The 57,301-nt window shown below is 52.9% G+C and carries 56 protein-coding genes, 3 tRNA genes and 1 pseudogene (2 of these 60 cut by a window edge); 15 read left to right on the top strand and 45 right to left on the bottom strand.

From position 1 onward, the window contains the following. From HUO07_RS01370 to HUO07_RS01340, 7 genes are all read right to left on the bottom strand, one after another. On the bottom strand, positions 1–634 hold part of the coding region annotated (locus tag HUO07_RS01370) for a retention module-containing protein (protein WP_176302051.1) (this coding region is incomplete at its 3' end). 993 nt of the annotated region lie to the left of the window's left edge; 634 of 1,627 annotated nt are visible. A 204-nt stretch (positions 635–838) separates the two neighbouring features. Further along, positions 839–1,465 (bottom strand): response regulator transcription factor, encoded by a 627-nt coding sequence (locus tag HUO07_RS01365; protein ID WP_176302050.1) that lies wholly within the window; start codon positions 1,463–1,465, stop codon positions 839–841. Further along, positions 1,465–2,895: an HlyD family type I secretion periplasmic adaptor subunit gene (locus HUO07_RS01360; RefSeq protein ID WP_176302049.1), complete on the bottom strand. Its 1,431-nt coding sequence runs from the start codon at positions 2,893–2,895 to the stop codon at positions 1,465–1,467. The genes HUO07_RS01365 and HUO07_RS01360 overlap by 1 nt, the downstream gene beginning before the upstream one ends. Further along, positions 2,895–5,066 carry a type I secretion system permease/ATPase gene (locus HUO07_RS01355; protein ID WP_176302048.1) on the bottom strand — a complete coding sequence of 724 codons (2,172 nt, stop codon included), beginning with the start codon at positions 5,064–5,066 and terminating at the stop codon, positions 2,895–2,897. The genes HUO07_RS01360 and HUO07_RS01355 overlap by 1 nt, the downstream gene beginning before the upstream one ends. A 111-nt stretch (positions 5,067–5,177) precedes the next feature. After that, positions 5,178–7,034 (bottom strand): TolC family outer membrane protein, encoded by a 1,857-nt coding sequence (locus HUO07_RS01350; protein ID WP_176302047.1) that lies wholly within the window; start codon positions 7,032–7,034, stop codon positions 5,178–5,180. 246 nt (positions 7,035–7,280) lie between these two features. Further along, complete coding sequence (locus HUO07_RS01345; RefSeq protein ID WP_176302046.1) at positions 7,281–8,153, bottom strand: DMT family transporter; 873 nt, start codon at positions 8,151–8,153, stop codon at positions 7,281–7,283. Next, complete coding sequence (locus HUO07_RS01340; RefSeq protein ID WP_008959619.1) at positions 8,150–8,419, bottom strand: Rdx family protein; 270 nt, start codon at positions 8,417–8,419, stop codon at positions 8,150–8,152. Before HUO07_RS01340 ends, HUO07_RS01345 begins: the two co-directional genes overlap by 4 nt. 95 nt (positions 8,420–8,514) lie before the next feature. On the opposite strand from HUO07_RS01340, the gene HUO07_RS01335 reads away from it, so the two are divergent. The 4 genes from HUO07_RS01335 (at position 8,515) to ettA (ending at position 12,665) form a co-directional block, all read left to right on the top strand. Then, positions 8,515–9,828 carry an MFS transporter gene (locus HUO07_RS01335; RefSeq protein WP_176302045.1) on the top strand — a complete coding sequence of 438 codons (1,314 nt, stop codon included), beginning with the start codon at positions 8,515–8,517 and terminating at the stop codon, positions 9,826–9,828. A gap of 183 nt (positions 9,829–10,011) precedes the next feature. After that, positions 10,012–10,446 carry a PAS domain S-box protein gene (locus HUO07_RS01330; protein WP_176302044.1) on the top strand — a complete coding sequence of 145 codons (435 nt, stop codon included), beginning with the start codon at positions 10,012–10,014 and terminating at the stop codon, positions 10,444–10,446. 189 nt (positions 10,447–10,635) lie between these two features. Beyond that, positions 10,636–10,848 carry a PA3496 family putative envelope integrity protein gene (locus tag HUO07_RS01325; RefSeq protein ID WP_008959622.1) on the top strand — a complete coding sequence of 71 codons (213 nt, stop codon included), beginning with the start codon at positions 10,636–10,638 and terminating at the stop codon, positions 10,846–10,848. A gap of 155 nt (positions 10,849–11,003) precedes the next feature. Further along, positions 11,004–12,665, top strand: a complete 1,662-nt coding sequence (gene ettA, locus HUO07_RS01320) for an energy-dependent translational throttle protein EttA (protein WP_035563186.1) — start codon at positions 11,004–11,006, stop codon at positions 12,663–12,665. Between the two features lie 86 nt (positions 12,666–12,751). Here the strand turns inward: ettA and HUO07_RS01315 are convergent, their stop codons facing one another. The 7 genes from HUO07_RS01315 to phaR form a co-directional block, all read right to left on the bottom strand. Further along, positions 12,752–12,910, bottom strand: a complete 159-nt coding sequence (locus tag HUO07_RS01315; protein ID WP_101147824.1) for a DUF1328 domain-containing protein — start codon at positions 12,908–12,910, stop codon at positions 12,752–12,754. Between the two features lie 75 nt (positions 12,911–12,985). After that, entirely contained in the window at positions 12,986–13,627 is a 642-nt protein-coding gene (gene coq7 / locus HUO07_RS01310; protein WP_008959625.1) for a 2-polyprenyl-3-methyl-6-methoxy-1,4-benzoquinone monooxygenase, read from the bottom strand. A gap of 49 nt (positions 13,628–13,676) precedes the next feature. Beyond that, on the bottom strand, positions 13,677–14,018 hold the full coding sequence (locus HUO07_RS01305; protein ID WP_008959626.1) for a histidine triad nucleotide-binding protein: 342 nt from the start codon (positions 14,016–14,018) through the stop codon (positions 13,677–13,679). 42 nt (positions 14,019–14,060) lie between these two features. Continuing rightward, entirely contained in the window at positions 14,061–14,933 is an 873-nt protein-coding gene (locus tag HUO07_RS01300; RefSeq protein ID WP_176302043.1) for a phosphoribulokinase, read from the bottom strand. Beyond that, a complete protein-coding gene (locus HUO07_RS01295) occupies positions 14,933–15,373 on the bottom strand; it encodes an acyl-CoA thioesterase (RefSeq protein ID WP_176302042.1) in 441 nt (146 codons plus the stop codon). Before HUO07_RS01295 ends, HUO07_RS01300 begins: the two co-directional genes overlap by 1 nt. Positions 15,374–15,452: 79 nt before the next feature. After that, entirely contained in the window at positions 15,453–16,739 is a 1,287-nt protein-coding gene (gene purD, locus HUO07_RS01290; protein ID WP_176302041.1) for a phosphoribosylamine--glycine ligase, read from the bottom strand. 65 nt (positions 16,740–16,804) lie between these two features. Beyond that, positions 16,805–17,320, bottom strand: a complete 516-nt coding sequence (phaR, locus tag HUO07_RS01285; RefSeq protein ID WP_176302040.1) for a polyhydroxyalkanoate synthesis repressor PhaR — start codon at positions 17,318–17,320, stop codon at positions 16,805–16,807. A 134-nt stretch (positions 17,321–17,454) separates the two neighbouring features. On the opposite strand from phaR, the gene HUO07_RS01280 reads away from it, so the two are divergent. Further along, positions 17,455–18,168, top strand: a complete 714-nt coding sequence (locus HUO07_RS01280; RefSeq protein ID WP_176302039.1) for a 16S rRNA (uracil(1498)-N(3))-methyltransferase — start codon at positions 17,455–17,457, stop codon at positions 18,166–18,168. 44 nt (positions 18,169–18,212) lie between these two features. On the opposite strand, the gene rloA3 is transcribed toward HUO07_RS01280, so the two are convergent. From rloA3 to hemH, 12 genes are all read right to left on the bottom strand, one after another. Further along, on the bottom strand, positions 18,213–18,779 hold the full coding sequence (gene rloA3 / locus HUO07_RS01275) for a retropepsin-like aspartic peptidase RloA3 (protein WP_176302038.1): 567 nt from the start codon (positions 18,777–18,779) through the stop codon (positions 18,213–18,215). Between the two features lie 33 nt (positions 18,780–18,812). Beyond that, positions 18,813–20,081 (bottom strand): lytic murein transglycosylase, encoded by a 1,269-nt coding sequence (locus HUO07_RS01270; RefSeq protein ID WP_176302067.1) that lies wholly within the window; start codon positions 20,079–20,081, stop codon positions 18,813–18,815. Between the two features lie 92 nt (positions 20,082–20,173). Further along, a complete protein-coding gene (locus HUO07_RS01265) occupies positions 20,174–21,619 on the bottom strand; it encodes a DASH family cryptochrome (protein WP_176302037.1) in 1,446 nt (481 codons plus the stop codon). 2 nt (positions 21,620–21,621) lie between these two features. Next, complete coding sequence (locus HUO07_RS01260) at positions 21,622–21,795, bottom strand: DUF2256 domain-containing protein (protein ID WP_176302036.1); 174 nt, start codon at positions 21,793–21,795, stop codon at positions 21,622–21,624. 199 nt (positions 21,796–21,994) lie between these two features. Continuing rightward, a complete protein-coding gene (gene mnhG, locus HUO07_RS01255) occupies positions 21,995–22,399 on the bottom strand; it encodes a monovalent cation/H(+) antiporter subunit G (RefSeq protein WP_176302035.1) in 405 nt (134 codons plus the stop codon). Then, a complete protein-coding gene (locus HUO07_RS01250; protein ID WP_176302034.1) occupies positions 22,392–22,661 on the bottom strand; it encodes an MrpF/PhaF family protein in 270 nt (89 codons plus the stop codon). The genes mnhG and HUO07_RS01250 overlap by 8 nt, the downstream gene beginning before the upstream one ends. Beyond that, positions 22,661–23,134, bottom strand: a complete 474-nt coding sequence (locus HUO07_RS01245; protein WP_035563156.1) for a Na+/H+ antiporter subunit E — start codon at positions 23,132–23,134, stop codon at positions 22,661–22,663. Before HUO07_RS01245 ends, HUO07_RS01250 begins: the two co-directional genes overlap by 1 nt. Next, entirely contained in the window at positions 23,131–24,735 is a 1,605-nt protein-coding gene (locus tag HUO07_RS01240) for a Na+/H+ antiporter subunit D (RefSeq protein WP_176302033.1), read from the bottom strand. Before HUO07_RS01240 ends, HUO07_RS01245 begins: the two co-directional genes overlap by 4 nt. After that, positions 24,732–25,079: a Na+/H+ antiporter subunit C gene (locus HUO07_RS01235; protein ID WP_008958992.1), complete on the bottom strand. Its 348-nt coding sequence runs from the start codon at positions 25,077–25,079 to the stop codon at positions 24,732–24,734. Before HUO07_RS01235 ends, HUO07_RS01240 begins: the two co-directional genes overlap by 4 nt. An 18-nt stretch (positions 25,080–25,097) precedes the next feature. Beyond that, complete coding sequence (locus HUO07_RS01230; RefSeq protein ID WP_008958991.1) at positions 25,098–25,529, bottom strand: Na+/H+ antiporter subunit B; 432 nt, start codon at positions 25,527–25,529, stop codon at positions 25,098–25,100. Beyond that, positions 25,522–27,873, bottom strand: coding sequence for a putative monovalent cation/H+ antiporter subunit A (locus HUO07_RS01225; RefSeq protein WP_101147807.1), 2,352 nt, complete (start codon positions 27,871–27,873; stop codon positions 25,522–25,524). The genes HUO07_RS01230 and HUO07_RS01225 overlap by 8 nt, the downstream gene beginning before the upstream one ends. Before the next feature lie 237 nt (positions 27,874–28,110). Further along, positions 28,111–29,190: a ferrochelatase gene (hemH, locus tag HUO07_RS01220; protein WP_176302032.1), complete on the bottom strand. Its 1,080-nt coding sequence runs from the start codon at positions 29,188–29,190 to the stop codon at positions 28,111–28,113. Positions 29,191–29,319: 129 nt separating this feature from the next. On the opposite strand from hemH, the pseudogene HUO07_RS01215 reads away from it, so the two are divergent. Continuing rightward, positions 29,320–30,905, top strand: a pseudogene (locus HUO07_RS01215) (cryptochrome/photolyase family protein). 9 nt (positions 30,906–30,914) lie between these two features. Further along, positions 30,915–31,313: a thiol-disulfide oxidoreductase DCC family protein gene (locus HUO07_RS01210; RefSeq protein ID WP_176302031.1), complete on the top strand. Its 399-nt coding sequence runs from the start codon at positions 30,915–30,917 to the stop codon at positions 31,311–31,313. Between the two features lie 37 nt (positions 31,314–31,350). Here the strand turns inward: HUO07_RS01210 and HUO07_RS01205 are convergent, their stop codons facing one another. The 9 genes from HUO07_RS01205 to rnr all read right to left on the bottom strand — a co-directional run bounded on the left by HUO07_RS01205 (position 31,351) and on the right by rnr (position 39,338). Continuing rightward, on the bottom strand, positions 31,351–31,653 hold the full coding sequence (locus HUO07_RS01205; RefSeq protein ID WP_008958985.1) for a DUF6482 family protein: 303 nt from the start codon (positions 31,651–31,653) through the stop codon (positions 31,351–31,353). 253 nt (positions 31,654–31,906) lie between these two features. Continuing rightward, positions 31,907–32,200 (bottom strand): hypothetical protein, encoded by a 294-nt coding sequence (locus HUO07_RS01200; protein ID WP_008958984.1) that lies wholly within the window; start codon positions 32,198–32,200, stop codon positions 31,907–31,909. Positions 32,201–32,323: 123 nt separating this feature from the next. After that, entirely contained in the window at positions 32,324–33,712 is a 1,389-nt protein-coding gene (dnaB, locus tag HUO07_RS01195) for a replicative DNA helicase (protein WP_176302030.1), read from the bottom strand. Positions 33,713–33,935: 223 nt separating this feature from the next. Beyond that, a complete protein-coding gene (rplI, locus tag HUO07_RS01190; RefSeq protein WP_035584127.1) occupies positions 33,936–34,382 on the bottom strand; it encodes a 50S ribosomal protein L9 in 447 nt (148 codons plus the stop codon). 15 nt (positions 34,383–34,397) lie between these two features. After that, positions 34,398–35,249 carry a hypothetical protein gene (locus HUO07_RS01185; RefSeq protein WP_176302066.1) on the bottom strand — a complete coding sequence of 284 codons (852 nt, stop codon included), beginning with the start codon at positions 35,247–35,249 and terminating at the stop codon, positions 34,398–34,400. Positions 35,250–35,261: 12 nt separating this feature from the next. Next, positions 35,262–35,489: a 30S ribosomal protein S18 gene (rpsR, locus tag HUO07_RS01180; RefSeq protein ID WP_008958980.1), complete on the bottom strand. Its 228-nt coding sequence runs from the start codon at positions 35,487–35,489 to the stop codon at positions 35,262–35,264. Between the two features lie 33 nt (positions 35,490–35,522). Next, positions 35,523–35,897 (bottom strand): 30S ribosomal protein S6, encoded by a 375-nt coding sequence (gene rpsF / locus HUO07_RS01175; protein WP_176302029.1) that lies wholly within the window; start codon positions 35,895–35,897, stop codon positions 35,523–35,525. A gap of 235 nt (positions 35,898–36,132) precedes the next feature. Next, on the bottom strand, positions 36,133–36,918 hold the full coding sequence (gene rlmB, locus HUO07_RS01170) for a 23S rRNA (guanosine(2251)-2'-O)-methyltransferase RlmB (protein WP_101147805.1): 786 nt from the start codon (positions 36,916–36,918) through the stop codon (positions 36,133–36,135). 2 nt (positions 36,919–36,920) lie between these two features. After that, positions 36,921–39,338, bottom strand: a complete 2,418-nt coding sequence (rnr, locus tag HUO07_RS01165) for a ribonuclease R (RefSeq protein ID WP_176302028.1) — start codon at positions 39,336–39,338, stop codon at positions 36,921–36,923. Positions 39,339–39,587: 249 nt separating this feature from the next. Between rnr and HUO07_RS01160 the strand changes: the two genes are divergently transcribed. From HUO07_RS01160 to HUO07_RS01150, 3 genes are all read left to right on the top strand, one after another. After that, positions 39,588–39,674 (top strand) — tRNA-Leu (locus HUO07_RS01160). Positions 39,675–39,769: 95 nt separating this feature from the next. Next, a tRNA-Leu gene (locus HUO07_RS01155) sits at positions 39,770–39,856 on the top strand. 44 nt (positions 39,857–39,900) lie between these two features. Beyond that, positions 39,901–39,987 (top strand) — tRNA-Leu (locus HUO07_RS01150). Between the two features lie 124 nt (positions 39,988–40,111). Here HUO07_RS01150 and HUO07_RS01145 read toward each other — a convergent pair. Next, positions 40,112–40,972, bottom strand: coding sequence for a DNA/RNA non-specific endonuclease (locus tag HUO07_RS01145; RefSeq protein WP_176302065.1), 861 nt, complete (start codon positions 40,970–40,972; stop codon positions 40,112–40,114). Between the two features lie 89 nt (positions 40,973–41,061). Then, positions 41,062–41,337 (bottom strand): Lrp/AsnC family transcriptional regulator, encoded by a 276-nt coding sequence (locus HUO07_RS01140; protein WP_008958975.1) that lies wholly within the window; start codon positions 41,335–41,337, stop codon positions 41,062–41,064. Positions 41,338–41,603: 266 nt separating this feature from the next. Here HUO07_RS01140 and HUO07_RS01135 point away from each other — a divergent pair, with 266 nt between their 5' ends. Beyond that, positions 41,604–41,918: a high-potential iron-sulfur protein gene (locus tag HUO07_RS01135; RefSeq protein WP_008958974.1), complete on the top strand. Its 315-nt coding sequence runs from the start codon at positions 41,604–41,606 to the stop codon at positions 41,916–41,918. 111 nt (positions 41,919–42,029) lie between these two features. On the opposite strand, the gene HUO07_RS01130 is transcribed toward HUO07_RS01135, so the two are convergent. The 5 genes from HUO07_RS01130 to HUO07_RS01110 form a co-directional block, all read right to left on the bottom strand. Further along, on the bottom strand, positions 42,030–43,601 hold the full coding sequence (locus HUO07_RS01130; RefSeq protein WP_176302027.1) for a SpoVR family protein: 1,572 nt from the start codon (positions 43,599–43,601) through the stop codon (positions 42,030–42,032). A gap of 69 nt (positions 43,602–43,670) precedes the next feature. After that, positions 43,671–44,957 carry a YeaH/YhbH family protein gene (locus HUO07_RS01125; RefSeq protein ID WP_101147802.1) on the bottom strand — a complete coding sequence of 429 codons (1,287 nt, stop codon included), beginning with the start codon at positions 44,955–44,957 and terminating at the stop codon, positions 43,671–43,673. A 62-nt stretch (positions 44,958–45,019) separates the two neighbouring features. Then, entirely contained in the window at positions 45,020–46,942 is a 1,923-nt protein-coding gene (locus tag HUO07_RS01120; RefSeq protein ID WP_035565019.1) for a PrkA family serine protein kinase, read from the bottom strand. 294 nt (positions 46,943–47,236) lie between these two features. Further along, entirely contained in the window at positions 47,237–48,283 is a 1,047-nt protein-coding gene (locus HUO07_RS01115) for a threonine aldolase family protein (protein ID WP_176302026.1), read from the bottom strand. A 357-nt stretch (positions 48,284–48,640) separates the two neighbouring features. After that, positions 48,641–50,662 (bottom strand): NADPH-dependent 2,4-dienoyl-CoA reductase, encoded by a 2,022-nt coding sequence (locus tag HUO07_RS01110; RefSeq protein WP_176302025.1) that lies wholly within the window; start codon positions 50,660–50,662, stop codon positions 48,641–48,643. 197 nt (positions 50,663–50,859) lie between these two features. Here HUO07_RS01110 and HUO07_RS01105 point away from each other — a divergent pair, with 197 nt between their 5' ends. Both HUO07_RS01105 and HUO07_RS01100 read left to right on the top strand, forming a co-directional pair. Further along, positions 50,860–51,774, top strand: a complete 915-nt coding sequence (locus HUO07_RS01105) for a DMT family transporter (protein WP_176302024.1) — start codon at positions 50,860–50,862, stop codon at positions 51,772–51,774. Positions 51,775–51,816: 42 nt separating this feature from the next. Beyond that, positions 51,817–53,385, top strand: a complete 1,569-nt coding sequence (locus tag HUO07_RS01100) for a bifunctional GNAT family N-acetyltransferase/carbon-nitrogen hydrolase family protein (protein ID WP_035565024.1) — start codon at positions 51,817–51,819, stop codon at positions 53,383–53,385. Positions 53,386–53,468: 83 nt separating this feature from the next. On the opposite strand, the gene HUO07_RS01095 is transcribed toward HUO07_RS01100, so the two are convergent. The 3 genes from HUO07_RS01095 to HUO07_RS01085 form a co-directional block, all read right to left on the bottom strand. Then, positions 53,469–53,768, bottom strand: a complete 300-nt coding sequence (locus tag HUO07_RS01095; RefSeq protein WP_176302023.1) for an MGMT family protein — start codon at positions 53,766–53,768, stop codon at positions 53,469–53,471. A 50-nt stretch (positions 53,769–53,818) separates the two neighbouring features. Continuing rightward, positions 53,819–54,427, bottom strand: coding sequence for an FMN-dependent NADH-azoreductase (locus HUO07_RS01090; protein WP_176302022.1), 609 nt, complete (start codon positions 54,425–54,427; stop codon positions 53,819–53,821). 188 nt (positions 54,428–54,615) lie between these two features. Beyond that, complete coding sequence (locus tag HUO07_RS01085) at positions 54,616–55,482, bottom strand: LysR substrate-binding domain-containing protein (protein WP_176302021.1); 867 nt, start codon at positions 55,480–55,482, stop codon at positions 54,616–54,618. A gap of 151 nt (positions 55,483–55,633) precedes the next feature. On the opposite strand from HUO07_RS01085, the gene HUO07_RS01080 reads away from it, so the two are divergent. After that, a complete protein-coding gene (locus HUO07_RS01080) occupies positions 55,634–56,821 on the top strand; it encodes a TauD/TfdA family dioxygenase (RefSeq protein ID WP_176302020.1) in 1,188 nt (395 codons plus the stop codon). Positions 56,822–56,891: 70 nt separating this feature from the next. Beyond that, positions 56,892–57,301, top strand: partial view of an ABC transporter substrate-binding protein gene (locus tag HUO07_RS01075; protein WP_176302019.1) — the beginning only. Its footprint extends 529 nt past the window's final position; 410 of the gene's 939 nt are visible here — the first part of the coding sequence; it begins with the start codon at positions 56,892–56,894; its stop codon lies off the right edge, out of view.

Raw genomic sequence — 57,301 nt, 5'->3', positions numbered from 1 at the left:
CATCGGGGCCATCTGGGTTTTGGGTATTGTCGAGTACGTTGCCGCTAGCCACCTCGTCTTCGTTGGTCGTAACCGACTCACCGTCATCAGCGAGGGTATTGATCGGCTCGGGAGTCGGCTCTGGCTCAGGCGTCGGCTCAACCTCCTCGGCAGCTGCCGTATCAGGAGCCCCGCCAAACTCAACGAACTCTCCTTCTTCCAGCCCGCCCGAGGTCTCAAAACTTAACGGGTCGGTTTGCTCTGCAATACGAGCAAGACGCACGAAATCATGCCCCTCACCACCGCCGCCAGCGCCACCACCCGCGGCAGTTGCATCAAGGATATCGAGAAGATCACCTTCTTCATCTTCCAGGGCAGCTAACAGCGCTTCAAGATCCGCATCCTGTGCACTGGCATCTTCAGTGGACACAAGCTGGTCGCTGTCGAGTTCGGAAGAAACAACCACTTCTTGGCCGCCCTCCACTAGGCTATTACCCGCCCCGTCAGCAAAATCCAGTTCTACACTGCCATTACTGGAAGTAATGAGAACTTCACCTTCCTGCAACACATCACCAATACTCAGTTCACGCAGGTTACCGGATTCATCACGTGCCCAAGCCTGACCAGAAATTGCAATAACGGTTGCAGTTGCCATGTAGATCTCCCGAACGAATAAAGAAGCCGTTTTCTAGCGCTTTGCACTTGGAATTAGCGGCATATACCATCATCGTAGGCGGGTGAACTACAAAAAAGTATTGTACTGATGGACAGAAATAGGCTTAAAGCTGCCTACGCCCAAAAAGGGAGGGAAAGCGCCCTTATCTGTTCGATCTATCACAGTTAAGAGCGCAGTAATGAATTAGTAGCTGGCGAGCTCTCTGGTCGAAGAGAGCTTGAGCATTAACTGCAGCCGATCACGTACTGCTAGCTTTTTAAAAATAGCGCTTAAGTGAGCTTTTACCGTGCGCTCAGTTATATCGAGCTGACGAGCGACCTCTTTATTGGTTGCCCCCCGCGCAACCGCCAGGGCAACGCCGCGCTCACGCTCAGTCAGTAAGGCAAGGGAGTCACTATCGGCACTTGAGACCTTCTCGGTGCGCTGAGTCAAGGCTTTAAAAGTGCCGCCAATTACTTTCGCAAGCAACTCTTGACCGACCCACACTCCTTGGTTAGTAACCACAAGCGCCACTTGCTTCAACACATCAGCTGTCGCAAGCGTGTGTGCATAACCACGCCCGCCCAGGTCCAATGCTTTAAGCGCTTCTTTATGTTGGGGGGCATAGCTAAGTATGACGACTGTTGCCCCCATCAAAGCCAAGCGCTGAGTCAACTGTGGCCATGAGGCGACGGTGGTTGCTATCCAAACTAAATCACCCGATTGAGCATTTTGTTCAATTGAGTCGGGCGTTGAGGGCTGTGCATCAGGAAAAGCCTTTTGCCAACGTGCTTTAAGACTGCCATCCATTGTCACAAACCAATAGTCCATTATCGTTCCCCCATCGAATCGCGCCATGCCCGCAGAATAGGCTTGAGCAGAAACTGCATCACTGTTCGCTTGCCGGTTATAATATCTACTTGCGCGGTCATCCCTGGGATTACCTGCAGTGAATCCGCTACATCTTCGTCGTTAAGGCTGCGAACTCGCACTAGATAAAAGGTGTTATCGTCGTCATCGGTAATGGTATCGGCGCTAATATGATCCAGCTCAGCTTTCAGCCCCCCATAGATGGCATAGTCGTATGCCGTTAGCTTGATGGTGGCTTCTTGGCCGGGATGTAAAAACGCAATATCTTGAGGTGCGATACGCGCTTCAACCAACAACTGGTCGTCACTAGGCACAATATCCACCACTTCTTGCCCAGGTTGAGCAACGCCACCGATGGTGCTTATGTGTATACGCTGCACTACGCCATCTACCGGCGAACGAATTTCGGTTAGCCGCACTCGGTCCTGCAAACCAGTACCGGATTGTTGAAGCGCATTCAAATCACCCAGCGTTTCGGCAAGGTCATTACGCCACTCGCTTCGGCGCTCCGCCCCTAGTTCAAGCAATTGCCCTTCTGCCTCTTCTACCGCTGCCTCTAATCGTGAAACAGCCGCATCAGCCTGGTTCCGCTCACCGGTGGCACGCGATAAATCTCGCTGAAGGCGTAACACTTCAACTTCGGAAACAGCACCTGACTCCAGCAGCGGCCGTGTTAGATTCAGTTCTTGACTAGACATATTGGCTTCACGCTGAGCAGTATCACGCTTAGCGACGGCTTCTCTTAACTCCTCTCTTCGCTGGCGTATGCGATCATCAAGCACGTTTTCTTGTTCACGCAACTCTTCGCGGCGGCTCTCATAAACCTCACGTTCTTGAATCACAATAGAAGGCACTTCTTGACGCAGCTCTTCATCGGGCTCGAAAGGTGAGTCTGTGACTAACGCGCGCAGCCGCTCCGCTTTCGCTTGTAAGGCATAGCGTTGTGCTCGATTTTCGCGAAAGTCCGACACAAATCGGGTCGGATCAATTTGCATTAACACCTGACCCGCTTCGACTACTTGCCCTTCACGGATCATAATCTGCTCAACGACACCGCCATCAAAAGACTGTATTTGCTGTAAATGGCTAGCTGGAATAACGCGACCGCTACCTCGCGTCACTTCATCAATGGGCGCAAAACAAGCCCAGGTAACAAGTGCCACGAAAGCCAGGCAAACACCGTAAAGAAAGAGGCGTGCTCGCATGGGCTCTTGTTGCAAACGCGCCCAATCAGTATCACTTGCCCAGTCCCGGCTTAAATGCGCAGAGGTAACGCGTCGCGCAAACAATCGATCCATAAAAGGGCGGAATGGTTTTTTGCCTTTTTCAGAGAACCGACCAATAGCCTCGAAGCCTTTTTGTTCAGTGGTCTCAGTGGTTTTCTTAGCCATTAAGAAGCCCTCCCAATCTGACCTTTACGGAGCGCTTCTACGACCGTATCGCGGGGCCCATCCGCGACGACCTTGCCAGCATCCATCACGATAATACGATCCACCAAAGAGAGCAGAGACGTTCGATGCGTCACCACTAGCATTGTTTTACCTTGCGCCACGTTACCTAGGCACTTTTTAAACGCTTCTTCACTAGCGTTATCCATAGAGCTGGTCGGCTCGTCCAGTAGCAGTATTGCCGGGTCATGGACTAACGCCCGCGCAATTGCCACAGACTGTTTTTGTCCTCCAGACAACGCTTGACCACGCTCACCTACCTGTAGATCAACTCCACGAGGGTGGCTATTCACCAAAGACTGCAACCCTGCAATATTAAGCGCTTTAAGCAACTCTTCGTCATTGACACGATCACTGCCGCCGCCAGCGACGATGTTATCGCGCAAGGTTCCTGAGAATAGGCTGACATCTTGAGGAACGTAGCCAATATGGCGGCGCAGTTGTAGAGGGTCGAGTTGTCGGATATCAATACCGTCTAGCAACACGGCACCAGCAGTGGGCTGATAAAAACCCAGCACTAGCTTGTTAAGTGAAGACTTGCCACAGCCTATTCGGCCTAGCAGGGCAACCTTCTCACCCGCTTTAATCGAAATTGTTACATCGCGCAATGCATCGCGCTCTTCGTTAGGATAGCGCAATGTCACTTTTTCTAATTGGATGCTGCCAGCAACACTGGGCTTTTCGACATAGGCTTTACCCTCATGGCGCTCAACACGCTTATCCATCACTTGGTTGAGTGAATCTAGCGCGGTAGACGATTGGTGATACTGCGCCAGCAATGCCGCCGCTTGGCTGATAGGCGCCATCGCTCGCGAAGAGAGCATATAAGCGGCAATCAGGCCGCCCTGGGAAAGATTGCCTTCAATAATTTGATAAACGCCAACAATAATGACGCAGACCGCCACACTGTGTTGCGCCCATTGCGCCACATTCGAGACGGATGTGCTCACTAACCGAAGCTGGGCACTGGTACGCGATAAAAAAGCGGTGGCTTTTTCCCAATGACGCTGAATACGGCTTTCAGCGCGCAAGGCTTTGACATTTTCTAACTGTGACACCGACTCAACGAGCAGAGCATTCCGCTGAGCCCCCACTTCCCAGGTGGTCTGCGAAAGCTCATGAAGCTTGCCCTGTGCCGCCAAGGCATAGAGCAATACAAATACAACCCCTACCAAAACAGGCAAAACAAGCCATGGATTAATTAAGGCGATAATCGCTGCAAATAACAGCACAAAAGGGAGATCAACAATACCTAAAATGGTAGCCGAACCAATAAAAGCACGTATTGACTCAAAGGATTGCAGGGTTGAAGTAAACGAGCCGGTTGAGACTGGCCGATCTTCTAAACGCAAGCCCAGCGTTTTCGCCATAATAGAGGAAGAGAGTTTTACATCCGCCCTGCTAGCCGCTAAATCGACAAAGCTACTGCGCATTAGCCGCAGCGCCAAATCAAAACAGAGCACAATGAAAATACCGCCAGCAAGTACCCAGAGGGTTTCAGTCGCCTGGTTGGGGACAACACGGTCATACACATTCAGCACAAACAGAGGCATGGCCAGAGCAAATAGATTAATGGCCACTGAACCAATAAGGATATCTCGATAGAGCTTTCTATTTTCCTGAATGACACTCCAAAACCAGTGACCGCCCTTCTTTTTCTTAGTTTCGGGGTTATTATCCAATCGAAGGCGAGGACGAACGTATATGGCTTCTCCTGAATAGCTAGACGCCAAATCATTAAGGCTAACTTCGACTTCGGCTTCATTCAGCTCAGGGAAGACAGTTTTAACAAGCCCCTTTTTAACATCGATTGCATTGACGATGCATGCACGTCCCGGCTCAAGGAGCACAACAACAGGAAACAGTTCTGGGTTAAGGTTTACAAGTCCACTCTTAACAATTTTTGCCGTCATCCCCGCACGGCCGGCTGCCCGGGCAAAAACAGAGGGCGTCAGCTTACCATTTTCAAGCGGCAATCCCGCGATTAACGATTCGGAAGAAACCTCATGCTGATGCATTCTGGCAACTGCCTGCAGGCAGAGAAGAAGCTCGTCATTATCTAATGAAGGATCTTGCGCCTCTTTAACAGATAGCGTTTGAACAGACTCTGACAATGTCCACCTCTTATAATAAAATAGCACATAGCATATTTTTAAAAGCTATGTGCTATATATTTTTAGCGAAACAAGCACGACACTTGATAAAATAAATACAAAAAATATTACTTACGTATTTATCTCATCGAACCGTTCCAAAGTAATTTCTACACGTCTGTTTTGAGCGCGCCCTTCTACAGTGTCGTTTGAAGCAATTGGCTGATTAGAACCATAACCTTCTGTTTGCATCAAATCCTGAACAACGCCTTGTTCAACTAAAAAGCGAGCAACACTATTAGCGCGCTGCTGAGAGAGGGGGTCATTGATTGCATCTGAACCGGTATTGTCAGCATGGCCTGCAATGAAAATCCGAGCGAGATCACTCCGCTCATTTATTTCAGCGGCTAAGCGTGCAAGGTTTTCACGAGTATCTAACCCTAATTCCGCACTATTAATAGGAAATAATGCATCGGCGGAAAGCGTCACATCGGGCGCTCTTGTTGGGGCTGGAGCCGAAAAATCACCGCCAGTAAAATCTTCTAGCGTAAAGCCACTCGGGCCTCTTACGGGGCATACAATTTCCGGCGTAATGGCGACGCCATCGTTACCCAACTCAGCCAACGTCGGCATGTCATCGCGCATAATCTCTAAGGCTTGCATTAGTTGACCCGTCGCCGCGAGGGTTCTTGCATCTGCCAGAGTGATATCATATTGAGCATTGGCATAAGCACGACTTGCTTCAAAATATTCGTTCTCACTATCCAACACATCTAAGAGAGTACGCTGGCCAATATCAAACTGCTGTTGGTAAGCGCCTCTAACGCGATCAATGGATAAGCGGTGCTGATTTAAATAATTCAACTGTTCGCGAAGGCGTTGAGCATCGTTATAAGCAATTTGTGTGGTCTGACGCACGTTAGTACAGGCTAATTCGCGCTGATCAACAGCTTCTTCGATGCGATCACTAGCTGCTCGGAAGGCCGCTCGGTCACTACCGCCATTGTATAGATTCATACTCGCCACTAGCTGAATGCTAGTTTCATCACGGCGACCCGTAATGGCATCATCTTGATTATTAGTGCCAGTTCTGCCCTGAATTTCCAACTGAGGCATAAATGCTGCACGCGTTCCTTCCCTCTCAGCACGCTGAACATTGATATTTTCAATGGCGGCATGAAAGTCGGGGTTACCTTCGAAGGCTAGGTTGACAGCTTCACTGACACTAGCAGGCAACTCATCTTCGAGCGTCGGTGCAGGCATCAAGTTTTGTGCAGGCAAATCGCCCACAATACGCATGTATCGAGCAGTAACGTCATGTAAATTTGTCGCTTCAGTCATCAGGTTTGACTCTGCCAGCGACACGCGCCCACTTATTTGCTCAAGATCTACTCCGCGGCCCGCACCGGAAAGCGTACGCTCTTCAATTTGCTGATACACCTCCTGATGCTTGGCATAGTTTTCTTGTGCCAGCCTTACCAACTCACGATATCGTGCAACGTCCAAATAAGCTTCTGCAGCTTCAAGAGCAACATTTTCGCTGGCACCAATTAGCTCGTAATAGGTTACCAATTCTGCTCTATCTAACCGCTCGACTTCGCTCCGAGTAGCAAAGCCATCGAACAGCATTTGGGTTAGCGTAAGCTCAACAAAATCAGTTTCATAGCTACCTCGGCCATCGCCCTCTTGGGCTTCCCGACCGACACCTGCAGATACATCAATGCTGGGTAAATAATTGCCCCGTGCCACACCGATATCGTTTTTGGCCGCGCTAAGGCGTGACCATGCAGCTTCAACTTCAGGATTTGTAGAGATAGCTTTTTGCACTACACTCTGTAGGTCGTCATTACCAGGTGCGTAAAGACTTTGTGGGAGCGTCTGAGCAATTGCACTCGTAAGCGGTGCAAAAGCCAACGTAGCGGCCAGTAATGGCGTTGAAATGCGGCGAAGATTATTTTTGATCAAACGTGAAGCGACTGCATGTTCCATTTATGCGTTCCCTGTAGCTGATATCACTTTAGCGGTCACCCAGCTAAGCGTTTAGCCTCCATGCTTTTTTATAAGACTAATCACCCCAAGCCTAGCACCTAATTGAAAAAGTAATAATGTTAAAAATAGGCATAATTCGTTAGGCATACCTAGGCGATATACTTAACAGCACCCCATCAGTCACTAAGCGTAACACAAAAATACAAAAGAACACCAAAAGGTTGCAGCCATTTGAAATCACCTCCATTAGCTACTCTTTTGTGCTTGCTGAAGCCCTAATCCCAACAAAATGAGCACCAACCCGACCAGGGTTGAAGGCAAAATAGGCTCTCCTACCACTAGATAAAGCAAAAACAGCGACACAGGCGGTGAAAGAAAAATCAGGTTGGAGACTTTGGCGGTGCGCGACACTTGGTGTACCGCCAGCTGCCACAAAATAAACGCCACGCCCATTTCAAACAGGCCTACATAAACGCCCGCCCCAAACGCTGGCCAACCATGCCACTGCACACCTGGGCCAAGCAGTAACAAAACCGTCAGCACAGGCAGACCCACACTGAAGTTTTGCCATTGGCCTACCAGAGGCTGTCGCTTATCGCGTGCATTGAGCAGCCAATAAAGTGCCCACAGCAGCGTCGAAGCGAGCGCCAGTACAACCCCTAATGGATCGGCGAAAGAGACATTGAAAACCGAGCCACGTGTAGCGATCACCCAAACGCCTGAGTAAGCGACGAACCCAGCAACGATATCTATTCGAGTCAAGCGTTGACCAAGCAAAGGCACCGCTAAAAACGCCATCGCTAACGCCCAGGTATAATTCAGCGCCATGGCTTCTTGTCCAGGGAGTCGGTCATAGGCGGCGAACAGCACTAAATAATAAGCCACGGGATTCATCAACCCCGCCCACGCAGCTGTTTTCCAACCACTGCATAGCGCCGTGGGCATATTTCCCTGCTTGATGACTAGCGCTCCCATTAATGCCCAGGAAACGAATGCCGCTAGCCACATCAATTCCAAAGGGCTCATCCATGCGAGTGCTACTTTGAAAGCCGTTGCCACTGTCGACCAAAGCGCTACCGCCCCCAGGCCATAGAGGACGGCTTGCTTATCCTGACTCATCGGTCGATATGCCCTAAATCTCGCTCTGGATCCAATTGATCTCGCACGCGTTGCTTGAGAAGTTTTATATCGGGAAAGCCGCCATCACGCTTACGCTCCCAGAGCAGTAGTTCATCACACCATATCTCGAAAGTGCCGCCATGAGAGGGTGATAGCGCGACCTCCGTCAGTTGCTCACCAAAGGTCGATAGAAGTTCTTGGGCATACCAAGCGCTACGCAATAGCCACTGGCATTGAGTGCAGTAGCGGATTTGAATGCGTGACATTGAGAGTTCCTTATCGGTAAATTCCTTTGCAGGATACTATGTCGTTCTCAAAAAACATTTTGTCATCTTAAATTAGCAATCGCCAAGGAACCGTCATGGCTCAACCGGATGTTTCACAGTCTCGCCTTTATGAGTGGCTAACAGGCGATGAAGATAGCCGCATGTGCGATGACATACCTGACAGTGCTTGCAACGAACAGCCGCGCAATTTTTTCCTACACCTATGGGCTTCTTTAGGAAATAAGTTGGCTGACGAGTTATCTAGCGCGCGCTTAGTTTTACCGTGGCTGATGGGCATTATTGGGGCACCGGTGTGGATGGTAGGCTTGCTAGTGCCCATACGTGAGGCGGGTGCGCTACTGCCACAAATTTTTGTGGCGGGTTTTATCCGCTTAAAACCCAAACGGAAATGGGTATGGGTAACAGGTGCGCTGATTCAGGCGCTAGCCGCATTAGTGCTGGCCCTACTTGCGTTGTTCGCCACCGGCTCTTTGGGCGGCGCATTAGTGTTAGCCGCGCTCGTGCTGCTTTCGCTGGCACGGGGCTTATCCTCCATCGCGACCAAAGACGTACTGGGTAAGACTATTTCCAAACGCCGCCGCGGCACGTTGATGGGCTGGAGCGGCAGCGTTGCCGGTGGCGCTACGCTGGCGGCGGGCGCTGTACTCATGCTGCTTGATAGTCGCCCCGGCAATGTTATCGTGGCGCTCTTACTCGTAGTCGCCGCTAGTGGCTGGCTAATGAATGCCTTAGCCGCGGCCCGTATTGTAGAAGCTCCTGGCGCCGTTGAAGGAGGAGAAAACGGCTGGGACAGTATTAAGCTAGGTCTGTCGCTGCTAAAAAATGATCGCACTTTTCTACACTTCAACCTTGCCAGGGCATTACTGCTATCAAGTGCACTCGCCTTGCCTTACATCGCTCTGTTGGGGCAGAACCAAAGTGGCACCGACCTCGGCGGCCTGGGTATTTTGATTGTGGTATCCGGGCTTGCAGCGATGGTGGCAAGCCCGGTCTGGGGCAAGCGCGCCGACCAATCGAGCCGCAGCGTTATGCGCGATGCAGCGGTAGGTACGGCTATTTGCTGTTTATTAGCCGCCAGCGTGGTCTGGCTGCCAGGCGGGTGGGCACAAAGTATTTGGCCCTATGCGGTGGTTTACGCGCTTTTAGTGATTATTCACCATGGCGTACGCTTGGGGCGAAAAACCTACCTCATTGATATGGCGAGTCAAGATAATCGGGCGCTTTACGTTGCGCTCTCTAATACGCTAACAGGCCTATTAATGCTTTTGGTAGGCGGCATTATTGGCGCTCTTGCACAATGGTTTGGTAGCGCCATACTACTGCTAATACTGGCTGCAACCGCTGTGGGGGCTGTATTGAGCGCCCAGCAATTGCCAGAGGTTGAATGAGACGGTGCGCGTACACGATTGCAATGCGTGACAACGCTCGCCATGATAGAGCTAGATAGCAGCGGTAGATTGGAGCCCTTGCTATGCTGCTGATAATAAATGATTTGAAATCCTGCCCGTTCACAGGCAAAAAAAGCCACTTTGAACGGCGGGAAGGATTGGAGCTGCAACAGGAACCCCTTGATGAAACGATCTCCATTGATCAGTCCAGAGCTGCTCGAACGCATAATTGACGCCTCGGAAGACGGTATTGTTGTTGCTGAACAGGAAGGCGATGAAAATATCCTCATCTACGTCAATAAAGGCTTTGAGCGCTTAACGGGCTATAGCGCGGATGAAATTCTGTATCGCGACTGTCGTTTTTTACAGAACGAAGACCGCGACCAGGATGCCCTGGTCTCTATCCGAGACGCGCTTAAAAATGGCAGCCCTTCTCGCGAAGTACTGCGTAATTACCGTAAAGACGGCACCATGTTTTGGAATGAATTATCCATTACACCGGTCTACGACAAAGCAGACGAGCTGATGTATTACATTGGCGTACAAAAAGACGTAACGGAACGTGTAGAGGCCCAGCTTGCGCTTGTGGAGTTACAAAAACAGCGAGATAACCGCTAATTATTAACTTTCTCACTAAAAAAACCGATCAATGCTTGAACTTCATCCCTACTGGCGTTATATAGCCGCAAGGCGCTTAATTTGCGCTAGGCGCTTCACTTTGCAATCCACACATGCTTTTTGATCCGTATGTGCTAATAAGTGGAGCCGTTGTTACGCCGGCACGCCGGCTGGGTTGGAGGACATCACATGAGCCGTGATCCCCTAAATCGTGAAACGTTTACCAGTGAAGCAATCGACTCAGACGAGTTCGAAAGCTTAGACGCCGTTAATGATGACCATTACGGTAAAAGCAAGCCTAGCAAAGCAGACAGCTTACGCGCACGACGCCAAGTAGAAGCATGGCTAGAAGAGCGTCGACTTCAGCGAGCCATAGAAGACGACTGGGACGAAGAAGAGTAAGCGTTGAATAGCTTGGCCTTCTCAGCCAATGAGTGGGCCTGGCTAGTCGCGCACCTTAAGCAGCCTAGCCTTTCCTGGCGCAGACCACTATCATCACTCCTTAGCCAGTAGCCTGCTGCTGTCGCTTTTTTCTATCAACAACCTAACGGATCTCCATGGCGCAATACGTTTTCACCATGAATCGGGTTGGCAAAGTAGTGCCGCCCAAAAAGCAAATTCTCAAGGATATCTCATTATCGTTTTTCCCTGGTGCCAAAATCGGCGTATTGGGGCTTAACGGTTCGGGGAAATCCACACTGCTGCGCATCATGGCCGGTGTCGATAAAGAGTTTGAAGGTGAAGCTCGTCCGATGCCCGGCATCAATATTGGCTACCTTCCCCAGGAGCCGGAACTAGACGACGAGAAAAACGTTCGCGACACCGTCGAAGAAGCGTTAGGGGCAATTAAAGAAGCACAAGAAAAATTAGACGCGGTGTACGCCGCTTACGCCGAGCCAGACGCCGACTTTGATGCCCTGGCAAGCGAGCAGGGGCGGCTGGAAAATATTATCGAGGCGGCCGATGCGCATAACTTAGAACGCAAGTTGGACGTTGCCGCTGAAGCGTTGCGCCTTCCTCCTTGGGATGCCAAAGTCGGCAACCTATCAGGGGGTGAACGCCGCCGGGTGGCACTATGTCGCCTGTTGCTCTCAAGTCCTGACATGCTGCTGCTGGATGAGCCTACCAACCACCTTGATGCAGAATCAGTGGCTTGGCTTGAGCGCTTCTTGCACGACTACAACGGTACCGTAGTGGCGATTACCCACGACCGTTACTTCCTGGATAACGTGGCGGGCTGGATTCTTGAGCTTGACCGTGGTCAGGGTATCCCGTTTGAGGGTAACTACTCTCAGTGGCTTGAGCAGAAAGATCAGCGCTTAAACCAAGAAGCCAAGCAGGAAGCCTCGCGCCAAAAAGCCATCAGGCAAGAGCTTGAGTGGGTGCGCAGCAACGCCAAAGGCCGTCAGGCAAAAAGCAAAGCGCGTCTTAACCGCTTTGAAGAAATGCAGTCAGGCGACTTCCAGAAGCGCAATGAAACCAATGAAATCTATATTCCGCCTGGTCCGCGCCTAGGCGATAAGGTCATTGAGTTTCATAACGTGACCAAGCGCTTCGACGACAAGCTGCTTTATCAAGACCTCTCTTTCACGATTCCCCCGGGTGCGATTGTGGGGATCGTAGGTGGTAACGGCGCAGGTAAGTCGACCTTATTTCAGCTAATTACCGGTAAAGAGCAACCCGATGCAGGCGAGGTTGTGATTGGCGAAACCGTCGATATCGCCTATGTCGAGCAGTTACGCGATGCGCTGGACAACAAGCAAACTGTCTGGGAAGCCGTATCGGATGGTCAGGACATCCTGAATATTAACGGCTACGAAGTCTCCTCCCGCGCCTATGTGGGTCGATTCAACTTTAAGGGTAACGACCAGCAGAAGCGTTTATCGGAGCTCTCCGGGGGTGAACGTGGTCGCTTACAGCTTGCGCAAACGCTCAAGCAAGGCGCTAACGTGCTGTTGCTTGATGAGCCGTCAAACGATTTGGATATCGAAACCCTGCGGGCACTGGAAGACGCACTACTCGCCTTCCCCGGCTGTGCCATGGTGATTTCGCACGATCGTTGGTTCTTAGACCGTATCGCCACGCACATTATGGCCTTTGAAGGTGACTCTGAAGTGGTCTTGTTTGAAGGCAACTACGCAGAGTACGAAGAAGATCATAAAAAGCGAGTCGGCAACGATACGCCTAAGCGTATGAAGTACAAGCGCATTGATGCCTGATAGCTTGCCTCACACTGACGCGTGATATTGATAGCCAAGGCCCCGCACTGCGGGGCCTTTTTAATTGCGCTGATGTCAGTAAACGCCTAACGTCTGCGATCAGTAAGAAATGAAACGATACACAGAATTAAAAATAGCACGAACAGTATTTGCGCAATGGTCGAAGCAGCCCCGGCAATGCCAGAAAAGCCAACCACTCCCGCGATAATCGCAATGATGAAAAACAGCACTGCATTGCCTAGCATCCTTTGCTCCTTTCCTTGGTTATCGCTTCCCTTAGGGGTTTGCTGCACACTCCATTATGCGGCGTCTATTAGAATTTAAAGGTGATAGGCACTTTTAGAGATGACTTTCGATGCCAGTCGCATGCCCCACTTCACCGGGGCAGGAAAACGAATGCCCCCTGCCTCTAAAGCAAGATGGGCGTGATGCGCCTCATCAACAGCCATTTGGCGTAGGATAGCTCGTGAGCGATAATCGCCGGGGGGTAGCGATTTTTGGTGAGCATCAAGATGTTTGCTTGCCTGTTCTTCCGTCGCGGCAACAACCCCCAAACTGATACGATCACTGACTGCCCCAGTCGCTGCACCGATGCCAAACGAGGCTACATAAAAGAGCGGGTTTAAATAGCTGGGTCGGCTTTGTAACTGCACTAAACGCTCATCACACCAGGCCAGATGATCGATCTCTTCCAGTGCAGACTGCTCAACCTGTTGACGCACATGAGGAAGTTTAGCGGTCACGCTCTGCCCCTGGTAAAGCGCTTGGGCACACACTTCACCGGTATGATTAATCCGCATCAAACCCGCCGCGTGGCGGCGCTCTTGATCATCGAGCACGCCATCGACAACACCCACTGCAGGGCTGGTGCGCTGCGATGCGGCCGCGTGAGGCATTAGCGTACGTAAAACAGTATCAAACTGGTGGATGACGCGATCTGAACGACTCTGTTGACGATCCATGGCAACACTCCGTTGTTTGATGACGGGTGACGATAGCGGTCTACTTAGACTAACCAGCAGGCCACGTGAAAGCACGTCCACCCATTAAATGCATGTGGATATGGTAGACCGTTTGCCCGCCCATTTCGTTGCAGTTCATAACCACACGATAGCCATCTTCAGCAAAGCCCTGCTCACGAGCAAGCTTGGCGGCAGTAAACTGTAGCCGCCCTACCGTCACAAGATCGGTTTCATCGATATCATTGAGTGTAGCGATATGCTTTTTGGGAATGATCAACTGATGCGTCGGCGCCTGAGGGCCAATATCGTTAAACGCCAACACATGCTCATCTTCATAAACGATATCGGCAGGGATTTCGCGCTTGATGATTTTACAAAACAGACAATCCATATAACTCTCCTTACGGCTTTCAGCCAATGCTGACGGTCACGATTAACGGAAGCGCCGCTGCGCCAGTAGATGCCTGACCAGAGGGGCAAGTATGAGCTCCATGGCCAGCGACATCCGCGCGCCGGCTACCACCAAGGTATGCGGGCGGGTCATAAACGAATCTTTGATCATCGCCAGCAGCCAAGGGAAATCAACCTTGGAGGGATCTCGAAAGCGGATGACCACAAACGACTCAGCGTCGGTGGGAATATCCTGCACTTCAAAGGGGTTGGAGGTATCAACAGTAGGCACCCGCTGAAAATTGATGTGGGTGCGCGAGAACTGCGGTTGGATATAACGGACATAGTCATCCATCCGGCCCAGGATAGTGTCAATAACCGCTTCTTGTGAATAACCACGCAGTTTGGTGTCACGGTCGATTTTTTGAATCCACTCCAGATTCATTGTGGGTGCCACGCCTACCAAAAGATCCACATGGCGGGCAATATCATACTCTTCAGTCACCAGCCCGCCGTGCAGCCCTTCATAGAACAGCAGGTCGGTTCCACAGGGCAGCGATTGCCACTCGGTGAACGTCCCCACCCGGTAGCCCGCTTCAATTTTCTGCTTATCTTCGGCGTGGATATAGTGCCGAAAGGTACCTGAACCGTGTTCGCCATACTCGCTAAACAAGCCTTCCAGGCGGTCCAGTAAGTTAGCCTCTACTGCAAAATGAGAAAGCTCATCTTTGCGCTCGGGCTCCTCCCGGAAGATACGGTGCAAATCATCGCGGGTGTAGCGGTGAAAGGCATCGCCATCAACCACGGCTGCATGCACATCTTCACGCAGAAACATCCGCTCAAAACTGCGCCGAACGGTGGTCGTGCCCGCCCCAGAAGAGCCGGTGACCGCAATGATCGGATACTCCCGTGACATCAGCCGCTCCTCGCATGTGCAAGCGCTTGTTTAACCTGCTCAGGCACCTCAACAGGACGACCCGTAGCAAGATCAATCAGCAGTTGATTAACCCGTGCTGTCGCGACAACCTGCTGGGAATCTGCCTGGTAAATGCGCTGATAAACTGTCAACGCTGTACCTTGAGGCTCAGGCACGGCAGTCGCAATGATCAAAGCGTCAGGCCAGCGTGCTTCACTTTGATACGTTATCGCAAGGTCGGCGACGACCGATGGATGCCCGTGCATGTCCCATTCAGGCAGATCCAGCGCCGCAAAGGCCTGAATACGCGCCTCGTGGAGCAGCGATACCACCGCATCGTGCCCCAAGTGGCGGCCGTAGTTCATATCGGTTACCCGCACTGCCAGAGAGTGACGATGAATGACCGCTTCAGCGGGAAAGTCCAGCTTGACACGCTCCATGCCTTTTCCTCGTCAGTGAAGTAGGGAACCTCGGTTTAAACGGCGTATGCATTCAGAGCTAGCTCAGCATCAGGCTTACTTACCCCTCGCGAGCAATCGCTCTGAACGCGATATCACGTCGACACTCAACGCCTTCCCAGTGAATCGCGTGAACGCCTTGGTACGCTTGCTGCTGCGCTTCTGAAACGCTATCACCTAACGCTGTTACGCACAGCACACGACCGCCTGCCGTGGTGATTTCACCCTTGGCATTTTGCGCTGTGCCCGCGTGGAACACTTTGCAACCTGTCTGTTCAGCGTCTGCTAAGCCGTGGATAACATCGCCTTTGCGATAGCTGCCAGGGTAGCCCCCAGCAGCCAATACCACGCCTACCGCCGCACGCGAATCCCATTCGCAACGCTGCCCGGCCAATCGGCCTTCGGCACCCGCCAAGCAAAGCTCCGCCAGATCAGAAAGCAAGCGCAGCATAATCGGCTGAGTTTCAGGGTCACCGAAGCGGCAGTTGTACTCAATAACGCGAGGGTTACCGGCGCCATCAATCATTAAGCCTGCATACAGGAACCCCGTATAGGCATTGCCCTCAGCAGCCATGCCACGCACAGTGGGCAGAATCACCTGCTCCATAATGCGCGCATCAACTTCAGGGGTAACCACCGGTGCTGGCGAATAAGCCCCCATACCACCCGTATTCGGGCCGGCATCACCATCGTAGGCACGTTTATGGTCTTGGCTAGTCGCCATAGGCACGACATTCTCACCGTCCACCATGACAATAAAGCTCGCCTCTTCACCCTCTAGGAACTCTTCAATGACCACCCGAGCACCGGCATCGCCAAACGCATTGGCTTCTAGCATGTCGCGGATAGCGGCTTCCGCTTCGGCTTCGCTCAGGGCTACGATGACACCTTTACCCGCCGCCAGGCCATCTGCTTTGATCACTATCGGCGCACCCATTTTTTGTAGATAGGCAAGCGCGGGGGGAACCTCAGTAAACGTTTGATAGTCCGCCGAAGGGATTTCATGACGGGCCAGGAAATCCTTGGTAAAGGATTTGGAACCTTCCAACTGGGCAGCCGCCTGCGTAGGGCCAAAAATAGTTAACCCCGCTGCTTGAAAGCGGTCAACCACACCGTCTACTAAAGGCGCCTCAGGCCCTACCACGGTAAGGCCAATCTGCTCATCACGGGCAAAGGCGATCAGGCTGTCTAGATCTGTTGCGGCAATCGCTACATTGGTCAGCTTTGCTTCTGTCGCGGTGCCCGCGTTACCAGGGGCGACAAACACCTGCTCAACCTGTTTAGATTGCGCTAATTTCCAAGCCAGGGCGTGCTCACGACCACCGCCGCCTATCATCAAAACCTTCATGTGCATCCTTCTCAAACGGGAGAACGTTATCGGCGGCATTATGCCACAGCGCAGCGGCGAGTGGGTCAGGAGGAAGGTTTGTTGTCATCGTTAGTATCGTTGGTATCGCGGTTGTCGCCCTCAGACGGCGTTGTATCTTCTGAGTCATCGACTTGACCGGGCTGGTTCAGCGTTTTTTGCCAAAAGCGCATGTTCTCTTCAGCCAACTCGCGCATAAACTCCAACGGCGTGTTACGCATTGCCTGCTTCCACTGACTTTGCATCCGTTTTTGCTGCTCTAACATCAGTTGCGTACCCTGCTCGAGGTAACGCGATAGTGGCAACGGCGATGTCATGTCGTAAACGCGGATTAATTGCGCCAGCAGATCATTAGAAAACACTTCTGCCTCGCTGTCCGCTTGTTCCTGCTCGATGATAATAGAGAGCAAAATAGTACGTGTCAGATCTTCCCTGCTTTTGGCATCTTCTACCCGAAACGGTTCTTCTTCAATAATTAAACGGCGCAGGTCTTCCAGCGTTACATAACGGCTCTGCTGGGTATCGTATAGCCTGCGGTTAGCATATTTGCGAATCACGCGCACAGCGCATCTCCTTAAACGCGATAGGGGCTTTTGCTCCCGTTACTGGTATTGTGCCTGCACCACGCGTCCATGCAAGCCACCTTAATAGTTTAGCAAGACGCACTGCGCCTGTTTTGTGACCAATAGACCTCATTATGAATTTGATTTTGCTTGATCCTAACGATCTTACCGTCGACGGTCATGTCTGTATTACCGACCCTCGTCGCCTGACACATCTGCGCGATGTCCACCGCTCTACCCCCGGCGCCCTGCTCACCGTAGGCGTACAGGGCGGTAACATGGGTAAAGCGCTTCTCAAGGAACTGTCAGCGGAACGCGCTTATTTCCAACTGGAAACCCTTGATGAGCCACCGCCGCCACCGCTTCCCGTGCACTTGGTGCTAGCGCTACCCCGCCCGCGGATGCTTGCGCGCACGTTGGAGCATGTAACGGCGCTGGGTGTCAAAGAGATCACCTTACTGCATACCAAGCGGGTAGAAAAAAGCTACTGGCAGTCACCCGAGTTACGCGCCGAGAAAATTCATCAACACCTACTATTAGGCCTGGAACAAGCGCGCGATACACAGCTACCCACTGTCACGCTGAGCAAAGGCTTCCGTCCATTTCTGGAGCAGCAACTACCTGACTTACTGGGCAACCGACGCGGATTGGTAGCCCACCCCGGCATGCCTGACCCCTGCCCAAGAAATATCAGTGAACCTACTTTATTATTGGTAGGGCCAGAGGGAGGATTTATAGCGTGGGAAGTCGAGCAGTTGCTGACAGCGGGTTGTGAGGGCATGCACCTTGGTCCGCGCATTCTACGCGTCGAAACAGCCGTGACCGCCCTGCTGTCACGGCTGTTTTAACTATGTAAATTTAACTATGTAAATATTAGTGTAAGCGCAAGCGGTTAAGATTGATCATCTTCTGGGTCATGGGGCACAACGGTCGCGTTTTCCCCACACTCAGGATCTTGCAAGAAGGTTTCACGCACATCTAGCATGCCAAGATGGCTAATCGTACGGCGGCCCAGCAGTAGCGGGTAGTTCATCTCTTCACGGTCGCGCAGGCTGAATTGCTCTTCATAAATAGTGTCGCCCATGCAGACTTCCAGCAGCACCACAGGGCGCTCGTCGCGGCCACCTGCACCGCGCACGGCTAATTCTCGGTAGAGCGGACGCTCAATCTGATCACTGAAGACCTCACCACTCGCCTGATCTTCAAGCTTTAAACGAAAGCGTACCCACTCTTCATCATCTTGCTCAAACAGCTCAATATCTCGCGCATCCAGCGAGGAGGTTAAGGCGCCGCTATCGAGCTTGGCCTTCACCTCAATATCCCAGGGCTGCAGGGTTGCTTTTTCAACCCAGCCAAATACTTGATCGTCATCGGCCATTGCCACGGAGGCAGAGAGCATGCCTCCCATCAAGGCACTGACTAATAACTTTGCTACTAACTTTTTATCCATTAATTGCATAGCATCATCCTTGGTAAATGAAATTTAACCTAATCACTCTAAACGACGACGTAACTGTTCAAGCAATGCTTGCGTCGCAAAGCCATCCGGTATTAACCCTTGATCTCGCTGGAAGTTCCGCAACCCCTGGCGTGTATTGGGTCCCATTACGCCATCCGCGCCCCCCACAGAGTAACCAGCGCGGTTTAGGCCCCGCTGAAGCTCTTGAACATCGTCACGGGTAAGAGGCTGCTGATCCCGCGGCCAGGCATGCTGAATCCCATCACGCCCGGCGATCGCATCACCCAGTGTCGCGACAGCCAACGCATAACTGGTGGCATTGTTATAGCGTAAAATGGCGCGGAAATTTGCGCCTGCTAGGAAGGCAGGGCCCTCAGCGCCAGCGGGAATAACCATGGCTGCACTATCAAAGCTTGGCAATTCGCCCTGCAGCGCTTCTACGCCTTGAGAACGCCATTCGGCGCTGCTGAGTCGCTCGGTCTGAGCGTAATCAAAGCCTTCTGGCAAACGCACCTCGACTCCCCACGGCTGACCGGCCTTCCAGCCAGCCCGGTCAAGGTAGTTAGCCGTTGAGGCCATAACGTCAGGGATACTGCCCCAGATATCGCGACGGCCATCGCCATCGCCGTCCACGGCATAGGCTTCAAAGCTGCTGGGGATAAACTGGGTATGGCCCATCGCGCCCGCCCAAGAACCTTTCATCTGCTCGGCGGCGATATCTCCTTCGTCGATAATACGCAAGGCGGCGAGTAGTTCACCGCGCGCAAAGTCACGGCGCCGGCCGTCATAAGCCAGCGTGGCAAGGGATTCCAAGGTCGAGAAATCGCCGAAATTACTGCCGTAGTTGCTCTCGATTCCCCAGATGGCAACGATAATTTCGGCAGGGATGCCAAAGCGCTGCTGCATCTGCAGCGCGGTATCCCGGTGGGCAGCGAACTTCTCCCGCCCGGTATTAACCCGCGTAGAAGACACCGCAGTATCAAGGTACTCCCAAATAGGGCGGACAAATTCGGGCTGATAACCGTCGAGCTCAATCACCCGCTCGCGAAAGCGAACGCCATCCAGTGCACTGCTCAGGGTGGCTTCGCTGATGCCCTGATTGGCGGCGTACTGACGAAACTCCTGAAGCCACTGCTGAAAGTTTGCATAACTCACCTCAGTAGCCGCCTGAGCATCCACTTCTGTCATCAATTGTGAGTCGGCGAGCGCAATACTTCCTGCGAAAGGAGTGCTTAACGCGGCAATGAACGAGGCACATACTAAAGGGCGGAATGGTCGCCCAACAGAGAAATTACGAGACATCATTTATATCCTTAGGCAGTCCTTGGCATGTCTGGGATGATGGCCTAGAAAAGTCGTAGATGCCAGCCTTCACGGCTGGTCATCAGTGCAGGTTACTTTGTAACGATAGTCAATATAGGCGGCTTGGCTGTTGTAACCGCTTCTTGGTAAGGAATTAACCACTGCGCCCACTGTTCGGGTTCAACATAAGGCGCCTTAAACGCGAGAGCATTGACACGCCATGGTTGGTGGCGTGCTAAACCAGGGGGGAAATTTTCGAGCGGTTTCAACCAGTGCGCAACATACAGCCCTTGTGGGTCGTAATGGCCTGCCTGCTTAAGCACGTTAAAATAGCGATCCTGTCGTGGATCGCGCCCTACCCCGGCAATATAACGCCAATTACCCCAGTTACTGGCAACATCGTAATCAATCAAGCAGTGCTCAAACCATAAAGCGCCTAATCGCCAATCCACTTTTAAGTCTTTCACCAAAAAGCTGGCCACATTTTGCCGGGCGCGATTGGATAACCAGCCAGTGTGACGCAGCTCGAACATGGCGGCATCGACAAACGGTAGGCCTGTGGCGGCATTACGCCAGGCATCAAACGCGGCGCAAGGCTTGGCGGGTTGATAAGAGCCAAACATCTTCGCCCCTTCCAGCTCAGCGACACGGATAAAATACTCCCGCCACAGTAGCTCAAAGGTAATCCAATAACTCGACTCAGTGCTGCCGTGCTCCGCTTCCCACGCCTTCACCGCAGCATACACTTGGCGTGCCGATAGACAGCCGCGGGCGAGCCAGGAGGAAACGCGAGTTGAAAAATTCGCGCCCAGTAAGCCATTGCGGGTTTTCTTATACGTCTCTGCGCCCTGTTGGCGCCAAATGTAATCGTTAAGGCGCATATGTGCCGCCGATTCACCGCCCCGATACGCATAGCCCTGACGGCTATCCGGCTGCCAAGTGGCGCTCTGTTCACAAACGGCTTTTAGGGGTGGAAACCCTCTGGGGGCTTCAGGCCAGGGGGGCAGCGTTACCGGTGCGCAGCGATTCTCAGGCACCGTACATGCTTGCTCTACGCTGCGCCTGAAGGCAGAAAAGCTTTCGGGTAATGCCGCCTGCTCGAAAGGCAGTGCGTGGCGTTCAAAAAGACGTCCACTTTCCATACACGTAACGGTTGTTTCACTAGGCAGCGCTTCTACAACCGCTTGGATATGAGCATTTTCTTCAACCCCAGGATGCTCGGCAACGCGTATTTGTCGGGCATTAAGCGAGGCAGACAACTCGATGACAACGTTACTCGGCTTACCAATGCGCACCAACAAGTCACTGCCGCGTTGCAAAAGTTCACCGCGCAATTCCATCAAACTTTGCCATAAAAAGCGTAATCGGGCCGGCCCGATCCGCGGCGTCGATTCGCCCTCTATGAGAGGTGCCAACCACTGTTCGTCCACTACAAAGAGACAAAGCAGGTAACTAGGGCGAGCGGTAAAGTGAAAAAGAGGGTTATCCGCAATCCGCAGGTCATCTTGCAGCCAGACGATATCGGTCGTGCTATTCATGCTCATGCCTCCTTGGAGTGCTTTGATGCCAAGCGGTTTGCCTGCTTAGCACTACGACGGCAGCGTTCGCTGCAGTAGCACACCTCGTTCCAGCAGCGCGCCCACTTTTTCCGCCAAAAGAAAGGACGCTCGCATTGAACGCAGGTTTTTTGCGACAGATGTTGTTTGCGGTGCATAGAACATTACTCACGGGCAGCATGTAACATGCCGCAAAATATAGACACATCATCTTATACAGTATAATTATTGTACATGGTAAGTTTTTACTAGTGTGTATAAAAAACGGGATTTATTAAACGTAGATATGAAAAAACCACCCGAAGGTGGCTTAATGGCGGTTATACAATGGTGTTGATAGGACTTGTGTCGTCAGCGTTAGTCGGGGTCTGTTTCCCTTGGCTGGCGCTTGGCATTTTCCTGCGTTTCCAGGCCACTTTTTAATTCGTGGGTCAACGGGTCGTAGTTAGGGCGCAATTCATCTTTGACCGTTCCACTCCAAAGCTTGGAACCGACAAAGTAACCGGCTCGACCAATAACATGGGCCGCGACCGGTGCAGTCATCAAAATAAACACAATAATGGCAAACGAACGGGCCACAATGCCTACTTCTGCAAAGTGCATAGCGGCTGCCAGCATAACCAAAATCACGCCCAACGCCGCCGCTTTTGTGGTTGCGTGCATACGCGTTAGCAAATCAGGCAACCGCAGCAGGCCTACCGCGGCAAGCAGTATAAATAGCGAGCCCGCGATGATGAGTGTGCCTTTTATAAAATCAATCATCCCGTGGGCCTCCCCTTTCCAAAAAGCGTGCAAATGCCATCGCCGCCAAGAACCCCATCAAAGCAATCACAATGGCGGCATCCAGGAAGCTGGCAACATCCGACTTGATCGCATACACCCCAACCAACCCAACAACAGTGGTTGAAAAAAGCTCCAATGCGACCACGCGGTCGGGCAGGCTCGGACCACGCACGACACGAACAAAGGTCAGGATAAGCGCCAGGCTCATGATGACTTGGCTGATCAGAATAACAGTATCCATTAGCGAAACAGCTCCAGGGCCCGGTGCTCCATCTCTTTTAAATTACGCCGCAACTCCTCTTCATTGTCTAAAAACATCGCATGGATATACAGCACCTTACGGTCATCAGACACATCCAGACTCAGCGTTCCCGGTGTCAATGAAATCAGATTGGCCACCATGGTAATTTCCATTTCGGTACGGGCGGAAAGCGGCATAGCGATAACTCCCGGCTTCATATGCCAAGGTGGCGTCACGATATCGAAAGCGACGCGTAAGTTGGCTTGAATGAGTTCTTTTAGAAAAAAGCCGATAAAGCCGATAAAGCGCGGCACGCGAGCAGGATAACCTTTCAGGGCATCCAACTGAGGCTCAATTAGCACCAGAGTGATATAACCGAAGATTAAGCCGACAAGGAGATTCAGCCCGCTGAAATCGCCGCTCAACAGCACCCAGGCTAATCCTAACAGCAGGTTCCAAATGGCACCGGTCATGGCAACTCCTCCCCGGCGTCAGCCTTAGGTTCTTCATCGGTGGCGACAGCTGAATCCAGCAGCACATCTTCGGCACTGGCTGAAGCGCCCAGCACTGCTTCAATATACCCGCGAGGCTCAAGCAACTGATCACCAATGCCGGTCATTACCCACATAATCGGTTCGGCAAACACACCAATCAGTAACGATGACAGAGCCAGCACCATTACTGGCAAATACATCATCCACAGACTTGGTTTTAACAGCCGCCCATCGTCACCAGTCGGCGTGGCCGTTTCGGGTACCAGGTTATCTTCCGGTAGCGATTTCCAGAATATTTCATTCCAAATTTTGACCATGGAGTAGAGCGTCATCAGCCCCACCGCCAGCGCAATACCAGTGGCCACGTAGGCCTCAACTTCAAGACCCGCGCGCACAATCACAAACTTGGCAAAAAAACCTGATAGCGGCGGCACACCGGCTAACGAGAAGGCAGAGATAAAGAAAGCAATGGCTAACCAAGGACGCTCACGATAAAGCCCCCCCATTTTTTTAAGCTGGTACGTGCCCTGCAAACGATGGGTAATACCGCTAATCAAGAACAGATTGGTCTTCACCACCATATTATGCACGATGGCAAACACCCCCCCGGCAATCGCCAACGGTGTATAAAGCGCCAAACCTAAGATCATATAGCCAATTTGGCTGACAATATGAAACGACAAAATGCGCCTGAACTCATACTGGGCTGCCGCGCCCAATACGCCCGTCACCATGGTAAATACTGCGCCCCAGAGCATAATGTCCTGAAGATAGCCCATGGTTTGATCGAATATCAGCGTGAAAACACGGAACATCGCATAAACGCCGACCTTAGTGAGTAGCCCGGCAAATAGCGCTGAAACAGCGACTGGTGGCGTGTGATAAGACGCAGGTAACCAAAAGAACAGCGGGAAGGCCGCCGCCTTGATGCCGAATGCCACCATAAACATGACCGCTAACACTTCGACCATGCCTGTGTGCTCTGCCTCATCCATGCGCAGCGCAATGTCAGCCATGTTGAGCGTTCCCACCATCCCATAAAGCAGCCCCACCGCCGTCAGGAAGATCACCGACGCTAACAGGTTCAGCGTGACATACTTAATCGCCCCTTCCATCTGTGCGCGCTCGCCACCCAGAATCAGCAGCGCAAACGAGGCCACCAGCATCACCTCAAACCACACGTAAAGATTGAAGATATCGCCGGTCAAAAACGCGCCGGTCACCCCGGCAAGCAACAGGTGCATCAAGGGGTAATAGCCGAATTTTTCATGGCCACGGCCAGTGGTGGCCAATGAGTAAATCCCCATTGCCAAGCCGATAATTGCGGTCATCAAGACCATGACGGCACTTAGCAAGTCGGCGATTAAGGTGATCCCAAACGGGGCTGGCCAGCTGCCCATCTGCATCGTTACGTAGCCATCTGACAACGTCGATACAAACAGCCACAGGCTGACTATCAGCAGCGCGACATTGCCAGCCACCGCCATGAATCGCTGCATGGGTCGCGAGCGCCAAAACAGCAACGAGATAGCCCCTGACAACAAGGGCAGGAGGACGGGAAGAGCAACTTCAGGCCTCACGTATCAGTATCCTTCATCTTATCGAGATCATCGGCCTTAACGACTTCATAGGCACGTCGAATCAATACCACTGCAAACGCCAGTACCCCGAAGGCAATCACGATCGCTGTTAGCACAACCGCTTGGGGCAAAGGGTCAGCTACGCCGCTAGGCGGCTGCATCATACCTTCCGCAATCAGCGGCGGGGCACCACGGGTCATGCCCGCCGTGGTGAAAATCAGCAAATTGGCAGCGTTGGAAAGCAGCATCAAACCAATCACCAGTTTGACGATAGAGCGACGCAGCATCATAAAAATGGCCGTCGCATACAGCAGACCAATTGCCACTGCCATCAATGGTTCCATGCGGTGCCTCCTGTGAATTCAGGGTTCATCCTTATCCACCTCCATCAGCGTCATGACCATGCCCGTCACGGAGCCCAGCACGGCAAAGTAAACGCCGATATCAAAAATCAGCGGCGTGGAGGCTTTAAAATCAATCACCGGAATAGTCCACCACTGGGCAGTCAAAAAAGGCTGACCCATAAACCAAGCGGGCACCACCGAGATCATCCCCAGCAGCAGGCCGATGCCTATCAGGTCACGGGGATCAACCATCCGCAGCACTTCTTTGGTCGCGCTCACCCCAAAGGCAAATAGGTAAAGCGTAAAGGCCCCAGCGGCTACCAAACCGGCAATAAAACCACCGCCCGGCTCATCGTGCCCCCTGAGCAGCAGAAAAACAGAAAACAGCAATTGCAGCGGCATCAACAGCCGTGCCGCCGTATTGAGAATAATCGTGCCTGACTTAACCATCGTAAGGCTCCTTGGTGGTCACTTTACTGCTCTCCCCGCTCTTGCCATTGCTGTTCTCTCCATGACGCAGCTTAAGCATGGCAATTACACCAATCGCTGCGAGTGCCAGCACGAACATCTCACCCAGGGTGTCCAGAGCGCGATAATCAACCAAAATAACGTTGACGATATTGCGGCCGTAAGCCAGCGGAGCACTGTTCTCAATCATGTACGTCGAAATCGGTTCAAACTGCTGAATACTCCACGCAGTCATAATCAATAAGCAGATCAAAATGCCCATCATCGCGGCTACCACACCATCTCTTATGCGCTCTAGACTGGTGGAAAGATTTGAAAACCTCGGCAGCCGAAACAGCACCAGCACCAATAAAATCACCGTTAAAGTTTCCACCAGTAACTGAGTAATCGCTAAGTCCGGCGCGCTGAAAAGAATAAAAATTAACGCAATAGAGAAACCCATTACCCCAACCGACACGACGGCCCCAAGGCGCGAGCGAGTCGTTGTGGCAAATAGAGCGCCCATTGCCATCGTGCCCGCCACCACCACCTCGTGGAAACGGACATCAAGATCAAAAGCGAATATTGGCGAATGGCGTAACAAGATTGAATTCCCAATCAGCGCAATAAGCGTGATCAACATCACCAGAATGTAGTTACGCATATAGCCGTTTTGCAGCAGCCGTGTTTGCCACTCAGAGAACTGCACAATGCCGTTCATCATGCTTTCATAGCCCGCTTCGGGACCATGGCGCATGATCGGAGCCAGTAATGAAAGCTTGGCTCGCACACTATCCCAACGCTTAAACAGCAAAAAGCCAACGCCCAGGCTGATGATCGACATTATCAACGCCACATTGATGCCGTACCAAAGTGACAGTGTCACCTCCATCGTTTCTCCAGAAACAGAAGTGGCAGCTGACGTTAATAAGGCATTAGCGCCTAGCAAGGCTGGCATTAAGCCCAACAGTAGCGACCCTACTGCCAGTAACGCAGGGCCCACTAACATGCTTAGCGGCGCTTCATGAGGCTCAAGGGGGGTATGGTGACGCTTACCATAAAAGGGCCGTAACGCAATGATAAAGGCCACCGCGATGGTCAAAATGGAAGCGACAAAAGCGAATAATACCAACAGCATACGGAAGCTACCGGCGCCTAGCACAGACTCAAGCATTAGCTCCTTACCGATAAAGCCAAACAGCGGCGGAACCCCTGCAAGTGAAAGCGCCGCTACCAATGCGATCATCGCCGTTACTGGCATTAACGAGCGCAGCCCGCCCATCTGCGTCACGTCTTTGGTACCGGTTTCATGATCAAGAATACCGGCGACCATAAACAGCGCGCCCTTGTACAGGGAGTGCGCTAGCAGAAAAGTGACAAAAGCGGTCATCGCATATTCAGTGCCAATACCCAACAACATTGTCAGCGTACCCAACGCCATGATGGTCGAGTAAGCGAGCAGCTTTTTGATATTCGTATGGTGAATCGCTAGGAACGCGCCGGTCAGCATTGTCGTCGCCCCAACAACGGACAAAATACCGACCCACATCGCCGTTCCACCAAGCTCTGGGTGTAAGCGAGCCAGTAGATAAATGCCCGCTTTCACCATCGTGGCGGAGTGAAGGTAGGCAGAGACCGGCGTAGGTGCGGCCATGGCGTTGGGCAGCCAGAAGTGGAACGGAAACTGAGCCGATTTGGTAAACGCCCCAAGCAGCAAACAGATCAGCATGGGTGTGTAGAGTGCATGCTCACGCAGGTCGGCTTCCTGGCTAAGGATCTCCGCCAGCGACCAGCTATCGCTCGCAATCCCCAACAATACCAGGCCCGCCATTAATGCTAAGCCACCGGCCACCGTGACGAACAGGCCCTGACGGGCAGACTTACGTGCTTCAATATCGGCGTGATTAAAACCGATCAGTAAATAGGAGGTAATACTGGTCAGTTCCCAGAAAATAAACAGTGTAAATAGCCCGTCCGCTAACACCAGCCCTAGCATTGAGACCATAAAGGCGACGAGTGCAATATGAAAACGTGCGATATCGGGATGATCTTTTAAGTAACCACCGGCATACACCAGCACGCAGGCGCCCATGACGGTGATCAATAGCCCAAATAGAAGTGACAAACCATCCAGCAGGAAAGTAAGGCTGATACCCAGGGAAGGCACCCACTGCCACTCCAACAGCAAGCTGCCGTTCTCAATGATTTCAGGGGCTTGTAGTAACAGCCAGGCCGCTAACCCTGCTGGGAAAAGCGCCAGTACAAGACTGGTGCGATGCCCAAACCAACGATGCAGTAGCGGTGACGACGCGGCCAGCAAAAACCCCATTAAAACGGCAAGTTGCATCTGGCGAAATCTCCTGAAAAATGAAAGGCTCACCTTGGAGGTTGAGGCGAATACCCAGGCATCATGCCCTGTCACTGGCATGCCAGCGTTGAAGTAGTGTGATTCTAAAGTTGTACACCTTATAACAGATGGTTTTGACTGACCAGTCAAACGCTTAAACGCAAACAGCCGCTGGCGAACAAAAACTCGTCTGCGGCTGTTGTCAAGAAATGACTATAGCAAATAAGGTGTTACACGTTAGGCAATAGACAACCAACCCGCTAATTCATTATTGATAACTCTTAGTAGCGCTTCGATATGGTCGTCGCGATCATTCAGGCAAGGAATGTAGCTAAACGTCTCTCCGCCCGCTTCCATAAAGCTATCGCGAATCTCCTCTTCAATCTCTTCCAGGGTTTCGACACAATCTGACGAGAAAGCCGGCGACATAATCGCAATATGTTTATGCCCCTGCTTGGCAAGCTCCGCTACATGCTTGACGGTTTGCGGGCCAACCCACTTTTCAGGGCCAAACTGTGACTGGAAGGCGGTATCGACCTCCTCTTTGCTGAAACCAAGCTTCTCACGCAGCAAACGAGTGGTTTTCTGGCACTGGCAGTGGTAAGGGTCTCCCTCCATCAAGTAACGCTCGGGCACCCCATGGTAGCTCGCGACAAGCTTGGTGGGCCGGGTCGCAAAACCGTCATAGGCTTCTCGTACCGAGTTAGCCAACGCCTGAACATAGGCAGGATGGTCGAAATACGCGGGCACTGTGCGAATGTATGGCTGCCACTTCATTTTCATCAACGTACGAAATGCTTCGTCGTTAGCCGTTGCCGTTGTAGGAGAACCGTACTGAGGGTAGAGGGGGAAAAAGACGATTTTTTCACAGCCCTTCTCTTTCATTCGGGTCAACACGCTTTTAGTAGAAGGGTTGCCATAGCGCATGCAAAAATCGACTTCGACATCGTCACCATAGAGTGCTTTCAGCCGCGCCGTCATTTTTTCGGTTTGAGCCCGGGTAGTGGTTAGCAGCGGGCTTTCGTTTTTTTCGTTATTCCAAATACTGCGGTACGCCTTACCCGACGAAAAAGGACGCTTAGTCAAAATAATCAACTGCAGCAGTGGCTGCCATTTCCAACCGGCATAGTCGACCACGCGCTTATCGGACAGGAACTCATTCAAGTAGCGACGCATTGACCAGTAGTCGGTGGCATCCGGTGTTCCCAAGTTCGCGAGCACAACACCGACCTTGGCACGCGGCACCGACGGGTGATCACTAGGTGCATGGGCCAACCGACCCTCGCCCGGCTGATCCTTGACGACATTCTCGGTCATTACTCATGCTCCTGAAAAATAGCGGTGTCACTAAAGCCAATACAAACTAATTAAATGCTATCACTTTTCGGTAAAGTGATGGCATAAAGTTATACTATTGACATTATTTGTATAACAACAGGCCAACTTATGTCCAAGCCTTTGCTTTTAGTGCTCGGCGACCAGCTCACTTTTTCACTCACAACGCTACAAGACGCGCCCGCCAATGCGGTCGTCGCCTTGTGCGAAGTCGCCGAAGAGGCGCGCTACGTGCCTCATCATATACATAAAATCGGCCTGTTTTTGGCAGCCATGCGTCACTTTGCCCAGGCGCTGCGTGAAAAAGGCTTCACAGTTCACTACAGCGCTCTGGGTGACGCCGATAATACGCATTCCCTCATCGAAGAAGGCGAGCGCATCGCCCACCAATATGGCTGCGATGAAATACGCGTTGCGCGGCCCGGCGAATGGCGGTTGTGGGAAGCGATGCAGCAACGGGAAAACGCAACGCTTCCCTGGCGGCTATGTGAAGATGAGCGCTTTTTTACCACGCCTGAGGACTTTAGCCAGTGGGCGAGCGGCCGCAAACAGCTGCGACTGGAATACTTTTATCGGGAACAGCGCAAGCGTACCGGCTTCTTGATGGAGGGCGATGAACCCGTTGGCGGCAAATGGAATTTTGACCACGACAATCGTCAGCCCATCAAAGCCGCACGGGGTTTCCCAGAGCTACCACATCATCGCCAGGATGCACTCACCCAAGAAGCGCTTAGCGATGCCAAACGTCACTTTGGCGACCACATGGGGTCTCTGGATAATTTCAACTTACCCGTCACACGCCGACAAGCGTTGGTGGACTTAGATCATTTTATAAACCATGGGCTGGCTGATTTTGGCCGCTATCAGGATGCGATCAGCGATTCAGCACCCTACCTGTATCACTCACGGCTTTCAGCGGCGATGAACATAGGTTTGTTGTCGCCCCATGAAGTCTGCGAAGCCGCCGAGCAGTGTTATTACGCAGGTGATGCCCCGATTAATGCAGTTGAAGGTTTTATCCGTCAAATTCTTGGTTGGCGTGAGTACGTACGCGGGCTCTACTGGACACAGATGCCCAGATACAAAAGCGCCAACCAACTCGGCTTTACGCGCGAACTGCCGAATTTTTATTGGGACGCGAATACCGATATGCGCTGCCTGCAGCGCGCTATTCAGATGACCATCGACAATAGCTACGCTCACCATATTCAACGACTCATGGTCACTGGCAACTTTGCCCTCCTCTGTGGCGTCAAACCGGAAGCTCTGTGCGATTGGTACTTAGCGGTTTATGCCGATGCCAGCGAGTGGGTAGAGCTACCCAATACCTTGGGCATGGTACTCCATGCCGATGGTGGCTTAATGGGCTCCAAGCCTTACTGCGCCTCGGGTAAATATATCGACAAAATGTCGGATCACTGCCAGCACTGCCGCTACTCGCCAAAGCAGGTCACCGGACCTAACGCCTGCCCTTTCAACAGCCTTTACTGGCATTTCCTTGAAACTAATGCGGAGCGATTAAATAAAAATCCGCGCATGAAATTAATCTACGGCTCCCTTGGGCGCATGAACGATGAGAAGCGTGAGGCTATTCGCCAGCAGGCCGAACACTTTTAGCACAACTGGAAACATCGCCGGGCTACGGGCAAACCTGCCACACCGCTGGCTATGCAATATCCACAACCGAACGCCAATAAGGAATAACGATGAGCCGCTACTCACCACTGAAGGCATCGCCCCCTGTCACACTGTTTCATGACGGCCACTGCCCTTTTTGTCAGCAAGAAGTCGCATGGCTTAAAAAGCATCGTCACCAGGAACTCATCGCACTGGTAGATATCCAGGCCAGTGACTTTAACGCTCAGGCGTACGGGCAGGAATTTAATGCGATGATGGGCCAACTACATCTAAAAGATAGCCAAGGAGAGTGGTATATCGGGATGGATGCCAGCCGTGCCCTTTATGCAGTGTTGGGCTACCGGCGGCTGGTAAAGATTTCATGCTTACCGGGTGTACGCGGCGTGATGAATGCCGGTTACCGTTATTTTGCCCGTCGTCGAATACGAATCGGGCGGTGGTGGGAAAAGCGTAAAGCTAAGGGTTAACGATTTATACGTGAAGCGTTTGGGTTAGCGCGTAAACTTAAAATACTAACGGCATACGCGATGTAAGCGGCTCGCTGTAATGAGCGTCACGACCAATTACTTCATCGTGCGGCACGTGCTGTACTAAGTAAGCGCGGTGAATGCCAGCCCGTTTGAGTTCCATATAGGCATCATCCAGCGAGCGAAATAGCATTGGCTTAGAACGCTGCATCAGCATATGGCGCTCGCCTTCAACATCTTCCAGCTCAACTTGATAAAAACGGCTACCCGAATGGGTAATCACGCGAATTTCAAAGTTGTCGTGGCTGGCGACAAACTGCTTAAGATCCTTCAGTTCCATGGTTCCCTCCTGTTATTTGTCTATGTCATCAAGTATGCCATCAGATATGGCATCAGGGCACAGCATGACTGCACCCTATGACGTTTCTGTTGCCCTGTTGTTGCAGTGTTGTGACGTCCATTAAAAGATAGACGCATGACGACTGGTTATACAACAAGTGTTTTTCAGCACGAATGTTGAAGCTGCTATTTCCGCTATTAGGAGGTCAACCGCATAAAAGAGTTCCTGACCGATACGCCAAGAATTCGTTATGTCACTGATATTCAGAAGGGTCAATGGCTTTGCCAAGTGAATTACGGTCAATCCAGTTGCCACCTTTGGTCTCTTTGTAGCGAAACACGACCTTATCCCCCACCTTAACGGGCAGCTCTCCATCTTCGGTTTGATAGCTATACTTTTCTCCCTCTACGACCAAATGGTAGCGATAAAGGTCTGGCATACCTAACCACTCTTTGAAAGGCCCTTCACGCTCCAGTGCTTCAAGCTCACCGCGACCTTCTAGCTTAGGAAGACGCTGCCGATTACCGCGCCGAAATCCACCTGCCATTTGCTACTCCCGTTTATTTGCATATCGTGGGTGGGGCATTATACGAGCTCGCTCCCCATCCTCAAGTGACTCATCACAAAGCTGTCTTTACTAGCCGGTCTTCCCAAACCAGCCTGTAAAAACCTAGTCGCCGAATGCTTGACCGTAGCTATCCGGGGCCAAATCTTCAAAGCGAGTATATTTACCGATAAACGCCATGTGAACGGTACCAATCGGGCCGTTACGCTGCTTACCAATAATTAACTCCGCGATACCTTGGTTATCAGGGTTATCTGGATTATAGACTTCATCGCGATAAACGAAGGCAATCACGTCCGCGTCCTGCTCAATGGCGCCCGACTCACGTAAATCCGACATAACAGGACGCTTGTTGGGACGCTGCTCCAACGAACGGTTCAACTGGGAAAGTGCCACTACTGGACAATTAAACTCTTTCGCCAAGCCCTTCAATGAGCGCGAAATCTCGGAAATTTCACCGGTGCGGTTTTCGCTAAAGCCGGGGATCTGCATTAATTGAAGGTAATCGATCATCACCAGTGCAATATTGCCATGCTCACGCACCACCCGGCGCAACCGTGAGCGCATCTCATTAGGCGATAAGGCCGCGGTATCATCAATAAACAGCTGTTTGTCTTTGAGCAGGTTGACGGCGGAGGTTAAGCGCGGCCAATCCTCATCTTCCAACTGCCCGGTACGTACACGGGTTTGGTCAATTCTACCCAGCGATGACAGCATCCTCAGCATCAGGGACTCGGCGGGCATCTCCATAGAGAACACCATGACCGGCTTGTCGCTGGAAATAACCGCATGCTCCACCAGGTTCATCGCGAAGGTGGTTTTACCCATGGAGGGTCGACCTGCAATCACCACCATATCCGATGGCTGAAGACCAGTGGTCATCTCGTCCAGGTCACGGAAACCAGTGGAAAGACCGGTCATCTCACCTTTCAGGTTAAACAGCTCATCAATGCGATCAACGGCTTTGGTCAGCAGATCGCTCATGCCGATAGGACCGCCGGTTTTAGGACGCTCCTCGGCAATCTGGAACACTAACCGTTCCGCTTCATTGAGCAACTCATCCGCCGGGCGCCCTTGTGGGGAAAAAGCGCTATCGGCGATTTGGTTAGCCGCACGAATCAATTTACGCAGCGTTGCCCGCTCACGCACGATATCGGCGTAGGCGCGAATATTACTGGCAGAGGGCGTATTACGCGCGAGCTCGGCCAAAAACGCCAACCCACCGACCGTATCCAAATGATCACGCGCTTCCAGCGCTTCGGAAAGCGTTACCACGTCTAATGGCTGACCGGATTCAGCCAGATGAATCATCACGTTGAACACTAAACGGTGCTCATAACGGTAGAAATCATCCGCCACCAAGCGTTCTGAGACGTTATCCCAGGCTTGGTTATCCAGCATTAGCCCGCCTAATACCGACTGCTCCGCCTCCAGTGAGTGCGGCGGCAGTTTTAGCGCTGCCGTTTCTTTATCAGCAGAAGGCTGGTCCTGCATAGCGAGCTCCTTTAAACACTACAGCGTAGCCAATGAAGAGAGGTATCTTAGCCGGAGCGAGGACGTTCGACTACCGACATCACAGCCAAAGCACTACCGTCTTGCAGCACAGGTGTCAGAAATAACAAAAGGCGCGGGTTTCCCCGCGCCTTTTGAGGCGTACGTGCTAGTACAGTGAGCGACCGAGCACTTAATACTTACTCGGTACTTACTTCGTACTTAATTACTCTGCAACTACCACTACGCGTACAACCGCATCCACTTCAGCGTGCAAGTGAATAGCGATATCGTATTCGCCAGTTTGGCGAATCGGCCCTGTCGGCATACGCACTTCGCTCTTGGCAACATCGATGCCAGCAGAGGAAATGGCGTCAGCCAGGTCACGCGGACCAATAGAACCGAACAGCTTGCCTTCGTCGCCTGCTTTGGAAACCAAAGACAGCTCGATGTCGTTCAACTGCTCAGCGCGCGCTTCGGCTTCTGCCTTGCGCTCAGCGGCTTGCGCTTCGAGCTCAGCACGCTGTGCTTCAAACGCTTCGATGTTGTCTTTGGTGGCAGGTACGGCTAAGCCGTAAGGCACCAAGTAGTTACGACCATAACCAGGCTTAACGGTGACTTTGTCACCCAGGCCGCCCAGCTTACCAATGTTGTCGAGCAGAATGACTTCCATCTCGTAAACCTCTTGTCAGTTGCTGCGGGCAAGGCGTGCGCGAACGTTCGCGAATGTATCAATCAGCCCCAACAGCAGCACAATGAGAATCGTGGGCCAGGTCGTGATCAGTAGCACATAAAATGCTACCAGCCACAGCCCGTTCATCCCCTTTATTCCAATAAACCCATGCACTAACGCAACGCCAGCTACCAACAGCGGAATCCAACCAAGCATCGCCAGCGCGTGTGCGCCCAGCAGCATGCCTATCACTCCAATGACGACCAATACGGCCAGCTCCTTGGGTGTTAAGCGTAATGCATGAAACTCTTCGCGAAAGCCACCTGGGTTATACAACCCAGCTTGCCAGCTACGCGCAAGCGCTAAACACACTATTGCTGCCAACAGTACGACGAGCCCGGTAACCCCACCCACCACTAGCGCGGCGATGGTTTGGGTATCGTAGCCCTGATTGGCGAATTCCGTGAGCATGCGGTCCACTTCTTCTGAACCTTCCCGCAACTGCTCAAGCATTAACTCTGTGCCGCCTGGTGGGCTGAAGATGCCAAGCTGAACCATGACAGCGGCGACCAAGGTCCCCACAATCAACGTTTCACCCCAACGCATCCTCTCGCGCAGGATAACAGCCATCAGCGTTACCAGCAGTATGCTAGCAAGCGGAATGACGTCTCCCTGTGCCCACCACCAGCCAGCCGGCAGTGCTGCAGCGACAATGACTGGCAGCGCAGGTGCAAAACCTTTGCGTAGAGTCACCAACGCTGCGATGGCTGCCCCTAACCAGAACAGCCAAGGCACTAGCGTTGCCAGGGCCGCCCCGCCTGCAGCGTAAGGCGTGCCCCGCATCAGCCATCGGGCTAGTGCCAGCATCACGTTAAACGCTTACTGGTGGCTATCGGAGTAGGGCAGCAGTGCCAGATAACGCGAGCGCTTGATAGCAGTCGCCAACTGACGCTGATAGCGTGCTTTGGTGCCGGTAATACGGCTTGGAACGATCTTGCCGGTTTCGGTGATGTAAGCCTTCAGCGTGTCCAGATCTTTGTAATCGATCTGCTTGATGCCTTCAGCAGTGAAGCGGCAAAACTTACGGCGACGGAAAAAACGTGCCATGGACTAGCTCCTTAAAACGTGCAGTGAATAAAATCAGGCAGTTTCTTCTTCAGCCCGCGGTTTTTCTTCGCGACGCGGACGTTTTTCTTCTGCCGGCTTCATCATCGGGGAAGCTTCAGTAACAGCTTCTTTGCAGCGAACAACCAGGCTGCGGATAATGGCGTCGTTGTAACGGAAGATATTCTCGATTTCATCGAGAGTTTCGCCGTTACATTCAACATTCATCAGCACGTAGTGGGCTTTGTGGATCTTGTTGATCGGGTAAGCCAAGTGACGACGGCCCCAATCTTCTAGACGGTGCACAGTGCCGCTGTTTTCAGTAACGATGCTGGTGTAGCGCTCAACCATCGCCGGCACCTGCTCGCTTTGATCCGGGTGGACCATAAACACGATTTCGTAATGACGCATGGGATCTCCTTGCGGTTTGACAGCTTCCGTTGTGTGCTACTGCTAAAGGCAATAAACGACGACAAGGAAGCAAGGAGTTAACTGAAGTGCTCCGCCACCGCATTAAACGGCTTCCGGGGCATCAAACAGAACTTTTATTTCAACAACTGTTTTCAAAGACAGTTTCAATTACTAATTCTCACAGCTAACGCCCGCTTGCAGACAAACGGGCGCGTGTATCTTAGTAGTACGGCGGTTAACTTGCAAGCTGGCGCTGGCGAACAGCTTCAAACAAGCAGATACCGGTAGCCACTGACACATTGAGGCTAGAAACCTCCCCAGCCATCGGCAACTTGGCAAGGTTATCGCACGCCTCGCGAGTTAACCGCCGCATGCCTTTACCTTCTGCACCCATCACCAGGGCAGTAGGGCCAGTCATGTCAATATCAAAGACACTGGCCTCAGCCTCACCTGCCGTGCCGGTTATCCAGACACCGGCATCTTTTAGCTTGGCAAGCGTACGCGCCAAATTCGTTACTTGATAAACCGGCACTACCTCGGCGGCGCCACAGGCGACTTTACGCACGGTGGCATTGAGCGGTGCAGCCTTGTCTTTCGCCACGATCACCCCATGCGCTCCGGCGGCATCCGCGCTGCGCAGACAGGCACCGAAGTTATGCACATCCGTCACTCCATCCAAAATCAGCAACAGCGGCGGGGTATTCGAAGGCCAAGCACGCAGCTTAAGCCAGAGCGACTCCTCGCCCTCGGGAGTTAGCGGCGGACAAAACGCGACTACCCCTTGGTGGGCAGCTCCCTGGGTTAGCTGGTCAAGCAAATCGCGCGGCTGCTCTTTGACACGAGCGCCATGCGACTGAGCGTGGGCGACCAACTCTTTCAAGCGGCTTCCCGCCCCCTGCTGCACCCACAGTTCTCGAGGCGCTTCACCTCTGTCTAGCAGGCTTTGCAGTGCATGAACCCCATATACCTGATCTAGCCCATCAGGGGTCTTGGGACCCCGCCGTGAAGACGCTGACTTCATGCTCAGCCCTTATTCGGTGATGGTTTGCGTGGGCCGTTTCGTGTGCGGCGTGGGCCGCGACGCGTAGCGGGCTTATCGCTACTGGACGGTTTGTCACCAGAGGCTTTAGCGCCACCTGTTTTGGCACCAGCGCCCCCTTCCCCACCGCGCTTCTTACGCGGCTGGCGGCGTGGGCGGGGTTTTTCATCCCCCAGGCCGAAGTCGATCTTGCGGTCATCCATATCGACCCGCGCCACTTGAACGGTAAGACCATCGCCCAAACGGTAGGTCGTACCCGTACGCTCACCTTTGAGGCGGTGCTTCTCAGCTTCGTAGTGGTAGTAATCCGAAGGCAGCGACGTCACGTGAACCAAGCCTTCCACAAAGAACTCATCCAAACGCACAAACAGACCGAACTGAGTGACGGAAGCAATAGTTCCTTCGAACATTTCGCCCAGTTTGTCGGACATGAACTCGCATTTCAGCCAGCTCTCGACATCACGGGTGGCTTCATCGGCGCGACGCTCAGTCATCGAGCAGTGTTCACCCAGCTCAAGCATCTGCTCGAAAGTGTACGGGCACCACTTACTCGGCGGCTCAACCGGAGATCCTTCAACGCGCAGCACAGTATTGGTCTGGCGCGGCCCGCGGATCACCGAACGAATAGCGCGGTGAACCAGCAGATCAGGATAGCGGCGGATCGGCGAGGTAAAGTGGGCGTAGGCCTGGTAGGCCAACCCAAAGTGACCTTCGTTTTGCGGAGAATAGACCGCCTGATTCATTGAGCGCAGCATGACCGTCTGAATGATATCGAAGTCAGGGCGGTCGGCAATCGATTCACGAAGTGCCTGATAGTCTTGCGGAGTGGGCATGTCGCCGCCGCCGACTGCAAGGCCTAACTCGTTCAGGAACAGGCGCAGTTTATCAAGCCGCTCAGGTGTCGGCCGTTCGTGAATACGATAAAGCGCTGGCAGGTCATGCTTATCCAGGAAGCGTGCAGTCGCCACGTTGGCTGCCAACATGCACTCTTCAATTAATTTGTGCGCGTTGTTTCGGCTACGCGGAACGATTTTCTCGATTTTACGCTCATCATTAAAGATGATCGCCGTTTCAGTGGTGTCAAAATCGATCGCACCACGTTCAGCGCGCGCTTCACGCAACAAGTAGTAAAGCTCTTCCAGATTTTTCAGCGGCTTCACTAGCTCGCTGTGCTCTGTACGTAGCGCCTCGCCCTCTTCGCTCTTCTCATCAAGAATTGCCGCCACCTTGTTATAGGTAAGGCGAGCGTGAGAGTTCATGACGGCTTCGTAGAAACGGTAGCGGCTAATCGCACCAGTTTGCGAAATATTCATCTCGCACACCAGCACCAGACGATCCACGTGGGGGTTCAGCGAACAGAGCCCGTTGGACAATAGCTCCGGCAGCATGGGAACCACTTGACCAGGGAAATAGACCGAGTTACCCCGCGTGCGGCCTTCATTATCCAACGGCGTGCCGGGACGCACATAGTGGGAAACGTCCGCGATCGCGACGAGCAGTTTCCAACTGCCGGATTTGGTTTTCCACGCGCACACCGCATCATCGAAGTCTTTGGCAGACTCATCGTCGATGGTAACCAGCGGTATATCACGCAGGTCAACGCGGTGCTGCTTGTCTTCTTCCAGCACTTCAGCTGAAATGCCAGAAATTTGGTCGAGCACTTCAGGCGGAAACTCTGCAGGAATATCGTAACTGCGAATCGCAATATCAATTTCCATGCCGGGATCCATACGCTCACCCAGCACTTCAATCACCTCACCTACCGGCTGTACACGGGTGGCTGGCTGCTGAACGATCTTGGCCGAGATCACCTGGCCATCTTTAGCGCCACCACAGGCGCTATGCGGAATAATCACTTCCTGAGTAATGCGCGGATTTTCCGGTATTAGAATGCCAAACTCAGGGGTATTGCTACGGTAAACACCAACGATGGTTTGGGTGTTACGTGCAATCACTTCGGCAATCGTCGCCTCATCACGGCCACGGCGATCACGACCGCTAACGCGTGCCAACACATGGTCGCCGTGAAAAACACGTCGCATTTGGCGCGGCGGCAATACCAAGTCCGGCTTTTTGCCATCATCCCGCAAGAGGAAGCCAAATCCATCGCGGTGCCCCAGCACTTTGCCTTTGATCAGATCGAGCTTGTCGATTAACGCATAGGCGCCCCGACGATCACGCAGCACTTGCCCATCGCGCTCCATCGCCGCCAAACGGCGACGGACAGCTTCGATCAGCTCTTCGTCTTCCAGACCCAGCAGGCGGCTCATATTTTCATGGGTAATCGGCTTGCCATACGTTTCTAAGGCAGCAAGCAAATACTCCCGGCTCGGCGCTGGATTACCATATTTATGCGCCTCGCGCTCGGCGTGCGGATCATCACTTAACGTCCAATACTTCATACGAGCAACATCCTTAATGGCGTCATTTGCGAGAGGCATAAAAAAAGCGCATACGCAGTGCGTTGCGGGCGGGATATTTCAGTGTTTGAAAAGCTGAAATGAATAGGATTTTGTTTAGTCATAGGCGCAGTATAGCGCTGCACGTTCAATCACCCAACCGTCTTAGACGTTGTTTATACAATTAGCTTTATAAAAAGCGCATAAGGGGTCTTGCATTTAACCATCACCCCGGTATTATACGCGCCACTTGCCCAGATGGCGGAATTGGTAGACGCGCTAGCTTCAGGTGCTAGTGTCCGTATGGACGTGGAGGTTCAAGTCCTCTTCTGGGCACCAAACTGCTTTTATACTATCTTTTTGTATACGCAGTTCAGTGCTAAGCAAGTAAAGGCAATAAGCCAGTCAACGTAAGTAGCAACAAGTTTGTGTTCGCCCAGGTGGCGGAATTGGTAGACGCGCTAGCTTCAGGTGCTAGTGTCTGTATGGACGTGGAGGTTCAAGTCCTCTCCTGGGCACCATATGAGCACAAACGATAGTAGATAATTTAAGCGTTAGATGATGCGCCCAGGTGGCGGAATTGGTAGACGCGCTAGCTTCAGGTGCTAGTGTCCGTATGGACGTGGAGGTTCAAGTCCTCTCCTGGGCACCATGAGTTACATGGGCCAGTCCGCATCATTATTTGTTTTCCTCTTTTAATCCTCTCCGTTTTACTCGCTTTTCTTAAAGCACCGTACCTTTCTCAAGCACTGTACCTTTCTCAAAGCACCTCCTCTTTACTGAAAACGCCCTGGGCGTCGTGCCACTTCTTCAAGTGCCCATCCCTGTATACGTAACTCTCCCTCCAGCACTGACTCTACTTCGGTCGTTAACTCTGGGAAGAAGTTAAGCCCAGTGCGTGCTTCTATATCGTCAATGGTTACCAAGTAATCATCCAGCGGCTCATTGCCACGTACGTCTTGCGGCATAATAAACGCCAACGCTAATGGCGCTTCATTGTGCGGGGCGACTATGATCTTATAAAACGCTTCGGGCACTTCAACCAGGCCTACCCGATTAAACACGTTATCCATAAAGCGTTCAGGAAATACCGGCCCAGTAATCACCTGCAAACGATCAAAGCGCGGCGCAAAGTGATCCATAACGACTTCTTCTAAACGCTGCCACAGCTGCCGATTGAGCTGGGGGCGTTGCGGGGTCATATTACTCATTAAAAAAGTATCGACTTGAGCGCTGCGCCCGTGCACGGCAGCAATTGCGTAATTGGGCGCCAGATGGCCTCGATCGTAACCGCTGCCTGCGTAGCTATCCGTGCCTACCGGCCACAGTGTGCGCCAATCAGCTTGAAAATTTGGCCGGGAACCAATGCTTGAATCGTCTATCGCTTCAACCTGATAGCTTACCCATAGCGGATTAACCCGCACATCAGACCAGCCAACTAAATAGCCGTCGTTGCGCAATACACGGTGAATCGTAGTAGGACGAAACTCCTCCCAGGTAGGCACTCCCATCCACGTATAAGCATCTTTATGCTGGCGCTCTTGAAATTCCCACAGCCCCGTACCAACAGCAACAAACAGCACGGCAATACCCAAGCGTCGCCCCTGCCGACGCCAGCTCGAAAGCGATGTTCCCAACACTCTTACTCCCTGGTTAGCGCTGACGAGCGCCTATCGTTTTATCTCGCTTAAAGCTACTACCATCGTGGCGATAAACGCGGCCCCAATTACCAGCCTAGTGAAAACATCGTTTCAAGATCGTGGCGGGAGTGCACCTGCATGGCATTCAGGGTTTCTGTATCGCTGATACCTTCTACGGCATTTAAGCGCTCCGTTACCAGCTCAGCCAAGCTTTCAAAATCGCGAGTACGGGCAATCGCCACCAAGTCGTAGCGGCCACAGGTAGAATAAACTTCACTAATGCCTTCTACATCAGCTAAGCGCTCGGCCACGGCTTTCACTTGGCCTTTATCGGTATTGATTAAAATGACTGCGTTTTGCATGGCGTGCCCCTCAAGAGAAAATAATGGCAACAAAAAGTCGTCTTTAAGCTGCGCAGAGTATAGCAGCGACTAGGAAGCGAACGCAGCACCCAGCAATAGCGTGACCAATTGTCGCTGTACATCTCACGGCATTCGCACAAGCTTTGCACATCCGCTAGCATGTAAGAGAGAACCCCGACTTATAAGTTTATTCGGAGCACTAATAGAGGTGGATCACCACCCGACAACCGTGACCAAACGTCAGACCGTGACGATAAGGAGAAATCATGGCTAATAAGAGCCGTCGTGACTTCATGCGCAACAGCATGTTAGGGCTCGCTGCCCTTCCGCTGGGTGCAGGCATTCTTTCCAAGACTGCTTTCGCTCAAGAGCTGCCGCGTCTTGATCCTTCCTCAAGCAACGCCCAAGCGCTTAACTACGTCGAAGACGCCAGTGAAGCAAGCGACCACCCTGCTTATGAAGAGGGCGAGCGCTGCGATAACTGCATGTTCTTCAATGCAGAGACACAAGGTTGCCAGCTGTTTCCTGAGAACAGTGTTGAGCCTGCGGGCTGGTGTCAGTCTTGGACTGCACAAGCCTAAACAGCTGCCGTTTAACGCGGATACTGCTGTACTAATAACTACCCCGCGCTTTGCGCGGGGTAGTCGTTTTTTAAAGGCTACTTTAAAAAGCTGGCTTACGCAGAAAAGCGTTTAAGAAGCATGGTTGTCATCTTCAACCGGCCAGTGAAAACGCCGCGTCACTTGCCCCTCTTCCATTGAGACCAGATGAACCGGAAAACCCCATAGCTGCTGTAGATGGCGAATAACAGGATAGACGCTGCGCCCCAGCGGGCGGCGATTATCCTGTACATGATGAAGCGTCAATGAGCGGTCCCCACGAATCGCTGCCTCGACCACTTGAATATTGGGCTCGCGAACAGAGAGCGCATACTGCGTCGCGAGCGCTTCACGAACCTGACGATAGCCCTGTTCGTTATGTATCGCCGCTACTTCAAGGGCCTCTAACTGATCATCATCCACCACTAAAAACAGCTTATGGTCGCGCATCACCTTCGGCGACAGAAACTGCTGAATAAACGACTCGTCCTTAAAGTTGCGCATCGCAAACTCCACCGTTTCCCGCCACGGTGTGCCCGCCACATCTGGAAACCACTCACGATCCTCGTCGGTAGGGTTTTCGCAGATGCGCTTAATATCCATAAAAATCGCGAAACCAAGCGCATAAGGGTTAATCCCACTAAAGTGAGGGCTATCAAAGGCTGGCTGATTAATTACAGCGGCGTGAGACTGCAAAAACTCCAGCATCAGCCCTTCATCGACATTGCCGTCGTCGTAGAGTCGATTCATTAACGTGTAGTGCCAGAAGCACGCCCAGCCCTCATTCATCACCTGCGTTTGCCGCTGGGGATAAAAATACTGCGCCAGCTTGCGCACAATTCGCACAATCTCACGCTGCCAAGGCGCCAGCAACGGGGCGTTTTTCTCAATAAAATAGAGCAGATTTTCCTGCGGCTCTGAAGGATAAAGCCCGCCGCTATGTAAGCCTAACGGGTCATCGTCATTGGCATTGTGCAAACTTCCCGGCAGCGAAGACTCCCCAGTGAGCGGTTCGGGAATGGTTCGCCAGAGCATATTAACCTGGGTTTGTAGATAGGCTTCCCGCTCATCCTGACGCTTCGCCTCCTCTTCTGCAGAAATCGGTGAGGGGCGCTTGTAGCGGTCAACACCGTAGTTTTGCAGTGCATGACAAGCATCCAGCAGCTGCTCGACAGCCTGCACGCCGTGGCGCTCTTCGCACTGGGCGATATACTTACGTGCAAACACCAAGTAATCGACAATAGAAGAGGCATCCGTCCAAGTACGGAACAGGTAGTTACCTTTAAAAAAGGAGTTATGACCGTAGCAGGCGTGGGCCATCACCAACACCTGCATCATCAGCGTGTTCTCCTCCATCAAGTAGGCAATACAAGGGTCAGAGTTAATGACCAGCTCATAAGCCAGACCCATCTGGCCACGCTTGTAAGCCCCTTCAACGGCTAGAAACTGCTTTCCGAATGACCAGTGGTGGTAGCCCACCGGCATGCCCACGCTGGCGTAGGCATCCATCATTTGCTCCGTGGTGATCACTTCTATCTGATTGGGATAAGTATCCAGACGATACTCATCAGCGAGCCTTGCCAGCTCCGCATCGAAGCGCTCCAGCAGGTTGAAGTTCCAATCGGAGCCGGTGGCAATCGGCTTGCGCTTGCGGGTCGCACTCATAGCCCACTCCTCTATTACACGGTCACTAGCCTCTATACACGGTCACACGGTCACACGGTCACACGGTCACTAGGACTGACTTAAGCGACGCTTGAACAGCTCGCGAAAGACCGGATAAATATCGCCCGCCTCTATAATTTGCCGCATGGCAAAGCGTTCGGGAAATTCTTTGACCACACTTGCATACTCATGCCACAGCGATTGATGGTCGTGAGGCGTAATCTCAACGTAAGCGTAGTATTGCAACTGTGGCATTAGCTGTTTGATCAGCAAGTCGCGGCAAATATTCGAGTCGTCATCCCAATTATCGCCATCGGAGGCTTGGGCCACATATAAATTCCACTGCCCCACTGGATAACGCTTTTCAATGATCTTATTGACTAGATTCAGCGCACTAGAAACAATCGTACCGCCGGTTTCGCGTGAGTAAAAAAACTCCTCCTCGCTAACTTCCCGAGCAGCGGTGTGGTGGCGCACAAACACCAGTTCGACTTTTTCGTAGTGTTTCTCCAAAAACAGGTACAACAGTAAGAAAAAGCGCTTAGCGATATCTTTATGGTTCTGGGTCATCGACCCCGAAACGTCCATGACACAAAACATGACCGCTTGATTAGAAGGCTGCGGCTGGGCGCTTAACTGGTGGTAGCGCAGGTCATAGGTATCAATGAACGGCACGCCAGCAATACGTTTTTCCAGGCGTTCAATTTCAGTTTTCAGCTCGGCAATACGGGCCGGATTACGCAATACCGGGTCTTTACGCTCTTCGGCTTCCAGGGCCTCATGAGCTTCCTTAAGCGCCCGTTTAATCGGCGCGCGCATGGCAATGCGCCGAGCGTAGGCTTCGCGCATCGAACGGGTAATGCTGATCCGGGAAGGCACGCCATCTTTAGACAATCCCGCCCGCACCATTTTGACCTCTTCCAGCGACTTCAATGGTTTGCGCTGCAAGTGGGGTAACTCAAGCCCGTCAAACACAAATTCCAGAAACTCCTCGCGGCTGAGGGTGAAGGCGAACTCATCCACCCCTTCCCCCTGATTAGAGGCGCCGCCTTCTCCCGCACCACTGCCACCGCCCTGCCCGCTAGGCCGTCGTATTTTGTCGCCCGCTACAAACTCCTTGTTGCCTGGCGAGACGATATTGCGTGCCCCGCCCGGGCCATGCTGAAACACTGGCTCAGAGATATCCTTCGCCGGAATAGATATTTTTTCACCGCGCTCCATATCAGTAATGGAGCGGCGATTAACGGCCTCTTCAACCGAACGCTTGATATGCTTGCGATAGCGCTCTAAAAAGCGCTGACGGTTCACCGCGCTTTTATGTTTAGCGTTAGGCCTTCGATCAATAAAGTAGGTCATACGACCTCCTTAGACGCTTTTCTTAAGCACTGTTTTAACAACAGCCCTTAACTATCCGTCCCTTACTGGGACTTACGCACGCGCAGGTACCACTCGGACAGTAATCGAACCTGTTTTTCGGTGTAGCCGCGCTCAACCATCCGCGCCACAAAGTCTTCATGCTTCTTCTGGTCTGACCGGGAGGCCTTGGCATTGAACGAAATCACCGGCAGTAGCTCTTCGGTGTTGGCGAACATTTTGTGTTCGATAACGCCTTTTAGCTTTTCATACGACTGCCAGCTCGGATTCATGCCGTTATTTTGCGCCCGTGCCCGCAGCACAAAATTGACCACCTCATGGCGGAAGTCTTTCGGGTTGGAGATTCCTGCCGGTTTCTCAATTTTCTCCAGCTCTTCGTTCAGCGATTGGCGATTCAACAGCTCGCCGGTTTCATGATCACGGTATTCCTGATCCTGTATCCAGAAATCAGCGTAGGTTACGTAGCGGTCGAAAATATTTTGACCATATTCGCTGTAGGATTCGAGGTAAGCGGTTTGAATCTCCTTACCAATAAAGTCCACGTAGCGGGGCGCCATATACTCTTTGATGAAGCCCAAGTAGCGTTCAAACACCTCCGACGGCAGCTGTTCACGCTCCAGTGCCTGCTCCAGCACATAAAGTAGATGCACCGGGTTGGCAGCCACTTCGGTGCTATCAAAGTTGAATACCTTAGAAAGAATCTTGAAGGCGAAACGAGTGGAGAGCCCTTGCATGCCTTCGTCAACGCCAGCCGCGTCGCGATACTCCTGAATCGACTTGGCACGCGGATCGGTGTCTTTCAGGTTTTCACCGTCGTACACGCGCATCTTGGAATAGATATTGGAGTTTTCAGGTGCCTTGAGCCGTGACAACACCGAAAACTGCGCCAGCATGCGCAGCGTATCCGGCGCGCAGGGCGCGGCATTTAATGAAGAATCCTCTAGTAGTTTTTGATAGATTTTGATCTCTTCGGTGACTCGCAGGCAATAAGGCACTTTGACGATATAGACCCGGTCAAGAAATGCCTCGTTGTTACGATTGTTGCGGAACGCCTGCCATTCAGACTCGTTAGAGTGCGCCAGGATCACCCCATCAAAGGGTATTGCTCCCATGCCTTCGGTGGGATTGTAGTTGCCCTCCTGCGTCGCGGTGAGCAGAGGATGCAGCACCTTGATCGGCGCTTTGAACATCTCCACAAACTCCATCAACCCCTGGTTGGCACGGCATAAGCCACCAGAGAAGCTGTAGGCATCTGGGTCGTCCTGGGAGTAAAGCTCCAACTGGCGGATATCGACCTTACCCACCAGCGAGGAGATATCCTGGTTGTTCTCATCGCCCGGCTCGGTTTTCGAAATGGCAATTTGATTCAACCGTGAGGGGTACAAACGTACCACCCTAAACTGGGAAATATCACCGCCATACTCTTTGAGCCGCTTCGCCGCCCAGGGCGACATCACGCTGCGCAGATAACGCTGAGGAATACCGTACTCTTTCTCTAACAGCTCGCCATCCTCCTCGGGAGAGAATAAACCAAGTGGCGACTCATAAACTGGCGAGCCCTTAATGGCATAGAACGGGATGCGTTCCATCAGTAACTTCAAGCGCTCTGCCAGTGATGACTTACCGCCACCCACTGGCCCCAGCAGGTAGAGGATCTGCTTGCGCTCTTCAAGCCCTTGGGCAGCATGGCGGAAGTAGGCAACGATTTGCTCGATAGCCTCCTCCATACCGTGGAACTCTGCAAAGGCAGGGTAGCGGCGAATCACTTTGTTGGAAAAAATGCGTGACAGACGCGGGTCTTTCGCCGTGTCGATCACTTCAGGCTCGCCTATGGCTTCCAGCATGCGCTCGGCGGCGCTGGCATAAACTTTCGAGTCACGGCGACAAAGCGCCAAGTACTCCTCAAGGCTCATGTCTTCTTGCTGAACGCGGGCAAATCGGTCTTGAACGTGATCAAAGATACTCATGGAATTCTCCTGTGGCCTAACCCCAGGCAGACACCGCCAAACCAAGTGTTTCGCAACGGTGTGCCAAACGAGGTGTCGCTTTTTTTAGCGTAGTCAGCATTAGCAAAAAGTGATGACTAAAACCTTCAACGCAGCGGCGATACAGTTAAGAGAATTATTCAGGGGATTAGTTGCGTTAAATAAAGCAACTGGCTACGAAAGGGAGCGCACTAGAGCAGTTACGTCGCTGCCAGGGCAGCGACGTAACTAGATTGCAGGTGCTAAACAGCGGCAAAAGAGGTGCTGTTTTCGCGCTTAACGCTCTAGCACGGCACGAATATCGGCTAATAACTCATCAAGTAATTCAACGGTGGTGTTCCAGGCACATACAAATCGGGCACCGCCAGCGCCAATAAAAGTATAGAAGGTCCAGCCTTTGGCTTTCAACGCTTCAATTGCCGGGAGTGGCAATTCAACGAAAACGCTGTTGGCCTGGGTAGGGAACATCAGTGAGACACCCGGCAATGCCTGCAGGCCTTCTGAGAGGTAACTCGCCATGGCATTGGCGTGTTGGGCATTGGTTAACCAGGCGCCGCTTTCTAATAACCCTAACCACGGCGCTGAGATAAAGCGCATTTTCGATGCCAGCTGGCCTGCTTGCTTGCAGCGGTAGGAGAAATCTTCGGCTAACTCACGGTTAAAAAACAGGATCGCTTCACCAAACGCGAGGCCGTTCTTGGTGCCTGAAAAACATAGCGCATCCACACCCACCTGCCAGGTCAGTTCAGCGGGAGTGGCATTTAGGCTTGCACAGGCGTTGGCAAAGCGAGCACCGTCCATATGCAACCGCAGGTCATGTTTATCAGCAATGGCGCGAATCGCCATCAGCTCTTCGCGGGAATAAAGCGTGCCCACTTCGGTCGCTTGGGTCAGCGAGACCACTTTGGGTTTGGGGTAGTGAATATCGCTGCGCTTGGTGACCAGCGCCTCGATACCTTCCGGGGTAAGCTTGCCATTGGCGCCGGGTGAGGTAAGCAGCTTCGCGCCGTTGGAGAAGAACTCAGGACCACCACATTCGTCGGTTTCGATATGCGCCAGCTCATGACAAATAACGCTGTGGTAGCTACGTCCCATCGCTGAAAGGGCCAGTGAGTTAGCAGCGGTGCCGTTGAAAACGAAGAAGACGTCACAGTCATAGTCAAACATTTCGCGGAAGCGATCTGCGGCACGGGCCGTCCAGGTATCGTTACCGTAAGCCAAATCATCGCTGCGGTTGGCTTCTAATAGATATTCCATCGCCTCCGGGCAAAGACCGGAGGTGTTATCACTGGCTAAAAAACGCGGGCTACACTCCGAGGTCATGACAGTTGTCCTTATATCTGGCGATCTTACGGCACAGGCTGGGTGCCACCAGTGCCTTTAATGCCTAGCTATGCTTAATAGCCAGGCCAAGAAATCCCTTAATAACAGGACATTCAGTCTATCGCCATTAATGGGTAAACGTCACCCGCTCTACTAACTTGTCTAGAACTATATCAAATACATCGGTGTCGAGAGCAGGCTTCCGAGAGGGCGCTGTAAACCCATCCATGGGCGCTACTTTCGCCATCTGACCGCCATGGATGGCGGAAATGCCGTCATTGTCAGGAACATTTTCCGGCCATGGCGAAAGACCCTCTCTTCAACCTGCCCTCACACCTAGTGAAAGTTTTGACCCGATTACAGGATAGCGGCCAGACGTGTGCCCTGCTCAATCGCTCGTTTGGCATCCAGTTCGCTGGCTTCATCGGCACCGCCAATAATGTGCACCGCTACTTTTGCCTGCTCCAGCGGCGCCAGTAACTCCCGCACCGACTCTTGCCCGGCGCACACCACCACGCTGTCTACCGCCAACACTTGGTCAACGCCCTCGCGGCGAATATGCAGCCCTTGGTCGTCGATTTTGAGGTACTCGCAGCCCGTTAGCGTGGTGACCCCACGGGCTTTAAGCGAGGCGCGGTGCACCCAGCCCGTGGTTTTACCCAGGTTTTTACCCGGTTTGGAGCTTTTACGCTGCAGCATCACGATCTCGCGGGGAACGTCTGGCGGCGTCGGTGCTTTTAAACCGCCGCGTTCGCCCACCGCTAAATCAACGCCCCATTCGTTGCACCAGTCAGCAATAGCCAACGCGGGGTGCCCTTGGTGTGCCAGCAGCTCAGACACATCAAACCCAATCCCCCCCGCGCCGATCACGGCTACTTTACGCCCGACCCGCTCGGGCGACTCAATCGCCTCGGCATAGCTCAGTACCTTTGAATGGTCGTGGCCCGGCAGGCTTAGTTCGCGGGGTCGAACGCCGGTGGATAGCACCACTTCATCAAAATCGGCAAGCGTTTCTGCGGTTGCCGTGGTGTTCAAGCGCACCTCTACCGAATACTTCTCTAGCATCACGCGGTAGTAGCGCAAGGTTTCGTTGAACTCCTCCTTACCAGGAATTCTCCGCGCGTAGTTAAACTGTCCGCCTAGCTCACTGCGCTGTTCAAACAGCACAACGTTATGCCCCCGGCTAGCGGTCATGACGGCAGTTGCCAGCCCCGCCGGACCGCCGCCAACCACCGCGATTCTTTTAATCGTTTGCGCAGGCTCTATCACCAGCTCGGTTTCATGACAGGCGCGAGGATTCACCAAACAGGAGGTCAGCTTGCCCGCAAAGGTGTGATCCAGGCAGGCTTGGTTACAGGCAATGCAGGTATTGATTTCATCCGCTAAGCCTTCCTGGGCTTTACGCATCCAGCCGGGATCAGCCAGAAAAGGCCGCGCCATGGAAACCATGTCGGCGTGGCCCTCTGCCAGCACCCGCTCGGCGACATCGGGCATGTTGATGCGGTTGGTGGTGATTAACGGAATCGAGAGCGCCGACTTGATGCGCTTAGTCACCTCGGTAAAGGCCGCTCGTGGCACACTAGTCACAATCGTGGGTACCCGCGCTTCGTGCCAGCCGATGCCAGTATTAATGACATTAGCGCCAGCAGCTTCAATCGCTTGCCCAAGGGTAACGACCTCTTCCCAGGTACTGCCCTCTTCGACCAGATCAATCATCGAGAGGCGGAAGATAATCACGAAACGCTCACCTACTTCCTCGCGTACACGACGCACAATCTCCACGGCAAAGCGCATGCGGTTTTCAAACACCCCGCCCCACTCGTCGTCGCGCCGATTGGTGCGTTGGCAAATAAACTCATTAATCAGATAGCCTTCAGACCCCATCACCTCGACACCGTCATAGCCTGCCTGCTGGGCCAGACTCGCGCAGCGCACGTAGTCGGCAATTTGCTGCTCCACCTCGTCGCTACTTAGCGCACGTGGCATAAACGGATTGATCGGGGCCTGTATCGCCGAAGGTGCTACGAGATCCGGTGAGTAGGCGTAGCGTCCGGCGTGCAGAATCTGCATACATAGGTGGCCGCCTTCAGCGTGCACCGCATCAACCACTTGGCGGTGTTCCGGCAGTTGCGCTTCGTCAACAAGCGCGTTGGCCCCCTGAAAAACCGCGCCTTCTGCATTGGGGGCGATACCGCCAGTGACGATCAGGCTAACCCCCTCCCGCGCCCGCTCGGCATAGAAGGCAGCTAGCCGTTCAAAGCCATTCGGCGCCTCTTCCAAATTGGTATGCATAGACCCCATTAAGACGCGGTTAGGCAGCGTCAAATGACCAATCGTTAACGGTCGGAAAAGATGCGGATAGGCGGGCGTCTGGGTCATCACGGGTCTCCTGGCTTTTATTAGTGGCTGTGCTAGTAGCAGTGCAACGCAAATTCAAACAATCGTATGACATCCTGAGCGGTACGTATAGCCCTTAGACCTAGTCCTTCAATCTAGCCCCTCGATCTTATGCCAACCGCTTGCCCAGCGCGCGAATCCGCGTCACATTACCCGGCTAACGATAAGGAACCGTTGCTATGCCCTTGATTTACTTTTTGCCGCCGCTCGCCACCGTATTGATTTGGTCGGGCAATATGACCATAAACCAGCTTAGCGTAGGCGCCATTGCGCCTAGCAGCATTGCTTTTTTACGCTGGCTGTTAGCGCTCGCGGTAATGACGCCTTTTGTACTGCCAGCGGTACTGCGCCACCGTGAAGAAATTCGTCGCCAGTGGCCGAAGCTGGCACTGCTTGGGTTGCTGGGTATGGGCCTATGGCAGGGGCTTGCCTATGTGGCGGCAGAAACCACCACCGCCACCAATATGGGCATTCTTGCCGCCATGGTGCCGTTGCTAACGGTGCTACTTAGCGCGCTTATTCTCCGCGAACCACCGACCTTAGGCGGTGTTTTGGGCGGGGTGCTGGCGTTTGTGGGCGTCACCGTATTGCTAGGGCGTGGCAATCCGCTTTCGCTACTGCAACTCCAGGTCGCCCTGGGCGATGCGCTGATGGTAGTCGCAGCAACCTGCTACGCGCTATATGGCGTGATGCTCAAGCGCTGGTCAATGAACTTACCGCCTTGGGTGATGCTCTATGCTCAAGTTTGCTTTGCCGTCCTGTTCTTGTTGCCGCCCTATTTAATGGGGCCAATGACGCCGATCGATGGCCAAAATATTGGGCTAATTCTCTACGCAGGTATTCCCGCCTCGGTGATTACCACCTTTCTATGGATGCGTGCCGTGCGCCAAATCGGTGCCAATCAATCGAGTATCTTCATCAACCTCATGCCGCTGTTTAGCGCGGTGATTGCCATGATCTTTTTAGGCGAGCGAGTGGCGGGCTTCCACTTTGCAGGCGGGCTACTGATTCTTGCCGGGGTCATTATGGCGCAAACACTAACACGACCGTTAACCCGCGAGTTAACACCAGATAAGCCGAGCAACGCCCAATAATGCTAGAATGGGCGTTTACTTCTGACGTTGGGAAGCCCTGATATGTCCCTGGAAGAACTGCATCTTAATCTGCGCAACCTAATGAGCGATGACTACGATCAGCTCAAGGCATTGATGGACGCTGTCTATCACGATATCGGTGGAGCTTGGCCGAAGCGCACGATCGACAAATTAATTCAGGAATTCCCTGATGGTCAAATCGCCATTGAGGACGATGGACTGTTAGTGGGCGTGGCGCTCACCGTGCAGGTGGATTACGACGAATTTTCCAACCCGCATAAGTACGATGACCTGATCGGCCACCGCGAGATCATCCTCAATGATGAGGATGGCGACGCCATGTACGGCTTGGATGTGCTGATTCACCCGGACTACCGTGGTTATCGCTTGGGCCGCCGCCTTTACGAAGCGCGTAAAGAGTTGTGCCGCTCAATGAACCTGCGCGCAATACTGGCCGGTGGGCGTATTCCCGAGTATCACCAGCACGCTGATGAACTCACGCCCGCTCAGTACATTGATAAAGTCTCGCGCAAAGAGATTTACGACCCGATTCTCTCTTTCCAGCAGGCTAATGACTTCCAGGTCAAGCGCCTGCTGCGTAAGTACCTGCCGGAAGATGAGCAGTCACGGGGTTACGCCACTCTGTTGGAGTGGAACAACATTCTGTTTGAACCCGCTGCCAGCGTGCTCGACAACAAGCCTACCCAAGTACGTGTAGGCGCTGTGCAATGGCAAATGCGTGAATTCTCTTCGGTGGAAGCTGCGCTTCAGCAGATTGAGTACTTTGTTGATGCACTGTCTGACTACCAGAGCGATTTTGCGGTATTCCCAGAACTGTTTTATGCGCCCTTGATGGGCCTTCAAGACCGCGCCGCCCAGCAGGATCAAATGGGCGCCATTCGCTTTTTGGCGGGTTTCACCGAGCGTTTTAAAGCGGAACTCTCGCGCATGGCGGTCTCCTACAACATCAACATTGTCGGTGGTTCGATGATTGAGGTCGGTGAGGATGACCGCCTCTACAACATCGCGTACCTATTCCACCGCGACGGCAGCGTTGAGCGCCAGGCCAAGTTGCACATAACACCTCAAGAGCGCCGCGATTGGGTCATTGAGGGTGGTGATGAGCTGCAGGTGTTCGATACCGACGCTGGGCGTGTGGGCATCCTGATCTGCTACGACGTGGAATTCCCAGAGCTTGGTCGTCTGCTGGCCGACCAGGACATGGACATCCTGTTCGTACCCTTCTGGACCGATACCAAAAACGGCTATCTGCGCGTGCGCCACTGCGCCCAGGCGCGGGCAATTGAAAACGAGTGCTACGTAGTGCTGTGCGGCAGCGTCGGCAACTTGCCCTCGATTGAAAACCTGGATATCCAATACGCGCAATCCGCGGTGTTCTCACCTTCTGATTTCGCCTTTCCCCACGATGCGGTACTGGCGGAAACCACGCCGAATACCGAGATGATCTTCTTCTCAGACTTGGACTTGACCCGTTTGACGGTAGTGCGTGCCGAAGGCTCGGTGACCAACCTGAAAGACCGCCGCAAGGATCTATTTGATCTACGCTGGCGCGACTGGTCGTGGAAATCGGGTGCTAACCTGGAAGAGTGAAGGGAATCATGAACACAACAACGCCGCCCAATGGGCGGCGTTGTTGTTTCTAAAAGCGTGTTGTACTAGAGGAGTTATATAGCTCAATCAGGCCAGACAAGATGCGCGGGTACGCGGCCTTTGGCATCGAACAGCACCCCCTCATCGCGTAACTTGCGGTGCTGGCGCTCGGCGCCACCATGGTCGGCAAGCTTTAAGGATGCTGCAATCACGCGATGCCAGGGCAACTGATGGCCATCCGGTAGGTGGCGCATAGCCGACCCCACCATGCGCGGCGTAGCGCCTTCGGTCATGGCTGCAATGCGGCCATAGGTGGTCACTCGGCCCGGCGGAATTTGATCGACAATGGTGTAGATCTGCTCGAGTAATTCCGGCCGGGGCATGTGAAATATCCTCTTATTTATTACGCGTCTTTAAAAATCTTACCACCTGCTTACAGCCCCTCAACCAATTGATCGATCGCTTGAAAAGCTTCCTTGAGCGCAGCGTCGCGATGCTGCTCGCCCATGTTCAAACCTTCAGCATAGACCACCAGGGTATCTTTAATCCCCATCAAGCCGAGCATGGCTTTGAGGTGCGGCGTTTGGCTATCCATTTCGGTGCCAACGTACTGGCCGCCACGGGCAGCCAGGATAATCGCCCGCTTGCCTTCTACCAAGCCTTGAGGCCCGTTTTCGGTATAACGGAATGTTTCTCCAGCCCGCAGCACACGGTCAAACCATGCTTTCAACTGCGAAGGAATACCCAGGTTATACATCGGCACCGCAATCACCAGCACATCATTCGTACGCAGCTCTGCCAGCAGCGTTTCCGAATGAGCAGCCAACTTGTGTTGCTCGGCGCTGCGTTCTGCAGCCGCCACTTGCCAGGCGCCCAGCTCACTGATATCCAGGTGAGGCAGTGTATTTTTCACCACATCACGTTGGGTGACATCAATACCATCGCGAGCGTTAGCTTGCTCGATAAAGCGATTAGCCAGCGCATTGGATTGGCCGTTTTCCGCCAGAATAGAAGAGGTGATTACCAGGGCACGCGTCGTCATTGTAAGCTCCAAAGATCATTAGGTTGATGAGTTGGAAGCTATTCTACGGCGCTTTCCGATAAGCAAAAGCGCAACGTTTTCCGACTTGTATTCGATTAAATCGAATTATGCGAGTGTGCTCTGTTTTATTCACATACATCTCACACATTCACCGGTTAAGCCAGCAGGCAGTCGCGCCGATATGCTCTTCATCCCATCGAGTTGCACAGCCACTGCCAGACCAACCCTGCTTCATCGCTAACGTGGCGGCGGCTTGGCCGTACCAGCCAAAAGCGCTCGTCGCTAGGCACACTAATATCAAAAGGCGCCACTAAATCGCCACGTTGCTCCATTAAACGCCGGTGAGTAAGCGCAATGCCGCCACCTTGGCTGGCAAGTGCCAACGTCATGACTTGGTTATCGCAGGTGAGCGACCAACACTGCGCCTCTACATGGGCAGCACCCGCTTCCTGTAACCAGCCCGGCCACCCCACCCCAAAACCCACGGCGTGCAGCAGCGTATGTCCGGCCAGGTCACTCGGCGCAGAAAGTGTCTCTGCCAAGGCCAGGGAGCACACCGGCAGCAGATGCTCTTCCCCTAGCGGCTGCATTTCAACGCCGGTCCACTCCCCTTTGCCATAGCGAATCTCGATATCAGCCCCTTCAGGACCAAAGTCATCAGGCCAGATAGCGCTGACCAAACGAATCGCCACCTGCGGGTGAGCGCGGTGGAAGGCAATCAGACGCGGCGCCAGCCACGACTGCTGAATGGCAGGCGTGGCACGCAGTGTGACCGGTTGCTCGGTTGTGCTACCAAAAACTTCCAAGGTTCCTTCGCTGATTCGGACAAAGGCGTCATGAATACTCGGCAGCCACGCTTGCCCCGCTGGGGTTAACGTTAAACTGCGGGCATGGCGCACAAACAGCTTCTGCCCGACACGGTCTTCCAGCAACCGAACGCGCTGACTGATCGCCGCCTGGGTTACTCCAAGCTCATTGCCTGCAGCGGTAAAGCTTAATGTACGCGCTGCGGATTCAAAGGCTTGCAGCCATAGCAATGGCGGTAACTGACTCATGGAAAAGAGACCTATAAATAAAATGATGTCTTAGGGGTCAGATTAATCGTTTGTCACTGGCGCTGCTACTCCTCATCCTGGTTAACACTTAAGCACACCCCTAACGCACAGCCATCTGGCTCTGCCGCAAAGGGAGCGATTCGGAGTCATCATGAATAGCGCGGTACAAACGACAACGATACCAACGACAAATAACGCTCAAGCCCCAGACATGGGCGAATTAACCCCTTATCAAACCGGCCCCGCCCTCACGCAGGCCATGCTCACCCAACAAGGTATTGCCCTTGAGTGGCAAGATGGCCAGCAAACCACCCTGCCCCTACTCTGGCTGCGCGATCATTGTGCCTGCCCGGCCTGTCGTCATCCGCAAACCCGTGAACGGCTCTACCTGCCGCTTGAAGCAATTTCCGAGCCGCCAACCGTGGCGCTACTGGATGGCCATCTGCATTTGAACTGGCAGGACGGCCACGTTAGTACGTTTCACAGCGGCTGGCTTTATCAGCGTCGCCCAGAAGCGACCCTTGCCTCAGCCGTCCCCAATGCCAAACCGTGGATCGATAACTTCGCGCCCGAGCGCATCAACCATAGCGACTTCCTCACGCCCCAAGGCGAAAAAGCCTGGTTAACCGCTATGCTGCGCGATGGCTTGGCGCTGATCACCGACGGCCCTTTGGTAGAAGAAGAAGTCAGCCGGCTGGCTGAGCGTATTGGCCCACTGCGCGCCACCAATTTTGGTGCCCGTTTTGATGTGCGCTCTAAGCCCAACCCCAATAACGCGGCGTATACCGCTGTCGGCTTGCCGCTGCATGTTGATTTGCCCAACTGGCAACAACCGCCCGATATTCAGTTGCTCTACTGCTTGCAAAACGAAGCCAGCGGTGGTGAATCGCTGTTTGCTGATGGTGCCCGCGTGGTAGAAGCGCTACGCCAGCAAGATCCAAAAGCGCTCGCCATACTCAGCGAAACGCCCATCGACTTTCGCTTCCAGGATGAAAGCCACGATATTTCCATGCGCGCGCCGGTGGTCACACTGGACAGCGCAGGTAACCTGGTTGAGATGCGCTTGAACAACTGGATTCGCGACGCGCTTCATTTACCGGTAGAGCAGATGGATGCTTGGTATAGCGCCTATGCTCTATTGTGGAAGTTATTTCACAGCGAAGCGCACCAGCTGGAGTTCACTCTCCACCCTGGGCAGATGATTGCATTTGATAACCGTCGCGTACTGCACGGACGGCGCGAATTCGACCCCAATAGTGGCGCTCGCCATTTACAAGGCACCTATCTAGACCGCGACATGCTGGCCTCACGCCTTCGTGTGCTAGCCCGCAACGTTTAGCGGCTTTCAAGTTTAAAGCACTTATCTGACAACAGCGTTTATCTGACAAAAAACCTAGCAAGGAGATCATATGACACATTTTAAACCTCTCGCCTCGGGCATTGCCCTTGCCACCACTGCACTATTGGCCACGACCGTACAAGCCGATGATCAAACCCTCGATTTCGGCGTACCCGCCTGGCCCGGCATTACGGTTAAAACCGCTATTGCTGAGCAGCTATTGAACCCGCTCGGCTACGAGACCAGCGTCCAGGAAATCGGCCTGCAGGTGATTTATCAGGGTATTGAAAGCGGCGATATAGACGTCTTCCTGGGCGCTTGGCTGCCTGCCCAACGCGAGATGTTCAATCCCCGCAAAGAATCGGGCGTACTCATTGATGTGGCGAACAATGTCGATGGCGCACAAATGACTCTGGCGGTTCCCGAATACCTCTTTGATGACGGCTTGCAAAGCTTTGCCGACCTTGATGACTACCGCGA

Origin of the sequence: Vreelandella maris (genome assembly GCF_013371085.1) — a bacterium.
Lineage (GTDB): Bacteria > Pseudomonadota > Gammaproteobacteria > Pseudomonadales > Halomonadaceae > Vreelandella > Vreelandella maris.
This window is presented reverse-complemented; position numbering and strand designations above follow the sequence as displayed.

Bases quoted from the DNA above. Each gene is read 5' to 3' on its own strand.
- HUO07_RS01340 (WP_008959619.1), bottom strand. From the start codon at position 8,419: ATGTCACGCATTCAAATCCGCTACTGCACTCAATGCCAGTGGCTATTG.
- coq7 (WP_008959625.1), bottom strand. From the start codon at position 13,627: ATGGATCGTCAACAGAGTCGTTCAGATCGCGTCATCCACCAGTTTGAT.
- HUO07_RS01250 (WP_176302034.1), bottom strand. From the start codon at position 22,661: ATGGATACTGTTATTCTGATCAGCCAAGTCATCATGAGCCTGGCGCTT.
- dnaB (WP_176302030.1), bottom strand. From the start codon at position 33,712: ATGCAGGACCAGCCTTCTGCTGATAAAGAAACGGCAGCGCTAAAACTG.
- HUO07_RS01105 (WP_176302024.1), top strand. From the start codon at position 50,860: ATGCCCTTGATTTACTTTTTGCCGCCGCTCGCCACCGTATTGATTTGG.
- rpsF (WP_176302029.1), bottom strand. From the start codon at position 35,897: ATGCGTCATTACGAAATCGTGTTTATGGTCCACCCGGATCAAAGCGAG.
- HUO07_RS01130 (WP_176302027.1), bottom strand. From the start codon at position 43,601: ATGAGTGCGACCCGCAAGCGCAAGCCGATTGCCACCGGCTCCGATTGG.
- HUO07_RS01260 (WP_176302036.1), bottom strand. From the start codon at position 21,795: ATGCACCGCAAACAACATCTGTCGCAAAAAACCTGCGTTCAATGCGAG.
- HUO07_RS01270 (WP_176302067.1), bottom strand. From the start codon at position 20,081: ATGTCTCGTAATTTCTCTGTTGGGCGACCATTCCGCCCTTTAGTATGT.
- HUO07_RS01315 (WP_101147824.1), bottom strand. From the start codon at position 12,910: ATGCTAGGCAATGCAGTGCTGTTTTTCATCATTGCGATTATCGCGGGA.
- HUO07_RS01200 (WP_008958984.1), bottom strand. From the start codon at position 32,200: ATGGCAGGTGGATTTCGGCGCGGTAATCGGCAGCGTCTTCCTAAGCTA.
- HUO07_RS01335 (WP_176302045.1), top strand. From the start codon at position 8,515: ATGGCTCAACCGGATGTTTCACAGTCTCGCCTTTATGAGTGGCTAACA.
- HUO07_RS01210 (WP_176302031.1), top strand. From the start codon at position 30,915: ATGAGCCGCTACTCACCACTGAAGGCATCGCCCCCTGTCACACTGTTT.
- HUO07_RS01330 (WP_176302044.1), top strand. From the start codon at position 10,012: ATGAAACGATCTCCATTGATCAGTCCAGAGCTGCTCGAACGCATAATT.
- HUO07_RS01095 (WP_176302023.1), bottom strand. From the start codon at position 53,768: ATGCCCCGGCCGGAATTACTCGAGCAGATCTACACCATTGTCGATCAA.
- HUO07_RS01230 (WP_008958991.1), bottom strand. From the start codon at position 25,529: ATGGTTAAGTCAGGCACGATTATTCTCAATACGGCGGCACGGCTGTTG.
- HUO07_RS01360 (WP_176302049.1), bottom strand. From the start codon at position 2,895: ATGGCTAAGAAAACCACTGAGACCACTGAACAAAAAGGCTTCGAGGCT.
- HUO07_RS01235 (WP_008958992.1), bottom strand. From the start codon at position 25,079: ATGGAACCATTGATGGCAGTGGCAATTGGTCTGCTGTATGCGACGGCC.
- HUO07_RS01125 (WP_101147802.1), bottom strand. From the start codon at position 44,957: ATGACCTACTTTATTGATCGAAGGCCTAACGCTAAACATAAAAGCGCG.
- rlmB (WP_101147805.1), bottom strand. From the start codon at position 36,918: ATGAAGTCAGCGTCTTCACGGCGGGGTCCCAAGACCCCTGATGGGCTA.
- HUO07_RS01110 (WP_176302025.1), bottom strand. From the start codon at position 50,662: ATGACCCAGACGCCCGCCTATCCGCATCTTTTCCGACCGTTAACGATT.
- HUO07_RS01115 (WP_176302026.1), bottom strand. From the start codon at position 48,283: ATGACCTCGGAGTGTAGCCCGCGTTTTTTAGCCAGTGATAACACCTCC.
- HUO07_RS01265 (WP_176302037.1), bottom strand. From the start codon at position 21,619: ATGAATAGCACGACCGATATCGTCTGGCTGCAAGATGACCTGCGGATT.
- rpsR (WP_008958980.1), bottom strand. From the start codon at position 35,489: ATGGCACGTTTTTTCCGTCGCCGTAAGTTTTGCCGCTTCACTGCTGAA.
- HUO07_RS01365 (WP_176302050.1), bottom strand. From the start codon at position 1,465: ATGGACTATTGGTTTGTGACAATGGATGGCAGTCTTAAAGCACGTTGG.
- HUO07_RS01140 (WP_008958975.1), bottom strand. From the start codon at position 41,337: ATGCAAAACGCAGTCATTTTAATCAATACCGATAAAGGCCAAGTGAAA.
- HUO07_RS01305 (WP_008959626.1), bottom strand. From the start codon at position 14,018: ATGGATTGTCTGTTTTGTAAAATCATCAAGCGCGAAATCCCTGCCGAT.
- HUO07_RS01085 (WP_176302021.1), bottom strand. From the start codon at position 55,482: ATGAGTCAGTTACCGCCATTGCTATGGCTGCAAGCCTTTGAATCCGCA.
- HUO07_RS01205 (WP_008958985.1), bottom strand. From the start codon at position 31,653: ATGGAACTGAAGGATCTTAAGCAGTTTGTCGCCAGCCACGACAACTTT.
- hemH (WP_176302032.1), bottom strand. From the start codon at position 29,190: ATGACCGAGAATGTCGTCAAGGATCAGCCGGGCGAGGGTCGGTTGGCC.
- mnhG (WP_176302035.1), bottom strand. From the start codon at position 22,399: ATGATTGATTTTATAAAAGGCACACTCATCATCGCGGGCTCGCTATTT.
- HUO07_RS01100 (WP_035565024.1), top strand. From the start codon at position 51,817: ATGTCCCTGGAAGAACTGCATCTTAATCTGCGCAACCTAATGAGCGAT.
- HUO07_RS01300 (WP_176302043.1), bottom strand. From the start codon at position 14,933: ATGTCACGGGAGTATCCGATCATTGCGGTCACCGGCTCTTCTGGGGCG.
- HUO07_RS01225 (WP_101147807.1), bottom strand. From the start codon at position 27,873: ATGCAACTTGCCGTTTTAATGGGGTTTTTGCTGGCCGCGTCGTCACCG.
- HUO07_RS01090 (WP_176302022.1), bottom strand. From the start codon at position 54,427: ATGACGACGCGTGCCCTGGTAATCACCTCTTCTATTCTGGCGGAAAAC.
- rloA3 (WP_176302038.1), bottom strand. From the start codon at position 18,779: ATGCAATTAATGGATAAAAAGTTAGTAGCAAAGTTATTAGTCAGTGCC.
- HUO07_RS01080 (WP_176302020.1), top strand. From the start codon at position 55,634: ATGAATAGCGCGGTACAAACGACAACGATACCAACGACAAATAACGCT.
- HUO07_RS01345 (WP_176302046.1), bottom strand. From the start codon at position 8,153: ATGAGTCAGGATAAGCAAGCCGTCCTCTATGGCCTGGGGGCGGTAGCG.
- rnr (WP_176302028.1), bottom strand. From the start codon at position 39,338: ATGAAGTATTGGACGTTAAGTGATGATCCGCACGCCGAGCGCGAGGCG.
- HUO07_RS01135 (WP_008958974.1), top strand. From the start codon at position 41,604: ATGGCTAATAAGAGCCGTCGTGACTTCATGCGCAACAGCATGTTAGGG.
- HUO07_RS01350 (WP_176302047.1), bottom strand. From the start codon at position 7,034: ATGGAACATGCAGTCGCTTCACGTTTGATCAAAAATAATCTTCGCCGC.
- HUO07_RS01185 (WP_176302066.1), bottom strand. From the start codon at position 35,249: ATGCTGGCACTAGCCCGATGGCTGATGCGGGGCACGCCTTACGCTGCA.
- purD (WP_176302041.1), bottom strand. From the start codon at position 16,739: ATGAAGGTTTTGATGATAGGCGGCGGTGGTCGTGAGCACGCCCTGGCT.
- ettA (WP_035563186.1), top strand. From the start codon at position 11,004: ATGGCGCAATACGTTTTCACCATGAATCGGGTTGGCAAAGTAGTGCCG.
- HUO07_RS01120 (WP_035565019.1), bottom strand. From the start codon at position 46,942: ATGAGTATCTTTGATCACGTTCAAGACCGATTTGCCCGCGTTCAGCAA.
- HUO07_RS01295 (WP_176302042.1), bottom strand. From the start codon at position 15,373: ATGGAGCGTGTCAAGCTGGACTTTCCCGCTGAAGCGGTCATTCATCGT.
- HUO07_RS01325 (WP_008959622.1), top strand. From the start codon at position 10,636: ATGAGCCGTGATCCCCTAAATCGTGAAACGTTTACCAGTGAAGCAATC.
- HUO07_RS01245 (WP_035563156.1), bottom strand. From the start codon at position 23,134: ATGACCGGTGCCATTTGGAACCTGCTGTTAGGATTAGCCTGGGTGCTG.
- HUO07_RS01280 (WP_176302039.1), top strand. From the start codon at position 17,455: ATGAATTTGATTTTGCTTGATCCTAACGATCTTACCGTCGACGGTCAT.
- rplI (WP_035584127.1), bottom strand. From the start codon at position 34,382: ATGGAAGTCATTCTGCTCGACAACATTGGTAAGCTGGGCGGCCTGGGT.